This window comes from Brevundimonas sp. EYE_349, assembly GCF_023147505.1.
In the GTDB taxonomy this organism is placed as follows: Bacteria; Pseudomonadota; Alphaproteobacteria; order Caulobacterales; family Caulobacteraceae; genus Brevundimonas.
In genome coordinates, this window is the sequence record NZ_JAHXPB010000004.1 from 1 (window position 1) to 54,426 (window position 54,426).

General features: G+C 66.6%; 59 protein-coding genes (1 of these 59 only partly in view). 38 read left to right on the plus strand and 21 right to left on the minus strand.

Annotated elements, in window-relative coordinates:
* The first annotated feature begins 130 nt into the window (after window positions 1-130).
* From KZX42_RS08230 to lpxC, 3 genes are all read left to right on the plus strand, one after another.
* Complete coding sequence (locus KZX42_RS08230) at window positions 131-1,933, plus strand: TonB-dependent receptor (RefSeq protein WP_248118729.1); 1,803 nt, start codon at window positions 131-133, stop codon at window positions 1,931-1,933.
* A gap of 236 nt (window positions 1,934-2,169) precedes the next feature.
* Window positions 2,170-3,765 carry a cell division protein FtsZ gene (ftsZ, locus tag KZX42_RS08235; protein ID WP_248118730.1) on the plus strand — a complete coding sequence of 532 codons (1,596 nt, stop codon included), beginning with the start codon at window positions 2,170-2,172 and terminating at the stop codon, window positions 3,763-3,765.
* 211 nt (window positions 3,766-3,976) lie between these two features.
* Window positions 3,977-4,876, plus strand: a complete 900-nt coding sequence (lpxC, locus tag KZX42_RS08240; protein ID WP_248118731.1) for a UDP-3-O-acyl-N-acetylglucosamine deacetylase — start codon at window positions 3,977-3,979, stop codon at window positions 4,874-4,876.
* Here the strand turns inward: lpxC and pgeF are convergent.
* Genes pgeF through lgt form a run of 3 tightly spaced genes read right to left on the minus strand, consistent with a single transcriptional unit; the run spans window position 4,873 to window position 7,614 of the window.
* On the minus strand, window positions 4,873-5,643 hold the full coding sequence (pgeF, locus tag KZX42_RS08245) for a peptidoglycan editing factor PgeF (protein WP_248118732.1): 771 nt from the start codon (window positions 5,641-5,643) through the stop codon (window positions 4,873-4,875). The two genes, lpxC and pgeF, sit on opposite strands and share 4 nt — an antisense overlap.
* 13 nt (window positions 5,644-5,656) lie before the next feature.
* Window positions 5,657-6,742: an SAM-dependent methyltransferase gene (locus tag KZX42_RS08250; protein WP_248118733.1), complete on the minus strand. Its 1,086-nt coding sequence runs from the start codon at window positions 6,740-6,742 to the stop codon at window positions 5,657-5,659.
* Window positions 6,739-7,614, minus strand: coding sequence for a prolipoprotein diacylglyceryl transferase (gene lgt, locus KZX42_RS08255; RefSeq protein ID WP_248118734.1), 876 nt, complete (start codon window positions 7,612-7,614; stop codon window positions 6,739-6,741). Before lgt ends, KZX42_RS08250 begins: the two co-directional genes overlap by 4 nt.
* 172 nt (window positions 7,615-7,786) lie before the next feature.
* Here lgt and KZX42_RS08260 point away from each other — a divergent pair, with 172 nt between their 5' ends.
* From KZX42_RS08260 to KZX42_RS08270, 3 genes are all read left to right on the plus strand, one after another.
* Window positions 7,787-8,074, plus strand: a complete 288-nt coding sequence (locus KZX42_RS08260; RefSeq protein WP_248118735.1) for an accessory factor UbiK family protein — start codon at window positions 7,787-7,789, stop codon at window positions 8,072-8,074.
* 76 nt (window positions 8,075-8,150) lie between these two features.
* Complete coding sequence (locus KZX42_RS08265; protein ID WP_087119719.1) at window positions 8,151-8,654, plus strand: YbjN domain-containing protein; 504 nt, start codon at window positions 8,151-8,153, stop codon at window positions 8,652-8,654.
* Entirely contained in the window at window positions 8,654-9,451 is a 798-nt protein-coding gene (locus KZX42_RS08270) for a pyrroline-5-carboxylate reductase dimerization domain-containing protein (RefSeq protein ID WP_248118736.1), read from the plus strand. Before KZX42_RS08265 ends, KZX42_RS08270 begins: the two co-directional genes overlap by 1 nt.
* Before the next feature lie 9 nt (window positions 9,452-9,460).
* Here the strand turns inward: KZX42_RS08270 and KZX42_RS08275 are convergent, their stop codons facing one another.
* From KZX42_RS08275 to KZX42_RS08285, 3 genes are all read right to left on the minus strand, one after another.
* Window positions 9,461-9,943, minus strand: coding sequence for a hypothetical protein (locus KZX42_RS08275; protein ID WP_248118737.1), 483 nt, complete (start codon window positions 9,941-9,943; stop codon window positions 9,461-9,463).
* Window positions 9,944-10,028: 85 nt separating this feature from the next.
* The gene (locus tag KZX42_RS08280) at window positions 10,029-11,396 is read right to left on the minus strand and encodes an ATP-binding protein (RefSeq protein WP_248118738.1); all 1,368 of its coding nucleotides are present in this window, start codon (window positions 11,394-11,396) and stop codon (window positions 10,029-10,031) included.
* Between the two features lie 16 nt (window positions 11,397-11,412).
* Window positions 11,413-12,144 (minus strand): response regulator transcription factor, encoded by a 732-nt coding sequence (locus tag KZX42_RS08285; protein WP_248119132.1) that lies wholly within the window; start codon window positions 12,142-12,144, stop codon window positions 11,413-11,415.
* Between the two features lie 88 nt (window positions 12,145-12,232).
* Here KZX42_RS08285 and KZX42_RS08290 point away from each other — a divergent pair, with 88 nt between their 5' ends.
* The 4 genes from KZX42_RS08290 (at window position 12,233) to KZX42_RS08305 (ending at window position 15,826) form a co-directional block, all read left to right on the plus strand.
* Complete coding sequence (locus KZX42_RS08290) at window positions 12,233-13,111, plus strand: branched-chain amino acid aminotransferase (RefSeq protein WP_248118739.1); 879 nt, start codon at window positions 12,233-12,235, stop codon at window positions 13,109-13,111.
* Between the two features lie 134 nt (window positions 13,112-13,245).
* Window positions 13,246-14,520, plus strand: a complete 1,275-nt coding sequence (locus KZX42_RS08295; RefSeq protein ID WP_248118740.1) for a nucleoside transporter C-terminal domain-containing protein — start codon at window positions 13,246-13,248, stop codon at window positions 14,518-14,520.
* A 39-nt stretch (window positions 14,521-14,559) separates the two neighbouring features.
* Window positions 14,560-15,180 carry a glutathione S-transferase gene (locus KZX42_RS08300; protein WP_248118741.1) on the plus strand — a complete coding sequence of 207 codons (621 nt, stop codon included), beginning with the start codon at window positions 14,560-14,562 and terminating at the stop codon, window positions 15,178-15,180.
* Between the two features lie 7 nt (window positions 15,181-15,187).
* Window positions 15,188-15,826: a YoaK family protein gene (locus KZX42_RS08305; RefSeq protein WP_248118742.1), complete on the plus strand. Its 639-nt coding sequence runs from the start codon at window positions 15,188-15,190 to the stop codon at window positions 15,824-15,826.
* Here the strand turns inward: KZX42_RS08305 and KZX42_RS08310 are convergent.
* Window positions 15,810-16,244 (minus strand): PaaI family thioesterase, encoded by a 435-nt coding sequence (locus KZX42_RS08310; protein ID WP_087119729.1) that lies wholly within the window; start codon window positions 16,242-16,244, stop codon window positions 15,810-15,812. The genes KZX42_RS08305 and KZX42_RS08310 overlap by 17 nt on opposite strands.
* Before the next feature lie 47 nt (window positions 16,245-16,291).
* On the opposite strand from KZX42_RS08310, the gene KZX42_RS08315 reads away from it, so the two are divergent.
* From KZX42_RS08315 to KZX42_RS08385, 15 genes are all read left to right on the plus strand, one after another.
* Window positions 16,292-16,597 (plus strand): DUF3253 domain-containing protein, encoded by a 306-nt coding sequence (locus KZX42_RS08315; RefSeq protein WP_248118743.1) that lies wholly within the window; start codon window positions 16,292-16,294, stop codon window positions 16,595-16,597.
* A complete protein-coding gene (locus tag KZX42_RS08320) occupies window positions 16,587-17,213 on the plus strand; it encodes a uracil-DNA glycosylase family protein (RefSeq protein WP_248118744.1) in 627 nt (208 codons plus the stop codon). Before KZX42_RS08315 ends, KZX42_RS08320 begins: the two co-directional genes overlap by 11 nt.
* Window positions 17,210-18,268 carry an alpha/beta fold hydrolase gene (locus KZX42_RS08325; RefSeq protein ID WP_248118745.1) on the plus strand — a complete coding sequence of 353 codons (1,059 nt, stop codon included), beginning with the start codon at window positions 17,210-17,212 and terminating at the stop codon, window positions 18,266-18,268. Before KZX42_RS08320 ends, KZX42_RS08325 begins: the two co-directional genes overlap by 4 nt.
* Before the next feature lie 77 nt (window positions 18,269-18,345).
* Window positions 18,346-19,980, plus strand: coding sequence for a flagellar basal-body MS-ring/collar protein FliF (gene fliF / locus KZX42_RS08330; RefSeq protein WP_248119134.1), 1,635 nt, complete (start codon window positions 18,346-18,348; stop codon window positions 19,978-19,980).
* Window positions 19,980-21,014 (plus strand): flagellar motor switch protein FliG, encoded by a 1,035-nt coding sequence (gene fliG, locus KZX42_RS08335; protein WP_248118746.1) that lies wholly within the window; start codon window positions 19,980-19,982, stop codon window positions 21,012-21,014. Before fliF ends, fliG begins: the two co-directional genes overlap by 1 nt.
* Window position 21,015: 1 nt before the next feature.
* Entirely contained in the window at window positions 21,016-21,678 is a 663-nt protein-coding gene (locus tag KZX42_RS08340) for a flagellar assembly protein FlbE (protein WP_248118747.1), read from the plus strand.
* Complete coding sequence (fliN, locus tag KZX42_RS08345) at window positions 21,678-22,010, plus strand: flagellar motor switch protein FliN (protein WP_248118748.1); 333 nt, start codon at window positions 21,678-21,680, stop codon at window positions 22,008-22,010. The genes KZX42_RS08340 and fliN overlap by 1 nt, the downstream gene beginning before the upstream one ends.
* A gap of 40 nt (window positions 22,011-22,050) precedes the next feature.
* Entirely contained in the window at window positions 22,051-23,463 is a 1,413-nt protein-coding gene (locus tag KZX42_RS08350; protein ID WP_248118749.1) for a sigma-54 dependent transcriptional regulator, read from the plus strand.
* Window positions 23,464-23,466: 3 nt separating this feature from the next.
* Window positions 23,467-24,363, plus strand: a complete 897-nt coding sequence (bla, locus tag KZX42_RS08355; protein ID WP_248118750.1) for a class A beta-lactamase — start codon at window positions 23,467-23,469, stop codon at window positions 24,361-24,363.
* 10 nt (window positions 24,364-24,373) lie between these two features.
* Window positions 24,374-26,473, plus strand: coding sequence for a flagellar biosynthesis protein FlhA (flhA, locus tag KZX42_RS08360; protein WP_248119135.1), 2,100 nt, complete (start codon window positions 24,374-24,376; stop codon window positions 26,471-26,473).
* A 68-nt stretch (window positions 26,474-26,541) separates the two neighbouring features.
* Entirely contained in the window at window positions 26,542-28,068 is a 1,527-nt protein-coding gene (locus KZX42_RS08365; protein ID WP_248118751.1) for a CHASE3 domain-containing protein, read from the plus strand.
* A complete protein-coding gene (locus KZX42_RS08370) occupies window positions 28,065-28,490 on the plus strand; it encodes a response regulator (RefSeq protein WP_248118752.1) in 426 nt (141 codons plus the stop codon). The genes KZX42_RS08365 and KZX42_RS08370 overlap by 4 nt, the downstream gene beginning before the upstream one ends.
* A complete protein-coding gene (locus tag KZX42_RS08375; RefSeq protein WP_248118753.1) occupies window positions 28,487-29,527 on the plus strand; it encodes a histidine kinase dimerization/phosphoacceptor domain -containing protein in 1,041 nt (346 codons plus the stop codon). Before KZX42_RS08370 ends, KZX42_RS08375 begins: the two co-directional genes overlap by 4 nt.
* Before the next feature lie 14 nt (window positions 29,528-29,541).
* A complete protein-coding gene (locus tag KZX42_RS08380) occupies window positions 29,542-29,985 on the plus strand; it encodes an NUDIX domain-containing protein (RefSeq protein WP_248118754.1) in 444 nt (147 codons plus the stop codon).
* An 84-nt stretch (window positions 29,986-30,069) separates the two neighbouring features.
* Entirely contained in the window at window positions 30,070-30,249 is a 180-nt protein-coding gene (locus tag KZX42_RS08385; RefSeq protein ID WP_248118755.1) for a CsbD family protein, read from the plus strand.
* 68 nt (window positions 30,250-30,317) lie between these two features.
* Here the strand turns inward: KZX42_RS08385 and KZX42_RS08390 are convergent, their stop codons facing one another.
* From KZX42_RS08390 to KZX42_RS08410, 5 genes are all read right to left on the minus strand, one after another.
* The gene (locus KZX42_RS08390; RefSeq protein WP_248118756.1) at window positions 30,318-30,824 is read right to left on the minus strand and encodes a hypothetical protein; all 507 of its coding nucleotides are present in this window, start codon (window positions 30,822-30,824) and stop codon (window positions 30,318-30,320) included.
* A 49-nt stretch (window positions 30,825-30,873) separates the two neighbouring features.
* Entirely contained in the window at window positions 30,874-32,052 is a 1,179-nt protein-coding gene (locus KZX42_RS08395; RefSeq protein WP_248118757.1) for a VWA domain-containing protein, read from the minus strand.
* Window positions 32,052-32,732: a hypothetical protein gene (locus KZX42_RS08400; RefSeq protein WP_248118758.1), complete on the minus strand. Its 681-nt coding sequence runs from the start codon at window positions 32,730-32,732 to the stop codon at window positions 32,052-32,054. The genes KZX42_RS08395 and KZX42_RS08400 overlap by 1 nt, the downstream gene beginning before the upstream one ends.
* Window positions 32,733-32,795: 63 nt before the next feature.
* Window positions 32,796-33,323, minus strand: coding sequence for a GNAT family N-acetyltransferase (locus tag KZX42_RS08405; RefSeq protein ID WP_248118759.1), 528 nt, complete (start codon window positions 33,321-33,323; stop codon window positions 32,796-32,798).
* Between the two features lie 23 nt (window positions 33,324-33,346).
* Window positions 33,347-34,351 carry a zinc-binding alcohol dehydrogenase family protein gene (locus KZX42_RS08410; RefSeq protein WP_248118760.1) on the minus strand — a complete coding sequence of 335 codons (1,005 nt, stop codon included), beginning with the start codon at window positions 34,349-34,351 and terminating at the stop codon, window positions 33,347-33,349.
* Window positions 34,352-34,624: 273 nt separating this feature from the next.
* Between KZX42_RS08410 and KZX42_RS08415 the strand changes: the two genes are divergently transcribed.
* From KZX42_RS08415 to dxs, 5 genes are read left to right on the plus strand one after another with little or no spacing between them, the layout of a single operon-like run.
* Entirely contained in the window at window positions 34,625-35,284 is a 660-nt protein-coding gene (locus KZX42_RS08415) for a histidine phosphatase family protein (protein WP_248118761.1), read from the plus strand.
* Window positions 35,285-35,332: 48 nt separating this feature from the next.
* Window positions 35,333-35,584, plus strand: coding sequence for an exodeoxyribonuclease VII small subunit (locus KZX42_RS08420; protein ID WP_248118762.1), 252 nt, complete (start codon window positions 35,333-35,335; stop codon window positions 35,582-35,584).
* The gene (locus KZX42_RS08425) at window positions 35,581-35,931 is read left to right on the plus strand and encodes a tRNA-binding protein (protein WP_248118763.1); all 351 of its coding nucleotides are present in this window, start codon (window positions 35,581-35,583) and stop codon (window positions 35,929-35,931) included. The genes KZX42_RS08420 and KZX42_RS08425 overlap by 4 nt, the downstream gene beginning before the upstream one ends.
* Window positions 35,932-35,969: 38 nt before the next feature.
* On the plus strand, window positions 35,970-36,842 hold the full coding sequence (locus KZX42_RS08430; protein ID WP_248119136.1) for a polyprenyl synthetase family protein: 873 nt from the start codon (window positions 35,970-35,972) through the stop codon (window positions 36,840-36,842).
* Between the two features lie 57 nt (window positions 36,843-36,899).
* On the plus strand, window positions 36,900-38,810 hold the full coding sequence (gene dxs / locus KZX42_RS08435) for a 1-deoxy-D-xylulose-5-phosphate synthase (protein WP_248118764.1): 1,911 nt from the start codon (window positions 36,900-36,902) through the stop codon (window positions 38,808-38,810).
* Window positions 38,811-38,817: 7 nt separating this feature from the next.
* Here dxs and KZX42_RS08440 read toward each other — a convergent pair whose 3' ends face one another.
* Window positions 38,818-39,552 carry an NYN domain-containing protein gene (locus KZX42_RS08440; protein ID WP_248118765.1) on the minus strand — a complete coding sequence of 245 codons (735 nt, stop codon included), beginning with the start codon at window positions 39,550-39,552 and terminating at the stop codon, window positions 38,818-38,820.
* Window positions 39,553-39,570: 18 nt separating this feature from the next.
* Window positions 39,571-40,500, minus strand: coding sequence for a transcriptional regulator GcvA (gcvA, locus tag KZX42_RS08445; protein ID WP_248118766.1), 930 nt, complete (start codon window positions 40,498-40,500; stop codon window positions 39,571-39,573).
* A gap of 135 nt (window positions 40,501-40,635) precedes the next feature.
* On the opposite strand from gcvA, the gene cysG reads away from it, so the two are divergent.
* Genes cysG through KZX42_RS08470 form a run of 5 tightly spaced genes read left to right on the plus strand, consistent with a single transcriptional unit; the run spans window position 40,636 to window position 46,058 of the window.
* Window positions 40,636-42,018, plus strand: coding sequence for a siroheme synthase CysG (cysG, locus tag KZX42_RS08450; RefSeq protein ID WP_248118767.1), 1,383 nt, complete (start codon window positions 40,636-40,638; stop codon window positions 42,016-42,018).
* A complete protein-coding gene (locus tag KZX42_RS08455; protein WP_248118768.1) occupies window positions 42,015-42,290 on the plus strand; it encodes a DUF2849 domain-containing protein in 276 nt (91 codons plus the stop codon). The genes cysG and KZX42_RS08455 overlap by 4 nt, the downstream gene beginning before the upstream one ends.
* Window positions 42,290-43,960: a nitrite/sulfite reductase gene (locus KZX42_RS08460; RefSeq protein ID WP_248118769.1), complete on the plus strand. Its 1,671-nt coding sequence runs from the start codon at window positions 42,290-42,292 to the stop codon at window positions 43,958-43,960. Before KZX42_RS08455 ends, KZX42_RS08460 begins: the two co-directional genes overlap by 1 nt.
* Entirely contained in the window at window positions 43,944-45,023 is a 1,080-nt protein-coding gene (locus KZX42_RS08465; RefSeq protein WP_248118770.1) for a phosphoadenylyl-sulfate reductase, read from the plus strand. The genes KZX42_RS08460 and KZX42_RS08465 overlap by 17 nt, the downstream gene beginning before the upstream one ends.
* Before the next feature lie 36 nt (window positions 45,024-45,059).
* Window positions 45,060-46,058 carry a cysteine synthase A gene (locus KZX42_RS08470; protein ID WP_248118771.1) on the plus strand — a complete coding sequence of 333 codons (999 nt, stop codon included), beginning with the start codon at window positions 45,060-45,062 and terminating at the stop codon, window positions 46,056-46,058.
* 158 nt (window positions 46,059-46,216) lie between these two features.
* Here KZX42_RS08470 and KZX42_RS08475 read toward each other — a convergent pair whose 3' ends face one another.
* The 7 genes from KZX42_RS08475 to flgF all read right to left on the minus strand — a co-directional run bounded on the left by KZX42_RS08475 (window position 46,217) and on the right by flgF (window position 52,048).
* A complete protein-coding gene (locus KZX42_RS08475; RefSeq protein ID WP_248118772.1) occupies window positions 46,217-48,001 on the minus strand; it encodes a DUF885 family protein in 1,785 nt (594 codons plus the stop codon).
* A gap of 52 nt (window positions 48,002-48,053) precedes the next feature.
* A complete protein-coding gene (locus tag KZX42_RS08480) occupies window positions 48,054-48,563 on the minus strand; it encodes a hypothetical protein (RefSeq protein ID WP_248118773.1) in 510 nt (169 codons plus the stop codon).
* Window positions 48,564-48,575: 12 nt separating this feature from the next.
* Window positions 48,576-49,004, minus strand: a complete 429-nt coding sequence (locus KZX42_RS08485; protein ID WP_248118774.1) for a hypothetical protein — start codon at window positions 49,002-49,004, stop codon at window positions 48,576-48,578.
* A 156-nt stretch (window positions 49,005-49,160) separates the two neighbouring features.
* Window positions 49,161-49,880, minus strand: coding sequence for a flagellar basal body L-ring protein FlgH (flgH, locus tag KZX42_RS08490; RefSeq protein ID WP_248118775.1), 720 nt, complete (start codon window positions 49,878-49,880; stop codon window positions 49,161-49,163).
* Window positions 49,881-49,892: 12 nt separating this feature from the next.
* Entirely contained in the window at window positions 49,893-50,501 is a 609-nt protein-coding gene (locus tag KZX42_RS08495; RefSeq protein ID WP_248118776.1) for a flagella basal body P-ring formation protein FlgA, read from the minus strand.
* Window positions 50,502-50,504: 3 nt separating this feature from the next.
* Complete coding sequence (gene flgG, locus KZX42_RS08500) at window positions 50,505-51,293, minus strand: flagellar basal-body rod protein FlgG (protein ID WP_248118777.1); 789 nt, start codon at window positions 51,291-51,293, stop codon at window positions 50,505-50,507.
* Window positions 51,294-51,307: 14 nt separating this feature from the next.
* Window positions 51,308-52,048, minus strand: coding sequence for a flagellar basal-body rod protein FlgF (flgF, locus tag KZX42_RS08505; protein ID WP_248118778.1), 741 nt, complete (start codon window positions 52,046-52,048; stop codon window positions 51,308-51,310).
* A 179-nt stretch (window positions 52,049-52,227) separates the two neighbouring features.
* Here flgF and KZX42_RS08510 point away from each other — a divergent pair, with 179 nt between their 5' ends.
* The 3 genes in view from KZX42_RS08510 to KZX42_RS08520 are tightly spaced (at most 2 nt apart) and all read left to right on the plus strand, a layout consistent with a single transcriptional unit that may run on beyond the window.
* Entirely contained in the window at window positions 52,228-52,887 is a 660-nt protein-coding gene (locus tag KZX42_RS08510; protein ID WP_248118779.1) for a flagellar basal body-associated FliL family protein, read from the plus strand.
* A gap of 2 nt (window positions 52,888-52,889) precedes the next feature.
* A complete protein-coding gene (fliM, locus tag KZX42_RS08515; protein ID WP_248118780.1) occupies window positions 52,890-53,933 on the plus strand; it encodes a flagellar motor switch protein FliM in 1,044 nt (347 codons plus the stop codon).
* On the plus strand, window positions 53,933-54,426 hold the 5' portion of the coding sequence (locus KZX42_RS08520; protein ID WP_248118781.1) for a DUF6468 domain-containing protein. 103 nt of this gene lie beyond the right edge of the window; the window shows 494 of its 597 coding nt (coding positions 1-494); its start codon is at window positions 53,933-53,935; the stop codon falls past the right edge of the window. The genes fliM and KZX42_RS08520 overlap by 1 nt, the downstream gene beginning before the upstream one ends.

Here is a 54,426-nt window from a genome sequence, read left to right on the forward strand (position 1 = left end):
GACTGAGCAGGTCTTAGGTGGTTTTGCGCCAGTTTGAGGCGCTCTTAGCTGGTCTCGCTAAGTGGTCGATTTTCTCAACCCCAGCGCCTATCGTGTTCGGGTGAGCCACTGTTAAGTGGTCCCGATAGATGTGCAGCGCTTGGTGTTCGCTGCGGACTCCGTTATCGACACGCTCGGCCTCGTCAATGGCCGGGCCGGCGAGGTGGTCTGCCGAGTGAAGCTGCTGAATGCGCAGAACCCCGCGCTAACCAATGCGCAGACCGGCGCGGGCGGAATTCGCGATTATTCCAACCGGGCGGGACAAACGGCAGGCACCTATGGCGATGTCCGTGCACGCGCGGAAGGGCGCGCGGCCATCAATGAGTGCGTTCCGCTCAACATCTTCGGCAAGGGCAACCAAAGCGCTGAGGCTCTCAAGTACGTCGACGCGTCTGTGAACGTCCGCCAACGTAACGAACAGCAAGATGCCGTTGGCTCGCTCTCCGGGCAGTTCTGGGACTTCTGGGGCGCCGGCCCAATTGGCGTAGCCATCGGCGCTGAATGGCGTAAAGAATTCACGCAAGGCATCGGGCGCAGCGCTGACACCGGTGATCGCCAACTGTTCTTGAACACCGGCCCCGATTTTGCGCCGGCGTCTTATGAGAGCAAAGAGTTCTTCTCGGAAGTGTCGCTGCCGCTCTTCCGGGACAGCATGCTGGGGGAATACGCTGAGCTTAGCGGATCCTATCGCTATTCCGATTATAGCAATGTCGGAAATGTGGACGTCTATGGTGTGAACCTGGTCTATCGTCCCATTCGGGACATTTCGTTCAAGACCAGTTTCAATACGTCAGTTCGTGTCCCCAATCTTGGTGAACTTTATTCGCCCTATACTCAGACGTTCGCGAACAACTTCACTGATCCTTGCGCAACAACGTCGATCAACAGCGCATCAAACTCGGAATACCGCGCAAATCGCATCGCAAACTGCACGGCTTTGGCCGCGGCCAAAAACCTGACATATGACTTCGCGGGCGCAACCGAATCCCGCGATGACGATTACACGCCGCTCTACACCAGTGGCATTCCGGGTGTGAGCGGCGGCAACCCGTTCCTTCAGCCGGAAGAGTCAGAGTCTTTCACATTCTCGACAGTCTTCCAACCTCGCTTCGCGCCTCGGTTGAGCGTGGTGTTGGACTACTATGAAATCGAAATTTCGAATGTTATCGCATCTGTGACACCCCAAACTGCAGCGAATGTCTGCGTGAACGGGCCTTCGCTGAATGCTGCGGCCTGCTCGACGATCTTCCGTCAGAACACCCCGGTCGCCAATCCGGGCAACAACATTGATCGGTCGGAAGCGTTCAAGGTGGGATCGGGTGGTCAGTTTGGCGGCTTTATCCAGGGTGCCATCAACTATGCTAAGAGAACGGCCCGAGGGGTCGATTTCACGGCGAACTACGCAATCGACACCCGTGAAACGTTTAACTGGAACCTGGGCACCTTCACCAACTCGATCCAAGGGTCGTGGTTGATTGAACAGAAGCAGTTCAACAACATCGCCGACCCAGGTGATTTCACAGAGTATGCAAGCCTTCTGCAGACGGGGGGTTCGTTCCCTCGCGTGCGGTTTGCAAACACGCTCACTTGGATGCCGAACGATGCACTTGCGCTGACCTGGACCACAGACTTCCAAACCTCGCAGGACATCTACCAGTACCGCACTCAGGTATCGAATATCGATGACCGTCCCATCGAATATCTTCGTACAGGAAACTTCGTCCGTAACGACTTCGGCGTGCGCTACAATGTGAACGACACCGTCACAGTGCGGGCCAAGGTCACGAATATCTTTGCGGAAGAGCCGGCTCCGTGGTTGGGCAATACGCTATATTCTAACTTCGATCCCTACGGTCGTCGATTCAACGTGAGCCTGAACTACCGTCCCTGGTAAATCCGGCCTTCAACAATGCGGAAAGGGCGGTCCTTCGGGGCCGCCCTTTTCATTTGTCCAAGGAAAACTGCGGCCAAGCTTTTTGACGAGGGGTGGCGTCGGGGCCGACTCACATTATCGCCGTAACCTTCTCTTAACCTTCGTGGGCGCAATCCTTAACGCGCTCATAACCAAAGCGATTCGGCGGGGCGGTCGGTTGGTTGGAAGGGGCGGGTCAGCAGGTCGGAAACACGAAAATGTCGCTCTCATTGGTCAAGCCGCAACACACTGAACTGAAGCCCCGCATCGTCGTGTTCGGCGTCGGCGGGGCCGGCGGGAACGCCGTGAACAACATGATCGACGCCGGTCTTGAGGGCGTCGAGTTCGTCGTGGCCAACACCGACGCGCAACACCTCAGCTTCGCCAAGACGGACCGCCGCATTCAACTGGGCGAGACCATCACTCAAGGCCTGGGCGCCGGCGCCCACCCCGAAGTCGGCATGAACGCCGCCGAGGAATCCGCCGACGAAATCCATCAGCACCTGGAAGGTGCGCACATGGTCTTCATCACCTGCGGCATGGGCGGCGGCACCGGCACGGGCGCCGCACCTGTCATCGCCAAATGCGCGCGTGATCGCGGCATCCTGACCGTCGGCGTCGTGACCAAGCCCTTCACTTTCGAAGGCCGTCACCGGATGCGCTTGGCCGACGCGGGCGTCGCCGAGCTGCAACGCTATGTCGACACCCTGATCGTCATCCCGAACCAGAACCTGTTCCGGGTCGCCAACGAGCGCACCACCTTCGCCGACGCCTTCGGCATGGCCGACCAGGTGCTGCACTCTGGCGTGCGCTCGATCACCGACCTGATGATCCTGCCCGGTCTGATCAACCTGGACTTCGCCGACGTGCGCGCCGTCATGTCCGAGATGGGCAAGGCGATGATGGGCACCGGCGAGGCGACCGGCGACGACCGCGCCCTGCTGGCCGCCCAGAACGCCATCGCCAACCCTCTGCTGGACGAAACCAGCCTGAAGGGCGCCAAGGCCGTGCTGGTCAACATCACCGGCGGACTGGACATGACCCTGCTGGAGGTTGACGAGGCCGCCAACGCCATTTCGGCCGAGGTGGACGGCGACGCCAACATCATCTTCGGCGCGGCCTTCGATCCGGCGCTGGATGGCAAGATCCGCGTCTCCGTGGTCGCCACCGGCATGGACGAGGGGGAGGTGCGCCGCATCGAGCCTATCGCCCCGCAGACTCCCGCCTCCGCGCCCCTGGCCAGCCATGAAGCGCGTCGTTCGGCCGGCGGCCAGTACGGCGCCCAGATGTCGCGCGCGCCCGAGCCGACGCGCGAAAGCTATCGCGAGCCGGTTCGCGCCGAGGCGCCGCGCGCGCCCGAACCGCGCATCGAACCGGCGCCGGTCGTGCCGACCTTTCAGGCCCAACCCGCCCGGGAGCCGGAACCGCGCCCCGAGCCGGTGATCCGCGTCGCCGAGCCGCAGGCACGCACCCTGGACCCCATCGTTGATCCTTGGGTGGAGGAATACGAAACCCGCGCCCCAGCCGCGACCCGCGCGCCGCAAGGCGACCTGTACGGCGAGCGGGCCGCATCTTATCCGCAGCAGCAGCCGCAAGCCGACGACGGTTATGACGACCGCGACCATCGTCGCAGCGGCTGGAGCCTGTTCGGCCGCGGCAAGCGCACACAGCCTCAGACCGACATGGGCTATGCGCCCCAGCACAATCCTCAGACGCGCGGTTCGGCCCAGGCCGCGCATCAGCCGGAACCGGAGGCGGGACAGGCCGATGACGACCTGGAAATCCCATCCTTTCTCCGCCGGCTGGCGAACTAAGACCCCGCGATCCTGAACCCAGGGTCGGTCAGGGCGCCCCGAGGCCGCAAGCCTCGGGGCGTTCGACGTTTCAGGCCGAGCTGTCGGTGTTTCAGAGCGAAACAATCCGAAACCGGACTTTGGTTTTGTCGTTGCGGCGCGACCGCTAAACGGAAGGCGGGGCGTAGTCCGCACGACGTGCGGGACGCATTGAAAGAAGCGAGTTTTCGGTTTGTCGGTCAGGAACGACCATCACGAACGCACCATTGTCGCGCCGGCCATCATCGCCGGCGTGGGGGTGCATACCGGCCGCCGGGTTCGGCTGGCGGTTCGTCCGGCGCCTTCTGGCACGGGCATCATCTTCGTGCGCACCGACGTGACCGACCGCGACAACCGCATTCCGGTCTCGGGCGAGGCGGTGGTGGATGCGCGCCTGAACACAATGATCGCCAATGGCGAAGACGTGCGCCTGTCGACCATCGAGCATCTGATGGCGGCCTTCTCGGCCCTGGGCGTGTCCAACGCCGTGGTCGAGGTGGATGGGCCGGAGCTGCCTATCCTCGATGGGTCGGCGCTGGAGTTCGTCAAGCTGTTGGACAGGGCGGGCTTCCGTCCGCAACCGCAGCCGCAGCGCTATATCGAAATCCTGGAAACGGTCCATGTGGTCGAGGGCGACAAGCACGCCGCCCTGATGCCGTGCGACCGTTTCGAGATGCGGTTCGAGATCGATTTCCCGTCCAAGGTCATCGGCAATCAGGTCATCGACTTCGTCGTGGACGAGGCGACCTTCCGGCGCGAGATCATGGCCTGCCGCACCTTCGGTTTCGCCCACGAGGTCGAGGCGTTGCGCAAGGCCGGCCTGGCGCGTGGCGGTTCGCTGGAAAACGCTGTGGTCATCGACGGCGACGATATTCTGAACCCCGGCGGCCTGCGTATGGAGCGCGAGTTCGTGCGGCATAAGGCGCTGGACGCCATCGGCGACCTGTATGTGCTGGGCGCGCCGCTGCTGGGCCGTTACGAGGGCTACAAAGCCGGACACGCCCTGAACAACAAACTGGTGCGCGCGCTTCTGGCCGCGCCCCAGGCCTGGCGCGAAGTGACGCGCGTGCCGGAACTGGCGCAGGCCGGCTAGGCGCCGATCACCGAAACCAATCGGCCGAAATCCGGCTCGTTCTGCTGGAAGGCGCGGCGGTTGGAGAAGAACCGTTCGGCGTCCGCACAGGTGTCGTGGCCGGTCCAGACGGCCTGACCGACGCCGGCCTGCTGCAGTCGCCACAGGACGAAGCCGGGCAGGTCGAACTGGCGCTTGTCGTCGGCCTCGCCAGGCTGGAAGAAGCGGTCGCTGCCGGGATCGTGATGGACGAAACGGTCCTCGAAATCGACGCCGACCTCATAGCTGGTTTGGCCGATGCAGGGGCCGACCACAGCCAGGATGCGGCGGGGGTCGGCGCCTAGAGCTTGCATGGCCGAGACGGCGGAATGGACCACCCCGCCCAAGGCACCCTTCCAACCGGCGTGGACGGCGGCGACGACGCGGGTTTCGGGATCGGCCATCAGGATCGGGGCGCAGTCGGCGGTCAGGACGGAACAGAGCAGGCCAGGCTCGGCCGAAACGACAGCGTCGCCCTCGGGTCGATCACCGTTCCAGGGAGCTTCCGCCACGCGCGCGACGGCGGAATGGATCTGATAGCAGCCGTTCAGATGGCCGGACTCGGCGCCGAAATGGGCTGCGACGCGACGGCGGTTTTCCGCGACTGCGGCGGGATCGTCGTGCGAGCCGACGCCGGCGTTCAGCCCTTCGTAGATGCCGGTCGAGACGCCGCCCGCGCGGGTGAAGAAGCCGTGGGCGACGCCGGCGGCGGTCAGCAGCGGATGGGTGATGGGGGCCAGGTCGGTCATGTCCGCCCTTCTATCAGACGTCCCAGCCGGGCACGACCAGGGCGCGGGGCGCGAAGATGGCGGCGGCCTTGAACAGGACGCCCATCTGGTCGTCGGCGGTCAGACGATGAAGCTGGCGGTCGATCACCGACGCGGCGGCGGGACGGGAGGTCTTCAAGGCTTCTGCGCGGGCGTGAATCCCCAGGCGGCGCAGGAACTCGCCCTGAGGCAGGCAGCCGGTGACATCTGCCCCGGTGTGGACGGCGGCCTCCAGCACGGCGGGGAAGTCGGCCCATTGCGTCAGGTCCGCCGCGCCGGGATCGGCCAGGGGATCGACCTTCCGATGACGATAGAGGGCCTGGAGCGTATCGCCCGCCTCGGACCGGGCGCGGCCATAGTCGATCAGCAGGGCGGCGCCCGACGCGGCCTTCATCACCAGGCCCAGGTCGCGGCCGAAGATCGCCTGCTGGCCCGAAATCTCGATCACGCCGCCGGGCGGAACGTCGAAGGCCGGCTTTCTGAAACCACTGGTGATGGCGGTTAGGCCGAAGATCAGGTCGCCCCGGTCGTCCACGCCGATGCGACGCTCGGCCCAACCGTCGTCCGTGCACACGAACTGGCGCGCGGGCAGGCAGTCCAGCACCTCGTTGGCGATCAGGATGACGGGGGCGTCGGTGTCGATCCGCGTCAGATCCTTCACCCAGCGCGGCGACAGGTCGGCGCCGGCCAGGGCCCTGGCCTGCAGATCGCGCAAAGGAGCGCTGGGTTCGATCAGGATCAGGTCGCAGGCTTCCAGAAAGCCGGGGGCCAGACGGGCGGCTCGCAGCGCGTCGCTCATCAGCGTGCCGTCGCCGGGACCGACCTCCACCAGGCGGAACCGCTCGGGCGCACCCAGCCGGTTCCAGGTCTCGACCGCCCACAATCCGATCAGTTCGCCGAACATCTGGCTGACCAGCGGGGCGGTGATGAAGTCGCCGCCTTCGCCAAGGGCCGGGCGCGACGCATAGTAGCCCCCCTTGGGATCGTGCAGGCAGCGGGTGACGTAGTCGGCGACCGTCATCGGACCCGTCAGGGCGATCTCGCGCGCCAGGCGGGTCTTCAGGGTTTCGACCTGGCTCATGCCTCGGCGACGGCCGCAGGACGCTTCCAGGCGCGCCAGATCAGCCAGGCGCCGACCAGGATCATCGGGATCGACAGCATCATCCCCATGGTCAGGCCCAGCGGGAAGTTCGGCATGCCGAAGTCAGGCTCGCGCACATTCTCCAGCGCCGCACGGCAGACGCCGTAGCCGACCAGAAACAGGCCGGTGATGTAGCCGGGCTTCTTCAGCAGATCGAATTTCCAGATGCCGATGGACAGGACGGAGAACAGGACCACGCCCTCCAGCCCCGCCTCGTATAGCTGGCTGGGATGACGTGGCGCGGTTCCGGCGGGGCAGAAGCCGTACATCTGTTCGATGCGGGCGTTGCAGAAGCGGATGGCCCAAGGGACGGTCGTCTCGCGACCCCACAACTCGCCGTTTATGAAGTTGGCCAACCGCCCGAACATCAGGCCGATCGGCACGACGGGCGCGACCAGATCGCCCAGGCGCAGCATGTCGATCTTCTGGCTGCGGGCGTAAAGGACGATGGCCAGGCAGACGCCCAGGAAGCCGCCGTGGAAGCTCATGCCGCCGGTCCACAGCTGGAACAGCTCGAACCGTTCGCCCAGCGTCTGGCCGGTGAACAGCTGGCCGTACATGACTGGCTTGTAGAACAGGGCGTAGCCCAACCGTCCGCCCAGGATAATGCCCAGCACGATCCACAGCACCAGATCGTCCAACTGGTTGGAGGTGATCGGCGCCTTGCCCGGCGCCCACAGACGCGGCGTCTTGGCCAGGCGCGCCGCGTACCACCAGCCCAGCACGATGCCGGCGACATAGGCCAGGGCGTACCAGCGGATCGGCAGCGGCCCGAGGTGGATCAGAACCGGATCGAATTCGGGAAAGGGCAAGGGGCGTTCCTGTGAGGGGCGATCTGAAGGCGGTTTAGCAAGGGTCGCTGGCTGCGTCGCCTGTGAAGACGCATCACGACGCCTTGATGGCGGACCCGAAGCAGCAGAAAGAAAGGTTTCGTTCACCATAGTCGGTGAACCTTCGTTAACGACGTCGAGGTCGGAGGCCGCCATGCAGACCCGCAATCCCATCCTGGACGAGTTCGCCAAGCTGACGACCGGCGCCATGGGCCTGGCCCAGGCGGCGGGCGAAGAGGCCAGGACCGCCTGGCGGGCGCAGGCCGACCGGATCGCCGCCGAGATGGACCTGGTCCGCCGCGACGAGTTCGATGTGCTGAAGGACGAGATCGCCGCCCTGCGCGCCGAGATCGCGGAGCTGAAAGCCGCGAAGACGCCGGCCGCGAAGCCTGTGAAGGGAACGTCCACAGATGGAACTCAACCCGGGGACGCAGCCGGTTGAGCCGAATCTGCGAACAGGCTTACCGTTCTGTTAACGCCCGCGATTCTCGCGGACGCAGCTCGAATCGAGACTTTTGATGGATATCGCCCGGCCAGAGGAAATGGACGTGCCGTTCGACCCGCTTGAGGTCGTCGAGCATGTCCTGACGGCCGAGAACCTGCCGTTCGACCGCACCGACGACGGCGACCTGGCCTTCGCCCTGGCCGGCGACTGGAAGGACTATGAACTGTGGTTCGCCTGGCGGCCCGAGGGCGACTGCCTCCAGCTTTGCTGCGCCCTGGACCTGAAGGTGGCCAAGAGCCGCAAGACGGCGGCCTATGAACTGGTCGGTCTGATCAATCAGCGCACCTGGATGGGCCATTTCGAGGTCTGGGCCGAGGACGGCGAGATCGTCTTCCGACACTCTCTGGCCCTGCCGATGGGCGAACGCCCGACCCTGGCCCAGGCGGCGTCCATGATCGATGCGGCCATTGAGGCGTCGGACCGCTATTATCCCGCGTTCGACTTCATGGTGCGCGGGAACAAGAAACCGCAGGAGGCCATCGACGCCTGCCTGTTCGAGACCGTCGGCACCGCCTGATGACCGTTCCGGGACCTGTCGTTCTGGTCGGCTGCGGCCGGTTGGGATCGGCCATTTTGGAAGGCTGGCTGCTGACCGACACGGTCGCGGCTCAGGACCTGATCATTCTCAGCCCGTCGGAGAAGCCAGCCGCCGAGGCCGCGCGGGCCAATGGAGCGCGGGTCAATCCGCCGCTGGAGGCGCTGACGGAAGCCGCGGTGATCGTTGTGGCCGTCAAGCCGGCGATCTGGCGCGCGGTGATGGCCCCGTTGGCCCCCTTCCTGAGCGATGAGGCGGTGATCCTGTCGGTGATGGCGGGCGTCACGGCGCCTGGTTTGGCTGAAGGGATCGGCGGCCGGCCCATCGTGCGGGTCATGCCGACGACGGGCGTATCGCGCGGGCGCGGCGTGGCCTCTGTATGGTCTGCCGACCCGAAGGCGGAAACGCTCGGGCGCGATCTGTTCTCGGCGATGGCCGAGACGGTCGTCTTGGCCGACGAGGCCCTGATGGACGCGGCGACGGCGGTGGCTGGATCGGGCGCAGCCTATTTCTACGCCTTCACCGAGGCTCTTGCGAGGGCGGGAGAGGCGGCGGGGCTGGACGCGATGACCGCCGATGTCCTGGCGCGCGCCACCCTACGTTCGGCCGCAGATTCAATGGCCGACGACGCGCTGGACGCGCTGATCGGCCGTATCGCCTCGCCGGGCGGTTCGACCCGTGCGGGCCTGGACGCCCTGGATCGGGACGGTCGGCTGCAGACCATGCTGGACGACACGGTTGCGGCGGCGGTCCGCCGCAACCGCGAGATGGGCGGTTAGATCAGGGCTCTAGAAGCGGCCGCGCTCGATCTGGTCGCCGAACCGCTCGAAGGCGCGGTCGGCGTCGCGCCAGACGCTGTAGCCCCAGACATCGCGAAGATCGGGCGTGAAATAGGAATAGTCGACCGGCCGGGTCTGACCGTCCGCCAGGACGATCTCGCCCTTGATGGCGGCCCCGCCGATGGAGACGCTGCGGATGGGATCCAGGCCCGGGGTGCGGCGAACCTGTTCGATGGTCGGGCGGTTGGGCTTCAGATCCACCAGCACCAGATTGGCCGTCGCACCCGGATAGCGCTGGGCCAGGGCCTTGCCGACCTCGGATTGCAGACCGGCGATCTGCTGGCTGACGTCGCGGTCGCCCAGCTTTTCGACCTCGCGCCGAAGTTCGGGGCCGATCGTGACGTTGACGGTAGGGGCGGGGGCTTGCGCCTGGGCGATGGCGGCGGCGGCGAGGGTGGCCGCCAGCGGCGCGAAGAAGGCGAGTTTACGCATCACTATGATCTCCTGGCCCTGTCCCGCCTAAGATGATCCCGAACCGCTTGTTTCGCTAGGGGCGGCGCTCAGGAATCGGCGCGACCTATAGGTTTCCGACAATGGACACCGCGCCGGGGACCCGTACGGTCGCCTTCAAGCCGCCCAGGTCGCTGCGGTCCAGCGTGACGTCGCCGCCGTGGGCGCGCGCCACGTCGCGGGCGATGGCCAGGCCCAGGCCGACGCCCTTGCGGTTCTGATTGCGCGACTCGTCCAGTCGCGAGAAGGGGCGGAACGCCTCGTCGTACATGGCTTCGGGGATGCCGGGGCCGTCGTCCTCGACCACCACCTCCAGGCCGCCTGAAGCCAGGGGGCGCGCCGACAGCCGCACGTGTTCGCCATGCGAGGCGGCGTTGCCGGCCAGGTTGACCACCGCCCGCTTGAAGGCCAGGGGGCGCAGCGAGGCGGTCATGCCTTCCGGCACGGACACATCGACAACGGCCCCGGCGCGTCGCGCATCGTCGGCCGCCGCCTTCAGCAGGTCGGAGATGGAGACGGGTTTGGGCGGCTCGCCCGCCTCGCCGCGCGCGAAATCGAGGTATTCGTCGATCATATGCTCCATCTCGTCCAGGTCGCCGCGCATGGCGGCCTGACGCTTGAACGGCGGAGCCAGCGCCAGTTCGAGGCGCAGACGGGTCAAGGGCGTCCTCAGGTCGTGGCTGACTGAGGCGAGCAGAGCGGTGCGCTGGTCGATGTGGCGCTGGATGCGGTCGCGCATGGCCATGAAGGCGACGGCGGCGGCGCGGACCTCGCGCGCGCCGTGCGGCTTGAACCGCGGCACCGTCTCGCCGCGCCCGAAGGCCTCGGCCGCGTCGGCCAGCCGCTCGATGGCCCGAACCTGATTGCGGATGAACAGGATGGCCACGCCCATCAGCAAGACTGTCGCGATGGTCAGCCACAGCACGAAGATATGGGCCTGGGTCGCCACCGCCCGCTCGCGCGGGGCGATGATGCGCAGCACGCCCTGCGGCTCCTGCACCTGAATGTCGACATAGGCGGGATAGCGGGTGGTGTCGAACCAGTAGGGCCGGTCCAGCCGCGCATCCAGCGCCCGGTCCAGCACCCGGTCCACCACGCCGATGGCGCCGCGCCGCGTCTCGGTCGGCAAGGTGCGGCCTTCCTGCAGCACGATGGACAGGGACATGGAACGTTCGGCCCGGTCGGCCAGCTTGTCCAGATTGGCCTGGGTGGGGTCGTCCTCATAGCTTTGGACCGCCCAGGCGATGTCGCCGGCCAGCCCTTCGGACAGGCGCGCGGTCACGGTCTGCCAATGGGCGTCGAAGAAGACCCACGTCACCGCCATCTGCATGACCAGCACCGGCAGGACGATGATCAGCAGCGACCGACCCCAAAGCGAGGTCGGCAGGCGCCGCTTCAAAAATCGCGGCCACAGATAGGCAGGCAGAAGCCGCATGGCGTCGCGTCGCGCCTCAGTCGGGGGCCAGCATATAGCCGACGCCGCGCACGGTCTGCAGATAGCGTGGGTTCTTGGGGTCGACCTCCAGCTTGCGACGCAGGCGTGTCACCTGCACGTCCACCGCCCGGCCGGTGATGTCGGCGGTGTCGGGCGACAGGCTCATCCGCTCGACCGGGGCGTGGGCGTGAAGGGCCAGAGTTTTCAGCAGTTGCGCCTCGGCCTCGGTCAGGCGCTGGGGGGCGCCGTCGCGCGTCAGCTCCAGCCGCTCCATGTCGAAGACGGCGGCGCCCAGCTTGATCTCCTTGGGGCCGATGGGCTTGCCACCCGTGCGGCGCAGGATGGCGTCGATGCGGAGCACCAATTCGCGTGGCTCGAACGGCTTGGACATATAGTCGTCGGCGCCGCGCGACAGACCCTCGATGCGGTCTTCCGCGTCGCCCCTGGCGGTCAACAAAAGGACCGGCGTCTTGGACAGTTCGGCCTTGTTGCGGACCCAGGACGTCAGGTCCAGTCCGCTCTCGCCCGGCATCATGACATCCAGCACGACCAGGTCGAACTCGATCAACTCCATCATCCGCTTGGCGGCGGCGGCGTGGGCGGCGCCGGTGACGCGATAGCCCTCGCGCGCCAGGAATTCCTTCAGCAGTTCGCGGATGCGATCGTCGTCATCGACGATCAGCAGATGTCGGCCCACGCCGGGGCCGGCGATGGGGCCGGATCGGCCATGGGGGCGCGATTCCGTCATGCTCATGCGACGTTTCCCCCGCCCTGGGCGTTGACCTGAACGATTCGTGAGGCTCTAAGACCGTCAGTTTCGCGGGAGACGTATTTCAATGGCCTTCGTTCCTTTCGACGATCGTGACGGCTGGATCTGGGTGAATGGCGATTTCGTTCCCTGGAGGGAAGCGAAAACGCACGTTCTGACCCACGCTCTGCACTATGGCTCGTCGGTATTCGAGGGTGAGCGTATGTATGGCGGCGAAATCTTCAAGCTCACCCAGCATTCGGAGCGCCTGAAGCGGTCCGCCAACCTGCTCGATTTCGAGATACCCTACAGCGTCGCCGAAATCGACGCCCTGTGTAACGAAACCTGCGCCAAGAACGGTCTGACCGATTGCTATGTGCGTCCGGTGGCCTATCTGGGGCCGGAGCAGACCAGCGTCTCGGCCCTGAACAACAAGGTCCACCTAGCCATCGCCGTGTGGGATTGGCCCAGCTATTTCGACCCCGAGGTCAAGGCGCGCGGCCTGAAGCTGGAATGGTCCAAATGGCGCCGCCCCGATCCGGCGACGGCCCCGACGACGGCCAAGGCGGCGGGCCTGTACATGATCTGCACCATGTCCAAGAACGCCGCCGAGCGTCGTGGATTCGCCGACGCCCTGATGCTGGACTGGCGCGGCTATGTCGCCGAGGCGACCGGCGCCAACGTCTTCTTCGTCAAGGACGGCGTCATCCACACGCCCAAGGTTGATCATATCCTGGACGGCATCACCCGCCAGACCGTCATCGAGATCGCCCACGCCAAGGGCATCGAGGTGGCGGTGCGCGACATCCTGCCGGAAGAACTGTCCGAGTTTTCGGAATGCTTCCTGACCGGCACGGCCGTCGAGGTGACGCCGGTCGCCGAGGTGGGCGACTATCGCTTCACCCCCGGCGCCCTGTCGCTGGACCTGATGGATCACTACGGCAAGCTGGTGCGCGGCCAACTGTAAGTCGACGCGCGACGGCATGATGAGGGCGGTCCCTTAAGGGATCGCCCTTTTTCGTTTCGCTTGCCAGCCGCGTCACTTTGTCCTTGAAGCGAAGGAAGACCGGCCAGGCGCGCCGGGTACGGGGATCGTCTTTCATGTTCAGCCTTCTGAACCTCCAGAGCCTGCTGGGCCTGGTCGTCATTGTCGCGGTCTGCTGGGCGATCTCGGAAAACCGGCGCGCCTTTCCTTGGCGGCTGACGCTCGGGGCCATCGCGGTGCAGGCCGGGCTGGTGCTGGCGCTGTTCGCAATCCCAGGTTCGCAAGGGGTCCTGGCGGCGGTGACGGGGGCGGTGGACGGCCTGGCGGTCGCGACCACCGAAGGGACGAAGTTCGTGTTCGGCTATTTGGCCGGCGGGGACCAGCCCTATGCGGTGCAGAATCAGGGCGCCCTGTTCACCTTCGCCTTCCAGGTGCTGCCGCTGATCCTGGTGATCTCGGCCCTGTCGGCCCTGCTGTGGCACTGGAAGATTCTGAAGTGGATCACTCTGGGCTTCGGCTTCCTGTTTCAGAAGACGATGGGATTGGGCGGCGCCTCGGCCCTGGCCGTCGCGGCCAACATCTTCCTGGGCATGATCGAAAGCCCGATCGTCATCCGCGCCTATCTGGACAAGCTGACCCGGTCGGAAATCTTCCTGATGATGGTCGTGGGCCTGGCCACCGTCGCCGGTTCGACCATGGTGGCCTATGCGACCATCCTGTCGCCGGTTCTGCCCAATGCGGCGGGCCACGTTCTGGTCGCCTCCATCGTCTCGGCGCCGGCCGGGGTGCTGCTGGCGCGGATCATCATTCCCGAGAAGGAAGGCATGGGCGGCGCGGTCGCCGACTACGATTCCGCGTTGAAGTACGACAGCGCCATCGACGCCATCGTGAAGGGTACGTCGGACGGCCTGATGGTGGTGCTGAACATCTCGGCGGTGCTGATCGTGTTCGTGGCCCTGGTCGCCCTGGTCAACGTCATGCTGGGCGGCTTCGTGGTGTTCGATGCGCCGCTGACTGTCGAGCGGATGCTGGGCTGGATCTTCGCCCCCGTCGCCTGGCTGATCGGGGTGGAGTGGAAGGACGCCGACGTCGCCGGCTGGCTGTTGGGCGTCAAACTGACCCTGACGGAGTTTGTCGCCTTCATCGACCTGGGCAAGGTGCCGGCCGGCGAGATGACGGAGCGGACGCGGATGCTGATGACGTACGCTCTGTGCGGCTTCGCCAATATCGGCTCGGTCGGCATCACGGTGACGGGCCTGTCGGTTCTGATGCCCGAGCGACGCGAAGAGGTCCTGGGCATGATCTGGAAGGGGCTGTTCGCTGGCTTCCTGGCCACCCTGATGACCGCCGCAATCGTGGGCGCCTTGCCCGCCGCGGTGTTCGGAAGCTAGCCTCTCGGTCCCATCGTCTTCGACCGCGAGGGTCGCGCAATGAAACTGTACACCTCCAATCGCGCGCCCAACCCGCGCCGGGTCCGTTGGGTGATGGCCGAGAAGGGCGTCGCCGACGTCGAGATGGTCGAGATCGACATCATGGCGGGCGAGCACAAGAAGCCAGCCTTCCGCGACCGCGTCGGCGTGCCTCATCTGCCGGCGCTGGAGTTGGACGACGGGACGATCCTGTCGGAATCCATCGCCATCTGCCGCTATCTGGAGGCGCTGCACCCTGAGCCGAATCTGTTCGGGCGCGATCCGCTGGAACAGGCCGAGGTCGAGATGTGGACGCGGCGGTGCGAATTCTATCTGGCCACGCCGATCATGCTGAACGTGCGCCACACCCATCCGGCTCTGGCGGCCCTCGAGGCGACGCAGACCCCCCAGATCGCAGAATACAACCGCCTGTCCGCCGAGCGATTCATGAAGACGCTGGACGACCATCTGGCGACGCGCACCTTCCTGGCGCTGGACCGTTTCACCATCGCCGACATCGTGGGCGTGGTGGGTCTGGATTTCGCGCGACTGGTCAAATACAGCCCGCCGGCTGAGTTCGCGCATCTGGCGCGCTGGCTGGAGACCTGCCGGGCGCGCCCGGCGGCCAAGGCTGGCGTCTGAGCCGATCATGCGCGCCTTGGCCCCGTCGCATCAGGCGCTGGCCCTGTCGCTGGCGGTGCTGGCCGGATACGTCGACAGCCTGGGCTTTCTGCAGTTGGGTGGGGTGTTCGTCTCCTTCATGAGCGGCAACTCCACGCGCCTGGCGGCCAGCCTGGCTGAGGGGCGATGGGCGGCGGCGGGCGGTCTGGCCGGCATTCTGATCCTGTTCGTCATGGGGTCGTTCTGCGGCGCCCTGATCGCGCGGGGACAGGAGAAGCGATCGCGCAGCCGCGTTCTGGCGTTCGAGGGCGTGCTGCTGACGCTGGCGGCTCTGGCGGCTGGAATGGGGTACAAGCCTGTCGCCATTGGCCTGATGGTCATGGCGATGGCGGCCGAGAACTCGGTCTTCCTGCGAAACGGCGAGGCGGCCGTCAGCCTGACCTATATGACCGGAACCCTGGTCAAGCTGGGCCAGAGTCTGGCCGCCGCCATGACGGGCGGCGAGCGCTGGGCCTTCGCACCCTATCTGGGCCTGTGGGGCGGGCTGACGGGCGGGGCGGTCGTGGGCGCCCTGACGTTCGGGCGGTTGGGGCTGGCCGCGCTGTGGCCGGCGGCGGCCTTCGCCTTCGCCCTGGCCGTCGCGGCCCGGTTCAGCCGCGCGGCGTGAATTTTCGGATCACGCCCGAGAAAGTCATCAGCAGCCGCTCGCCCGTGTTGATCTGGCCCCGCACGAAGATCAGGCTCTTGCCCGCCTTGGTCACCTGGCCCGTCGCCTCGATCAGTTCGCCGACATAGCCGCCGTCAATGAAGGTCGAGTCCAGTTGCACCGTGACGCCGGAGGCGCCCTCCATCTCCTGATAGGCGATCTGGAACATGGCGATGTCGGCGAAGGTCATCAGGCAACCGCCGTGCATCCGCCCGCCCGCGTTCATGTGCTTCTGCTCGGCGCGGAAGGCGCAGCGCATGTGTCCGTCGGGGTCCGGCCGGCCATAGAAGGGGCCGACCACGGTGTCGAAGGTGTCGTGCAGATCATAGGTCTGCCACCCGGCGAACTCGCCCTCGGTGATTGTGATTTTCTTCGGCATGCAGACTCGGCCTTACTTCTGGGCGTGCGGTGCAGCATATAGGCGCAATGAGCGATCCGATCGAAACCGCAATCCTGAATAAAATCGCCTCCCTTGAGCCGGGCAAGAGCATCGAGCCCGCCGAAGTGGCCAAGACGCTACAGCCCGAACAGTGGCAGCGGATGCTGCCCAAGGTGCGGGCCGCCGCTCTTGGCCTGATGCGTCAGGGCAAGCTGACCATCACCAAGAAGGGCAAGGCCGTCGATCCCGACGATTTCAAGGGAGTCACGCGCCTGCGTCAGGCCACGCCAGAAGAGGCCGCCCTGGCGCTGAGCCGCCGTCCGCCCGTCGTCGATCAGGACGATGACGACTGATCTCGAAGAGATCCTTACCGACATTCGCGCCTGTCGCGCCTGCGCCGGCGTGCTGCCGCACACGCCGCGCCCGGTGGTGCGGGTGTTTCCCGAGACGCGGTTGCTGATCTGCGGCCAGGCGCCGGGACGGCGGGTGCATGAAAGCGGCCTGCCGTTCACCGATCCGTCCGGCGACCGGCTGCGCGACTGGATGGGCGTGGATTACGAGACCTTCTACGCCGACCGCCGGATCGGCGTGGCGGCGCAGGCCTTCTGCTATCCCGGAACGGCGCCGAAGGGCGGCGACTATCCCCCGCCGACGCGGTGCGCCGACCTGTGGCGGCCGCAACTGATTGACGCCTTGCCGCGCATGGAGCTGACCCTGCTGGTCGGGGGCTATGCGCAGGCCTGGGCGTTGGGCCAGCGGGCCGGGCGCAACATGACCGAGACGGTGCGCGCTTGGCGCGACTATGCGCCGGACCTTCTGGTCCTGCCGCATCCGTCGTGGCGTAATACGGCCTGGCTGAGGAAGAACCCGTGGTTCGAGGCCGAGGTCGTTCCCTATCTGCGGGAACGAGTGCGGGGAATTCTGGCTTTCGCTGGTCGCGTCGACAGCGCGCAACAGGGTGTTCGATGAAACAGGGCCTGAAACGAACGGCGGCGAAGGCGTGCACGCTGATCCCGCTGGCCGCCGTCCTGGCGCTGTCGGCCTGCGCCACGCCTCATATCCAGCCGCCCTTGACCCCGCCACCCGGGTTTGTCGGGCCGCATGTCGAGGACAAGGCCCTGGTCATGTCGGACGGCGCCAGCCTTCCGCTTCTGCAATGGGGGCCTAAGGATAGGAAGCCCTGGGCGGTGATCGTCGCCCTGCACGGCATGAACGATCATGGGGCCAGCTTCCGCCTGGCCGGGCCGTGGTGGGCCGAGCAGGGGATCGAGACCTGGGCCTTCGACCAGCGCGGCTTCGGCGGCGCGCCGGGACGCGGCGTCTGGGCCGGTCAGCAGCGCATGACCGATGACGTGCGCGAGGCGGTGGCCATGGCGCGCGCCCGCTATCCCAACGCCGTCATCGCCGTGGTGGGCGAGAGCATGGGCGGCTCGGTCGCGGCGGCCGCCTTCGCCTCCGACAATCCGCCGGATGCGGACCGGGTCGTGCTGCTGTCGCCCGGCGTCTGGGGCTGGTCGTCGCAGGGGCCGTTCAACAGCGCGGCGATCATCCTGGCGGCGCGGGCGCTGGGCGACGTGGCGCTGGAGCCGCCGTCCTTCATCACGCGCGGCATACACGCCTCGTCCAACACGCTGGAGCTGGTGCGAAACGGCCGCGATCCCCGCAGCATACTGGCGACGCGGTTCGACACCATCTACGGCCTGGTCGATCTGATGGAGACCTCGGCGCAGAACCTGGGCCGCATTCGCGGCGACGCCCTCCTGATGTACGGCGCCAACGACGAGGTGGTGAAACGCAACCAAATGCGCGCGGCCCTGCGGCGCGCCCAGTCGGAAGGCGGGACGTTGCAGACCGCCTGGTATCCCCACAGCTGGCATCTGCTGGATCGCGATCTGGATGCGGAGATCGTCTATCGGGACGTGGTCGCCTGGCTGCGCGATCCCAAGGGGCCGCTTCCGTCCGGCGCGCCTGCGGTTCTGCCCCAGTTGGAGGCGCAGTCCAGCCGGCCCGGCCGCCACTCTTAACGCGACGTTTACCATCCAGGCGGCATTTTCTGCCTAGCGGGGCGTAGGCATCTCCCGTGAGTTTGGGGCGGGATCGCGTGGGCGGCTTTACGGCGGCGTTGCAGAAGTTCGGGATCGGCCGTCTGGCGGCGGTCCTCGGCGTCGCCGCCGGCGTGACCGCCGTGCTGGTCGCCGTCATGCTGCGCATGGGCCAGGCGCCCGACGCTCTGCTCTATTCCAACCTGGATTTGCGCGAGGCCGGCGAAATCACGGCCGCCCTGGACCAGGCCAACATCAAATATTCGTCCAAGGGCGACGGCTCGACCATCATGGTCAACCGCGACGAGGTGGGCACGGCGCGGATGCTGGTCGCCGGCAAGGGATTGGTGACGTCGGGCTCGGTCGGTTACGAGCTGTTCGACAACCAGTCGGTCCTGGGCCAGACCGAGTTCCAGCAGCAGCTGAACGAACAGCGCGCCCTGCAGGGTGAACTGTCGCGCACCATCATGTCGATGCGCGGCATCACCGCCGCCCGCGTCCACATCACCCTGCCGCGCCGCGAAATGTTCACCTCCGCCGCCGGAGAGCCGACCGCCGCCGTTCTGGTGGGCGTGGGCGGGCGTGATCTGAGCGGCGATCAGGTGCGGGCGATCCGCAACCTGGTGGCCTCTTCGGTGCCGAACCTGAAGCCCGACCGCGTAACCGTCGCCGATCAGAACAACCGCACTCTGGCGGCGGGCGGCGAAGACGGCTTCACCTCCGCCTCGGCCGAAGAGGCTAAGGGCAATACGGAGGCCCAGCTTCAGTCCCGCATCAAGGACATCGTGGAAGGCGTCGTCGGCGTCGGCGCCGCCCGCGTCCAGGTGACAGCCGACATCGACCACAGCCGCTCGACCACCCAGGAGCAGAAATTCGATCCCGACGGTCAGGTGGTGCGTTCGACCACCACCAACGGCTCCCAGTCCAGCGACACGACGGGCCAGCCGGACGGCGGGGTGACGGCGACCAACAACATCCCTGGCGGCGCCGCGCCCGCCACGACCCCGGCCGGTTCGACCAACGCCCAGAACGCCGAGACTACAAACTACGAAATCTCCAACACCACCACGACCACGACCAAGGAGCCGGGCGAGGTCAGGAAGCTGGCTGTCGCCGTCGCCGTGGACGGCAAGTGGACGCCCGCCAAGGACGGCAAGGGCGAGGCGACCTACGCCCCGCGCTCGGCCGAGGAGATCAACCAGATCAAGTCCCTGGTCGCCGCCGCCGCCGGCATCGACGAAAGCCGGGGCGATAAGATCGAGGTGATCAACGTCCGCTTCAACCACGACACCGGCATCGCCGGCGGTCTGGAGGGCGCCTCCTCGATGTTCGACTTCTCCAAGGACGACATCATGCGGGGCGTCGAACTGCTGGTCCTGCTGATCACCGGCGTCCTGCTGATCTTCTTCGTCCTGCGGCCGCTGCTGAAGACGGCGGCGGGCGGAACGAACCTGCCGGCGGTGGCGTCCCCGGCTGGCGTGCCGGTGACGGCGGTGACGACGACGGTGATCGGCCCGGACGGTCAGCCGCAACTGGTCCAGCTGCCGTCGCCCAGCGAGATGGAGCAGAAGATCGACATCGCCCGCATCGAAGGCCAGGTGAAGGCCTCCTCGGTCAAGAAGGTCGCCGACTTCGTCCAGTCGCATCCTGACGACGCGGCCGGCATCCTGCGGTCCTGGGTGGCGGAAGGCTGATGGCGAAGCTGGTCAACAAGAAGGCCTCGATCGAAGACGCCAACAAGCTGTCGGGCCCCGAAAAGGCGGCTGTCATCCTGCTGGCCCTTGGCGAGGAGCACACCGCCCTTTGGGAGCGGCTGGACGACGACGAGGTCAAGGAAATCTCCCAGGCCATGGCGACCCTGGGCAATGTCACGGCCGAAGCGGTCGAGGCGCTGTTGATCGAGTTCGTGTCGGGTCTGTCCGGCTCCGGTTCTGTGATGGGCAGCTATGAGCAGACGCAGCGACTGCTCAGCGCCTTCCTGCCAAAGGAGCGCGTCGATGGGCTGATGGAGGAAATCCGGGGTCCGGCCGGTCGCACCATGTGGGACAAGCTGGGCAATGTGAACGAGGCGGTGCTCGCCAACTATCTGAAGAACGAATACCCGCAGACCGTGGCGGTGATTCTGTCAAAGGTTCGCACCGATCACGCCGCCCGCGTCCTGACCAGCCTGCCCGAGGACTTCGCCCTGGAATGCGTGCAGCGGATGCTGCGCATGGAGCCGGTGCAGCGGGAAATCCTGGACAAGATCGAGGCCACCCTGCGCACCGAGTTCATGTCCAACCTGGCGCGCACATCCAAGCGCGACAGCCATGAGATGATGGCCGACATCTTCAACAGCTTCGACCGTCAGACCGAGGCGCGCTTCATCGGCGCGCTCGAGGAACGAAACCGCGAATCCGCCGAACGCATCCGCGCCCTGATGTTCGTGTTCGAGGACCTGTCCAAGCTGGATCCCGGCGGGGTGCAGACCCTGTTGCGCAGTGTGGACAAGGATTCGCTGGGTCTAGCGCTGAAAGGGGCGTCCGAAGGGCTGCGCGAGATGTTCTTCTCCAACATGTCCGAGCGCGCCTCCAAGATCATGCGCGAGGATATGGAGTCCATGGGCCCCGTGCGTTTGAAGGACGTGGACACCGCACAGATGGCCATGGTCCAGGTCGCCAAGGACCTGGCCGCCAAGGGCGACATCATGCTGGCCGGTCAGGGCGCCGACGACGAGTTGATCTACTGACATGAACGCCTCCGCCCAAGATCGGCGCCCCTTCGTCTTCGACACCGAGTTCGACGCAGACGGCGCCGTCGTGCGCCCCAGCGCCTGGACGCCGACCAAGCGCGCCTATCTGCCCGCCGAGGTGGACGCCCTGGTGGCGCAGGCGCGGCTGGAGGCCCGCCAGCAGGCGTTGAACGAGATCGAGAACATCCGCGCCATGGCCCTGACCAACATCGCCCAGGCGGCCGCGTCGGCCGTGCCGACCCTGCGGGCTGCGGCCCAGGCGCATCGCGAACAGTCGGCCGACCTGGCCCTGGCCGCCGCCCGCGCCATCGCCGGCGCGGCGCTGGATCGCTTTCCCCAGGCGCCGTTGAAGGCCGCGCTGGAAATGCTGGCGCAGGAGATCGACGCCTCGCCCCGTCTGGTGGTCCGCGCCTCGGGGCTGGACGAGACGTCGCGTGGCCTGATCGAACAGGCCTGCGCCGACAGCGGCTTCACCGGGGCTGTCGCCTTCCGTGAAGAGCCGGGCTTGCACGCCGCCGCCTTCCAGCTGGAATGGGCGGACGGTCGCGCCGACCATGATCCGCAAATGTCCGCCCAGCGCGTCGCCGAGGCCCTGACCGCCGCTCTGGCGGCCGAGGCCGGACACGCCGAAACCCTTTCCGTCGACCGGAGTATGTTCTGATGGCGTCCGACGACCTGGCCCTTGAGGAATTCTCCGCCCTGTCCGATCTGCCGCCGGTGGAAGATGCGGGCGAAAAGACGGCCGCCGATCTGGCCACCGTCTTCGACGTGCCAGTCAACATCTCGGCGGTGCTGGGCAAGTCGCACATGTCGGTGGCCCAGTTGCTGAAGCTGAACAAGGGGTCGGTGCTGGAGCTGGACCGCAAGGTCGGCGAGGCCATCGACATCTTCGTCAACAATCGCCTGATCGCGCGCGGCGAGGTCGTCGTTGTCGATGACCGGCTGGGCGTGACCATGACGGAAATCATCAAGAGCGAGGACAGCGGCGCCTGATCGGCGACGCGCTCGAAACAGGAATTAGAGGAGAAGAACGATGCGTCTTCTGGTGGTAGGCAGACTGAGCGGCCAGCTGGCTTCGGCGGTCAAGATGGCCATGGCGCACGGCGCCAAGGTCAATCACGTCGAGCGCGCCGATCAGGCGACCGAACAGTTGCGGCGCGGGCAGGGCGCCGACCTGCTCATGGTCGATTATCAGCTCGACATCGCCGCCCTGATCGCCGCCAACGAAGCGGAGCGGATCACCATTCCGGTGGTGGCCTTTGGCGTCGACGCCGACGCGCGTGAGGCCGCCGCCGCCATCAAGGCCGGGGCCAAGGAGTTCATTCCGCTTCCGCCCGACGCCGAACTGATCGCCGCCGTCCTGTCGGCCGTCGCCGACGACGAAAAGCCGATGATCTCGGCCGATCCGTCGATGAAGGCGGTGCTTCAACTGGCCGATCAGGTCGCCCGCTCGGAAGCCTCCATCCTGATCACCGGCGAAAGCGGCGTCGGCAAGGAGGTGATGGCGCGGTATCTGCACGAGCATTCGCGCCGATCGGAACGCCCCTTCATCAGCGTCAACTGCGCCGCCATCCCCGACAATCTGCTGGAATCCGAACTGTTCGGCCATGAGAAGGGCGCCTTCACCGGCGCCGTCGCGCGCCGGATCGGCAAGTTCGAAGAGGCCGACGGCGGCACCCTGCTGCTGGACGAAATCTCGGAGATGGACGCCCGGCTGCAGGCCAAGCTGCTGCGCGCCATCCAGGAGCGGGTCATCGACCGTGTCGGCGGCTCCAAGCCCGTCTCCGTCAACATCCGCATCATCGCCACCTCGAACCGCGACCTGTCCAAGGCCGTGGCGGAGGGCGTGTTCCGCGAAGACCTGCTCTATCGGCTGAACGTGGTGAACCTGCGCCTGCCGTCCCTGCGCGAACGGCCCGGCGACATCGGCGTGCTGGCCGATCACTTCATCAAGAAATACGCCGCCGCCAACGGCGTTCCGGTGCGCCCCATGTCGGCCGCCGCGCGACAGGCCATCGTCGCCCATCGCTGGCCTGGCAACGTTCGCGAACTGGAAAACGCCATGCACCGGGCGGTGCTGCTGGCGGTCGGGCCCGAGATCGACGTTGACGCCATCCGCCTGCCGGACGGTCAGCCCTTGGGCGGCATGGGCGCCGCCATGACGGCGGGCCAGGCCTATGAGGCGCCGCTGGGCGGGGTGGCCGCCCGCGCGGCCCAGGCCGCCGACGCGGTGACCCGCAGCTTCGTCGGACAGACGGTGGCGGCGATGGAGAAGACCCTGATCCTGGACACCCTGACCCACTGTCTGGGCAACCGCACCCATGCGGCCAACATCCTGGGGATATCCATCCGCACCCTGCGCAACAAGCTGAACGAATACGCCGACGAGGGCGCGGCCATCCCGGCGCCTCAGAGCGGGATTTCCGCCTCGGGCTATGCGGCCTGACGGATGGGCCGGGGTTTCGATCGCAGGACGTTGATCGGCGGCGTGGGCGCGATGACGCTCGTCGGCTGCTATCCGAAGCGCGAGAAGCCTCAGGCCGAGGACGACCAGCCGGAGTTTCTGCTGGCCGATCTGGAAGCGCGCCACGGCGGTCGGCTGGGCGTCGCGGCGCTCGACGTGGGCAGCCAGCGCCGCGTGTCCTGGCGCGGGCAGGAGCGGTTCCCCTTCTGCTCGACCTTCAAGGCCTTTCTGGCTGTCGCTATTCTGGAACGGGTGCAGCGCGACGAGGAGCAGCTGGACCGCGCCGTGCCTATCGTTCGCACCGACATGATCCCCCATGCCCCCGTGACCGAAAAGGCCATCGGCCGCACCCTGACCATCCGCGAGCTGATTCAGGCCGCCGTGGAGGTCAGCGACAATCCGGCCGCCAATATCCTGATCCGTGAAATGGGTGGAATCGCAGTATGGCGTTCGTGGTGGCCCACGTTCGGCGACACCACAACCCTGATCTCGCGCCTGGAGCCGGACCTGAACACCGCCCTGCCTGACGACCCGCGCGACACCTGCCTGCCGGATCAGAGCATCGCCAATATTCGCGAGTTGGCCTTTGGCGACCGGCTGATCCCGACCCACGATCAGATGATCCAGGGCTGGATGACGGCCTCGCCGACCGGCCCGAACCGCATCAAGGCTGGCGCGCCGCAGGGCTGGACCGTCGCCCACAAGACCGGCACGGGCGCGAATGGAACCGCCAACGATATCGGTGTAGCCTTCCCCCTGTCTGGCGCGCCGGTGATCCTGGCCACCTATTTCACCGGGGCGACGCAGGCGAGCGACGATCAACGCGACGCCGTGATCGCCGAGGCGACCCGTCGCGCCTTCAAGGCGTTGGGCCGTGACTGATACGCCCGTGATGATGAAGGACGGGATGGCGCGCCCCACCGGGCGCGATGTCTTGGGCTGGGTCAACCGCGGCGAAGTGCTGATGGCGGTCGGCGTGATCGGCGTGATCATGCTGCTGATCCTGCCGGTCCCGAAGATGCTGCTGGACCTGCTGCTGGCGATCTCGCTGGTCTCGTCCGTGCTGATCCTGATGACGGCCGTGATGATGAAGCGGCCGCTGGACTTCGCCATCTTTCCGACGGTGCTGCTGGTTTCAACCCTGTTCCGTCTGGGGCTGAACCTGGCGTCCACACGTCTGATCCTGACCCACGGCCAGGAGGGGCATGACGCCGCCGGTCAGGTCATCAACGCCTTCGGGCAGCTGATGATGGGCGGCAACTTCATCATCGGGGTGATTATCTTCGCCATCATCCTGGTGGTGAACTTCGTGGTCATCACCAAGGGTTCGACGCGGATCGCGGAAGTGTCCGCCCGCTTCACCCTGGACTCCATGCCGGGCAAGCAGATGGCCATCGACGCCGATCTGTCTTCGGGCTTGATCACCGAGGACCAGGCCAAGATCCGCCGCAAGGAGCTGGAACAGGAATCCACCTTCTTCGGGGCCATGGACGGCGCCTCAAAGTTCGTGCGCGGCGATGCGGTCGCCGGTCTGATCATAACCTTCATCAATGTGATCGGCGGAATCCTGATCGGCACGCTGCAGCACAAGATGGCCCTGCCGGACGCGGCCAACACCTATGTCCAGCTGACCATCGGCGACGGCTTGGTGACGCAGGTGCCGGCCATCATCATCTCCATCGCCGCCGGTTTCCTGGTGTCCAAGGCGGGCGTGGAGGGCACGGCCGACAAGGCCCTGGTGACGCAACTGGCCACCAACCCGGTATCGCTGGGCGTAGTGTCTGGGGCGGCCGGCCTGATCGGCCTGATCCCCGGCATGCCGCTGATCCCCTTCGCCGCCCTGGCCATCGGTTCGGGCTTCATGGCCTGGAAGCTGGGTCGCAACCGGCTGAAGCCTCAGCCGACCGAGGCCGAACGCGCCGCCGCCGAGGCCGCCGCCAAGCCCAAGGAGGATGTCGAGGAGCCGATCGCCAACATCCTGACCATCGACGAGGTCAAGATCGAGCTGGGCTATTCGCTGCTCAGCCTGATCAACGATCTGGAAGGCCGCCGGCTGACCGATCAGATCCGGGCCCTGCGCCGGTCGCTGGCCCAGGAATACGGCTTCGTCATCCCGCAGGTCCGCATCCTGGACAATATGCGCCTGCCGACCCAGGGCTACGCCATCCGCATCAAGGAGATGGAGAGCGGGGCGGGCGAGGTTCGGCTGGGCCATCTGATGGCGATGGACCCGTCGGGGCGTCAGGTGGAGCTGCCGGGGGAACACATGCGCGAGCCCGCCTTCGGCCTGCCCGCCACCTGGATCGAGGAAGGGCTGCGTGAAGAGGCGACTTTCCGGGGCTATACGCTGGTCGATCCCTCGACCGTGCTGACCACCCACCTGACTGAAATTCTCAAGGAGAACATGGCGGATCTGCTGTCCTACGCCGAGGTGCAGAAGCTGCTGAAGGACCTGGGGGCCGAAGAGAAGAAGCTGGTCGAGGAACTGGTCCCCAGCGTCGTCACCGTGACCACGCTGCAGCGCGTGCTTCAGGCCCTGCTGCGCGAGAAGGTGTCGATCCGCGACCTGCCTGCAATTCTGGAAGGTCTGGCCGAGGCCGCGCCGCACAGCGCGTCCGTCACCACTCTGGTCGAACACGTCCGCGCGCGCCTGGGTCGCCAGCTGTGCTGGCAGAACAAGGACGGGGAGGGCGCGCTGCCCATCGTCACCCTGTCGCCGGAGTGGGAGGCCGCCTTCGCCGAAAGCCTGATCGGCAATGGCGAGGACAAGCAACTGGCCATGGCCCCGTCGCGCCTGCAGGACTTCATCCGCGCCGTGCGCGATACGTTCGAGCGCATCGCCATGACGGGCGAGAACCCGGTCCTGCTGACCGGCCCCATGACCCGCCCCTATGTCCGCTCCATCATCGAACGGTTCCGGGGCCAGACGGTGGTCATGAGCCAGAACGAAATCCACCCCAAGGCGCGGTTGCGTACACTGGGGCAGGTGTGATCCGACGTCTTCGGCGGCGCCTCCAGATTGGCGTTTGACGCGAGCGCCTGCGGGTCTAAAGCTGCGCTATGATCCCCACTTCGCGACGCAGCCTTTTACGATTCAGAGACTTCGCGCGCACGCCGTCTCTGGCCCGCTCGATCTCGGCGATGCTTGTCCTGGCGTTCGCCCTGCTGATCGTGGTCAATGTGACCACCTTCGTGATGATCCAGCGCACGGCGGCGGTGAACGACACGATTGAGCATGCCCAGCAGATGCGCCGGGCCTCGCGCACGACCCTGATTGCCATGCTGAACGCTGAAACGGCCCAGCGCGGCTTCCTGCTGACCGGGCGCAGCGACTTCCTGGAGCCCTATCGCAAGGCGCAGTCCGAGATCGCGCCCGCCGTCGCCTTTCTGGACGAGGGCGCCGCGCGAGACCCCACGCTGAAGGCGCCGATCGACCGCATTCATGGGCTGGCCGATCAGAAATGGGGCGAGATGGAGAAGACCCTGACGCTGGCGCAGCAGGGTCGCATCGGTCAGTCGATCCAGTCGGTCCGTTCCGGCGAAGGCAAACGCTATATGGACGAACTGCGGGCGGCGGTGGACGACTTCGACAACATCAAGTCCCGACGCATCGCCGACCGTACTCTCAAGTCAGAACGATACGGCACGCTGACCGTGGTGATGAACGCGATCACGGGGCTTCTGGTGGTGGTTCTGGCGCTTCTGTCGGCCTGGATGGTTCGCCGCTACGTCGGCGAGATTCAGACCGCCCGCGCCACCCTGGACGCCGCCAACGCCAGTCTGGAGGACAAGGTCAAGGAACGGACCGGCGACCTGATGCGCGCCAACGAGGAAATCCAACGGTTCGCCTATATCGTCAGCCACGATCTTCGCGCGCCCCTTGTGAATGTCATGGGTTACACTTCGGAGCTGGAGCAGGCCGGCAAGGTGGTCGACAAGGCCATCGCCGATGCCGAGAAGACCCGCGCGGTCGACGCCGACGTGGTCATGGCCGTGCGCGAAGACATGCCCGAGGCCATCGGCTTCATCCGCGCCTCAACCGAAAAGATGGACCGTCTGATCAACGCCATCCTGAAGCTGTCGCGCGAGGGCCGCCGCAATCTGCTGCCTGAGACATTGGACATGACGGCCATGGCCGAGAACATCGCCAAGAGCGTCCACCACCAGACCGAGGCTTCCGGCGCCCGCATCGAGGTCCAGCCCTTGCCAGAAATCGAGAGCGACCGGATTTCGATGGAGCAGATCGTGGGCAATCTGATCGACAATGCGGTCAAATATCTGGACCACGGTCGGCCGGGCGAGATTGTCGTCTCGGGAGAGGATACGCCCGGCGGCTGGGTCGTCTATCGCATCGCCGACAATGGTCGGGGCATCGCGCCGCGCGACCACGAGCGAATTTTCGAACTGTTCCGTCGCTCTGGCAAACAGGACCGCTCGGGCGAGGGCTTGGGCCTGGCCTTTGTCCGCAACAGCGTTCGCCGGCTGGGCGGGACCATCGACGTCGAATCCGAGCTGGGTAAAGGCTCGACTTTCCTGCTGAAATTCCCCAAACGACTGATTGTAGCCGAACCTGGAGTCGCGTTGTGACGCATCCCGTCAAAATCATCATGGTCGAAGACGACCACGGTCACGCCAAGCTGATCGAAAAGAACATCCGTCGCGCGAATATCAATAACGAAATCAAGCATTTCGATGAAGGTGGCGCGGCGCTGGAGTATCTGTTCAGCGACGAAATCCTGGAGAACGGGCCGCTTCTGATCCTGCTGGACCTTAACCTGCCGGATATGTCGGGAACCGACATCCTGGAAAAGGTGAAGGGCAATGAACGGTTGCGCCGCGCGCCTGTGGTGGTTTTGACCACCACCGACGACAAGGTCGAGATTCAGCGGTGCTACGACCTGGGCTGCAATGTCTACATCACCAAGCCCGTCGATTATGAATCCTTCGCCGGCGCGATCCGCCAACTGGGCCTGTTCCTGTCGGTGATCCAGGCCCCGGAGATCGAGTGATCGCGGCCGACCAGCCCATTCGTCTGCTCTACATCGACGACGACCGGGGCCTGTCCCGGTTGGTCGAGAAGGAGTTGGCGCGTCACGGCTACGCTGTGACCTGCGCGCCCGATGGCGACGCCGGGCTGGAGCTGTTGCAGCAGCACGACTACGATGTTTGCGCGCTGGACCACTATATGCCGTCACGGGACGGGCTGGACGTGTTGCCGGACATCCTGGCGCTGACTGCGCCGCCGCCGGTCGTCTATGTCACCGGCGCCCAGGATGGGCGGATCGCCGTGGCCGCCCTTCGCGCCGGCGCCGCTGACTATGTCATCAAGGACGTGTCGGAGGACTTCACCTCCCTGCTGCGTGTGGCGCTGGAAGACTCCCTTTTGCGGCGGCGCCTGCAACGCGAGAACGATCTGGCGCAGGAAGAAATCCGTCTGGCGCGCGATCGGGCGGAGGCGATGCTGCGCGAGGTGAACCACCGCGTCGGCAATTCGCTGCAACTGGTGTCCAGCTTCATGTCGCTGCAGATGCGCCATGTGTCGGACCAGGGCGCCAAGGACGCGCTGCGGGAATCCCAGGCTCGGATCGAGGCCGTGGCTCACGTTCACCGCCGCCTCTACACGTCCGGCGACATGAGCCAGGTGGCCATGCACGAGTATCTGGAAGGGCTGATGGACGAACTATCGAAGTCCATTGGGCCGGACGACGGCTCGCCGCACCTGAAGCTGGAGGCCGCGCCCCTGTCGGTCACGACCGACCAGGCCGTATCCATCGGCGTTATCGTGACCGAATTGGTGACCAATGCGGTCAAATACGCCTATGCGCCGGGGCAGGGTGGCGAAATCCGCATCCGTATGGATCGCGAAGGGGATAGCCGCGTCGTCCTGACCGTCGAAGACGATGGGCCGGGCATGGGCGACGGTGCGCCCAAGGGCACGGGTCTGGGGGCCAAGATCATCTCGGCCATGGCGTCGGGCCTGCGTTCGGCGGTCGAGTTCGACGGCGCCCACAAGGGCGTGCGCGCCAGGCTGGCCTTCGACCTTTAGGGGTTGGCGTTATCATGCTGCAGTTCGGCGTTCGAAAACCCGCAACCGACTATCGCCATCGCGCCGTCGCCTTCGGCGTGGTGGAACGCGATGGCCTGATCGCCTGCGTGCGCGTGGAGCGAGCGACCGGCCCCTACTTCGACCTGCCGGGCGGTGGGGTGGACGTGGAGGAAACCGAGGTCGAGGCCCTGCGGCGCGAGTTTGTCGAGGAGACGGGTCTGACGATCACGCCGTTGAACCGCATCGCCGAGGCCAGCCAGTATTTCATACGGTCTACCGACGAGCCGCTGAACAATGTCGGCGGCTTCTGGACGGCGCGCGTCGTGGCGGAAGATCCGACCGCCAAATGCGAGGAAGATCACACTCTGGTTTGGTTGGACCCCACCTTCGCCCTGTCTCGGCTGCGCCACGATTCACACGCCTGGGCGGTGGCGGTCTGGCTGCGGCGCGCAAGCTGAGCCTTACGGAACTAGGCCTTTAAGATTTCGTTTTTTGATCAACGCGTGACGCCATACCGGCCGCGCAGGATCAGGAGACAAAGCATGGCCGATCATGATCGTATCGAAGGCGCCGCCAAGAACCTGGGCGGCAAGGTTAAGGAAGCCGCCGGCAAGGTGACCGGCGACACCAAGCTGCAGGCCGAGGGCAAGGCCGATCAGGTCGAAGGCAAGGTCCAGAACGCCGTCGGCGGCGTCAAGGACAGCCTGCGCGACAAGGACTGACCCCTAAGTCTACTCTTCACTGAATGCGCGAAACGCCGTCCGCGAAAGCGGGCGGCGTTTTCTTTGGGTCAGTCGGGCTTGTCGCCCCAAAGCGTCAGCGACAGGCCCTTCTTGTCCGCACCGTCCACGGGCCGGCATTCCGAACTGAAGCCTCCCTGGCTCGGACGGGGGCGACAGTCCATTTCCCGAAGGCCGGACGGCGCATTGATCGTTCGCGACTGCGGACCGCACTGGACCGCATAGGCGGAGCCGCCGGCGGACGCCTGCATCATCTGACAGTCGCCGGCCATGCCGGTGGGCCGCAACGCCTCGGGCAGGTTCGGTCCCATGGCTACAGCCAACTGCGCGTGCACCTCGGCCTGGCAGGCCTGCATCGGCGTGTCGCCGCGGACCAGGGGGCTGCACCGCGCTCGCTCGAACCCGAAGGGATCGGCCAGGCCCCAGGCCGGCACGGAATGCGATGCGGCGGGCTCAGGCGGCGCCGGCGCGGTCGCAGGCGCGGCGGTGGGCGTTTCCCACACCACCGTCGGCGCGGTCTGTTGCAGAAGCAGTAAGGCGAAGGCGGCGGCGATCATTGGTCGAACCCCTCGTACGGCGCTGTGCCCGTCGCTCCGTGCGCCGGCCTTACCTTGTCAGGGCGCGCATCGCCTTGTCCAGCCCGTCCAGCGTAAGCGGATACATCCGCTGGTCCATCACCTCGCGCAGCAGCCCGACCGAGGCGGTATAGCCCCAATAACGTTCCTGCACCGGATTTAGCCAGACCGACCGCTCCCATTGACCGCGCGCCCGCTTCATCCAGACCGCGCCGGCCTCCTCGTTCCAGTGCTCGACCGAGCCGCCGGGCATGGTGATTTCATAGGGGCCCATCGTCGCATCCCCGACGAAGATCGCACGCCAGTCGCCAGGGTATTTGTTCAGCACGTCCCAGGTCGGGATCCGTTCGGTATGGCGGCGGCGGTTGTCCTTCCAGACCCCCTCGTAGAGGCAGTTGTGAAAGTAGAAGAACTCCAGGTTCTTGAACTCGGTCTTGGCCGCGGAGAACAACTCCTCGACCATCTTGATATGGCCGTCCATCGAGCCGCCGATGTCCAGGAACAGCAGCACCTTGATCGTGTTGCGCCGTTCGGGCCGCATCTGGATGTCCAGCCAACCCTGACGCGCCGTGCCGTCGATGGTGCCGTCGATGTCCAGTTCGTCCGCCGCGCCCTGGCGCGCGAAGCGGCGCAGACGGCGCAGGGCGACCTTGATGTTGCGGGTGCCCAGTTCGACCGTGTCGTCCAGGTTCTTGAACTCGCGCTTCTCCCAGACCTTGACCGCCCGGCCATGCTTGCCCGGCCCGCCGATCCGCACCCCTTCGGGATTATAGCCGCCGTGTCCGAAGGGGCTGGTACCGCCCGTTCCGATCCATTTTGAGCCGCCGGAATGGCGTTCCTTCTGCTCCTCCAGCCGCTGTTTCAGCGTCTCCATCAGCTTGTCGAAGCCGCCCAGGGCCTCGATCTGAGCCTTCTCCTCGTCGGTCAGGTATTTTTCGTTCAGCAGCCGCAGCCAGTCTTCGGGAATGTCGGTGGTCAGGTCCTCTCCCGCGCCGACCGTCTCGATGCCCTTGAACACCGTGCCGAACACCTGATCGAAACGGTCATAGTGTTTCTCGTCCTTGACCAGAACCGCGCGCGACAGGTGATAAAAGGCCTCGACCTCTCGCCCCGCCAGATCGCGATCCATGGCCTCCATAAGATTGAGCCATTCCTTCATCGACACCGGAACCTTGGCGTCGCGCAGGGCGGAGAAGAAGGGCAGAAGCATTAGTCGGCGCCGGGCGCGGCGACATTGACTTGGGGCGCGGCGGTCGATTGGGCGGCACGACGCGCGGCGAGTTCAGGTTCCAGGATCGTCGTAATCCAGAAGCTGTCGAAGACGCCGCTTCTGCCCGCCGTGCCTGGCGGAGAGGAAAAGCGGTACTTGACGGCCCATCCATCGATTACCCCGACCGTCGCCTGCTCGTAGCTGTCAGGTGTTTCGAAACCGATCGTCTTGTGTTCGGGGATTTCACGGCCTGGAAGCTCGAACATTGGGCGGCTGCGAGACAGGTCCGCCGGGCGAGCGCCGCGATAACGCGCTTGGATCGCGAGAGCGGCGGTGGCGGCTTCCTCCGCCGTCGTCCCTGTGCTGCGCGTCAAATATAGGGTGCGAATATCGCTTATGGTTTGGGTCGAACAGCCGACGTCGTCTCCGCGCTGTGCACTGGGATAGACATGAACGGCGTTCACTGTCTTGCCTGGATTGAGCACGCACCGATATCCACTGGCCTTGTGACGCAGAATGATCGCGCCGCCAGCCGTTGCGCTTTCGTTGTCGAACAGGTCGGAGGCGCCGGCGGCGGAAAGCAAACGGTCGCCTTCCGCGACGGCCGCTCGGGCGGCGCCTTCGTCCGAAGTGGGGGCGGCTTGCAAAGCAAGCATCAGCGAAAGGACAAGGGTGTGCATTCAGCGTGGCTTTGAATGGTGTGTCGGGCGACCACAGAACCATTTGCTGCGGTAGGCGTCTACCTATCCGCGTCGCAAGATGAACTCGCGGTCGCGCCAGGCGCCGACGGGATAGTCGTATTCGCCGACCTTTTCGAAGCCGTGGGCGGCGTAGAGGCGCCGGGCCCTATCATTGCCGCTCCAGACGCCGATCCACAGCGGGCCGGAGGTGTTGGCCTGCATCCAGTCCAGCGCCAGGGTCAGCAGGGCCGTGCCCAGGCCCAGGCCTTGCGCCGATTTGGCGACATAGAGGCGGCGAAGCTCCAGATCGCCGCTCTTAGCCTCGGCATGCGGCAGGCCGTTGGGACCGGCGTTGGCGAAGGCCAGCAGTTCGCCGGCCCGCTCGGCCACCCACCAGGCGCAGCCCGGCTCGGCCAGCTTCGTTAACGTCGGCTCCAGTCCGAAACTGGCGTCGAGAAAGGCGGTCAGATCCGTAGGCGGATAGGGGATGCCGAACCCGCTGACGAAGGTGTCCACGAAGGTCTGGCGGCCCAGGGCCCCCAGCGCGGCGGCGTCGTCAGGGCGGGCAGGGCGGATCACGGGCGCGGTCATGGTCCGCTCTTAGAGGGCAAGGGTCAGAGACCGTCCAGCGCGATCTTGCCGATGGTCGCGCCGCTCTCCAGCCGACGATGGCCGTCCAGAAGGGTTTCGACCGAGAGCGGTCCCAGGTTCTCGGTCAAGGTGGTGCGGACCGCGCCAGCGTCGACCAGGCGCGAAACCTCGGTCAGGATTTCGTGCTGCCGGATCATGTCCGGGGTCTGCTGGACCGGCCGGGTGAACATGAACTCCCAGACGAAGCCGGCGGCCTTGGGTTTCAGCAGTTCCACCGGCAAGCCCTTAAAGTCGTCGATGGCGCCGATCACCCCTTGCGCCGCAACCGCGCGGGCCAGGGCCTCGAAATGGGATTGGGTGTGGGTCAGGGCGGCGATGTAGCGGGGCGCGCGCTCGCCGGCGGCGGCCAAGGCCTCGTCGATCGCGCCGGAATGGTCGATGACGGCATGGGCGCCCAGGCCCAGGCACCATTGGCGGGTGTCGGGGCGCGAGGCGGTGGCCACGACGCGCAGCCGGGTCGTCGCCCGTGCGATCTGGATCAGGGCTGAACCCACGCCGCCCGCGCCGCCGACGATCAGCAGGGTCTCGTCCTCGTCGGCCCCGGCCTTCATCCGGTCGAACAGCAGCTCCCAGGCCGTGATGGCGGTCAGGGGCAGGGCGGCGGCTTCTGGGAACGTCAGGGATGTCGGCTTAGGTCCCACGATCCGCTCATCCACCGCTTGGCGTTCGGCGTTGGAGCCGGGACGGTCGATCTGGCCGGCGTAGAAGACCGCGTCTCCGACCTTGAACAGGCTGGCCTTTTCGCCGACGCCGATCACCACGCCTGCCGCGTCATAGCCCAGGATGCTGGTCTGGCCGCCCTCGGGCTGACGGCTGTTTCGGACCTTGGCGTCGACCGGGTTCAGGCTGACGGCCTTGACCTGAACCAGCAGGTCCCAGGGACGTAACGTCGGCTCGGGCGCGTCGAAAGCGATCAGGGCGGCGGGGTCGGTCGCGGGGCGGGGTCCGGTCGTGCCGATGGCCTTCATGATGGGCTCCTGAGGCTTGGTTCGTCGTCATCCAGATCGGTTTGCAAAACGCCCGGCGCAAGGCGCATCGGCGAAATCACCGCCCGCAAGACCGACCTGCCGATGTCGCCGTTCCGGAGGTCGCGCGACCCAGGTGTTCAGGCGAGGTTGTGTCGGCGCGCGAGGGGGGCTACGACCTTGAAGGATCAGGCCGTTCTGCGGTCGCACATGTCACGTGCTTGGGGAGGACTGAGGACGTTCAAAGCCTTGAAACCAAAGGCCCGTCCGCTCGTCATGTCTGTCCCCGCCTTGTCCCTCGATTCGACCGAACCGTCCGTGGTTCCACCCGCCTCGCCCTCCGTCGGCGGCCTGGTCGCGACCCGTCCCGGCGCAATCATCCTGACCCGTCATGGCGAGCCGGCCCTGTCGCGCAAATGCCTGATCACCGCGCGACAATACGGCGACTGGTGGGCGAAATATGAGATTGGCGGCCTCTTGGCCGGCCAGACGCCGCCCGCCGAGCTGGTCGCTGCGGCCCAGGGCGCGGGGGCCATCTACGCCTCCACCCGCCAGCGCGCCCAGGAGACCGCCGCCGCCGTCTCGGCAGGGCGTGAGGTGCTGTCGGACGTCATGTTCATCGAGGCGCCGCTGCCGCCGCCGCCGGTGCCGGAATGGATCAAGCTGTCGCCCAAATGGTGGGGCGTGGTGTCGCGGTTCTGGTGGCACGCTTTCGACCACCACGATGGCCAGGAGACCCGCGCCCAAGCCGAGGCCCGCGCCGACCAGGCGGCCCGGAAGCTGATCGCCCGCGCCGAAAGCGGCCAGGACGTGCTGGTTTTCGCCCACGGCTATTTCAACCACATGGTCGGCCGTGCGCTGAAGGGCGACGGCTGGAAACTGGTCCAGAACCAAGGCTTCAAATACTGGTCACAGCGTCGCTACGAGAAGCGATAGCCGCTTCTGCCGTTGAAGCGTGGGGCGACCCCCTCTAGGGTCCGCGCCATGACCGACGCCGCCCCCGCCATCCCCGCCGACCTCAGTTTCGAAGACGCCCTGCAGCGGCTGGAGACCATCGTGTCCCGCCTGGAATCCGGCCAGGCCCCGCTGGAGGAATCCATCGCACTGTATGAGGAGGGTGCGCGGCTGAAGGCGCACTGCGAGGCGCGGCTGAAGGCCGCCCAGCTTCGCGTCGAGAAGATCGTCGTCGGGCCGGACGGGCAGGCGCAGGGCGCCGAGCCCGTGTCTTTCGAATGAGCAGGGCCACCGAAACCATCGGTTTTGACGACTTTCAGAAAGTCGACATCCGCGTGGGCCGGATCGTGAAGGCCGACGCCTTCCCGGAGGCGCGCAAACCGGCTTTTAAACTGAAGATCGACTTCGGACCCGAGATCGGCGTCAAGACATCCTCGGCCCAGATCACGCACCACTACACCCTGGAACAGCTGGCAGGCCGGATGGTCGCAGCCGTCGTCAACTTTCCGTCGCGTCAGATCGGGCCTGTGAAGTCCGAAGTTCTGACCCTGGGTTTTCCCGATGCGCAGGGCGAGGTCGTGCTGGTGGGCGTGGATCGTGAACTTCCTTTAGGCGGACGTCTGTTTTGACCCATGTGATCGCTGCGAACTCGCCCGAGCAGGCCGTTATTGATCGTGTGGCCGAGGTCGCCGATCTGGTCACGGTCGCGCTGGACGAACTGCTGCCGCGCGCGGAAGGCCCGGAATCGCGCCTCACCGAGGCGATGCGCTACGCCGCCCTGGGGCCGGGCAAGCGGCTGCGTCCGTTCTTTGCGCTGGAGGCGGCGCGCCTGTTCGATATCGACGAACGGTCGGTGCTGCGGGCCGCCTGCGCCCTGGAATGCGTTCACGCCTACAGCCTGGTCCACGACGACTTGCCGTGCATGGACGACGACGACGTGCGGCGTGGCCGCCCGACCGTCCACCGCGCCTATGACGAGGCGACGGCGGTGCTGGCGGGAGATGCGTTGCAGACGGCGGCGTTCGACATCCTGCTGCATGAGGACACGCATGAGGATGCGGCCGTCCGATGCGAACTGGCGGCGCGGCTGTCTCTGGCCTCGGGTGCGCGCGGCATGGCGGGCGGTCAGATGATCGACCTGTTGGGCGTGCGCGACGACCTGGGCGGGGTGGCGCGGATGCAGCGGTTGAAGACCGGCGCCCTGTTCGCCTATGCGTTCGAGATTCCGCTGATCATCGCCGGCGCCACGGCCCAGCATCAGCACGCCCTGATCAGCTTCTCGCACGATGTAGGTCTGGCCTATCAGATCGTCGACGACCTGCTGGATGTCGAAGGATCGCCCGAGGAAATGGGCAAGGCGGCCGGCGGCAAGGACGCAGCCCTGGGTAAGACCAACTTCGTCACCCTGCTGGGTGTCGAGGCGGCGCGACAACGGGTCGCGCATCTGGCCGATCAGGCGCGCGCCCATCTGGAGCCGTTCGGCCACGAGGCCGAAATCCTCAAGGCCAGCGTGGACTTTGTGTTAAAGCGCCGGGCCTGATAGAAAAGCTGACCCGCGAACGCGGGTTACGACAAGAAGACCATCAAGGTTCCGCCCATGCCCGACACCCCCCTGCTCGACACCGTCAAGATTCCCGCCGATATGCGGGGCTTCGACATCGCCCAGCTGAAACAGCTGGCCGAGGAGGTTCGGGCCGAGACCATCGACGCGGTGTCCGTCACCGGCGGGCATCTGGGCGCGGGGCTGGGGGTGGTCGAACTGACCACGGCGCTTCACCATGTGTTCGAGACGCCCAAGGACATCCTGATCTGGGACGTCGGGCACCAATGCTATCCGCACAAGATCCTGACGGGGCGACGCGACCGCATCCGCACCCTGCGTCAGGGCGGCGGCCTGTCGGGCTTCACCAAACGCAGCGAGAGCGAATACGACCCGTTCGGCGCGGCCCACGCCTCGACCTCCATCAGCGCCGCTCTGGGCTTCGCCGCCGCGCGCGACCAGAAGGGCGAAAAGAACCGCGTCGTGGCCGTGATCGGCGACGGTTCCATGTCGGCCGGCATGGCCTATGAGGCGATGAACAACGCCGCCGAGGCGACCAATGGCCAGTTGATGGTCATTCTGAACGACAACGACATGTCGATCGCGCCCCCGGTCGGCGGAATGAGCGCCTATCTGGCCGGTCTGGTGTCGGGCGGCGCCTATCAGAACGTGCGACGGTTGGGCAAGTCGGTGGCTCAGCACCTGCCGCGCCCCTTCCGGAAGGCGGCCAAGAAGGCCGAGGAATATGCGCGCGGCATGGTGACCGGCGGCACCTTCTTCGAAGAGCTGGGCTTCTATTATGTCGGGCCGATCGACGGCCATGACATGGACAATCTGGTGCCTATCCTGAAGAAGGCGGCCGCCATCGAGGACCGGCCCGTTCTGGTCCATGTCGTGACGCAGAAGGGCAAGGGCTATGCGCCTGCCGAATCCAGCGCCGACAAGCTGCACGCCGTGGTCAAGTTCGACGTGGTGTCGGGCAAACAGGCCAAGGCCATCTCCAACGCCCCCAGCTACACCAAGGTGTTCGGGACCGAGCTGATCAAACACGCCAAGGTCGATCCGACCGTGGTGGCGATTACCGCCGCCATGCCGTCAGGCACCGGTCTGGACCTGTTCGGTCAGGCCTTCCCCGAGCGGACCTATGACGTGGGCATCGCCGAACAGCACGCCGTGACCTTTGCGGCGGGTCTGGCGGCGGACGGGATGAAGCCGGTCTGCGCCATCTATTCGACCTTCCTGCAGCGCGGTTACGACCAGGTGGTCCACGACGTGGCGATCCAGTCGCTGCCCGTGCGGTTCGCCATGGACCGGGCCGGTCTGGTGGGCGCGGACGGATCGACCCACGCCGGATCGTTCGACATCGGCTTCATGGGGGCGCTGCCCGGCATGGTGCTGATGGCGGCGGCGGACGAGGCCGAACTGGCGGCGATGATCTCGACGTCCCTGGCCATCGACGACCGCCCCAGCGCCTTCCGCTATCCGCGCGGCGACGGCGTGGGCGTGGAAATCCCGGAACTGGCCGCTCCGCTGGAGATCGGCAAGGGCCGGATCGTGCGCGAGGGGACCTCGGTCGCCATCCTGTCGCTGGGCACCCGTCTGCAGGAATCGCTGAAGGCGGCGGACCTGCTGGCGGCCAGGGGCGTGTCGGCGACCGTCGCCGACGCCCGCTTCGCCAAGCCGCTGGACGCCGACCTGATCCTGCGTTTGGCGCGCGAGCACGAATGCCTGATCACGGTGGAGGAGGGCGCCATGGGCGGCTTCGGCGCCTTCGTGTTGCAACTGCTGGCCGAGAAGGGCGCTCTGGATCGCGGCTTGAAGGTTCGCACCCTCAACCTGCCGGATATCTTCCAGGATCAGGATGCGCCGGCCGTCATGTACGCCAAGGCGGGGCTGAACGCAGAACATATCGCGGCGGCGTCCTTGACAGCCCTGGGTATCGAAACGCCACGCGCCGCCAGGGCCTGAGGCGGTCTTAGGCGCGGTCGCGAATCCGCATTCCGCCCGGCCCCTTGCTCTCGACCTCGAACCGGCCCGTGGCGCGGATCAGGTCGGACAGTTTGGCGTAGCCATAGGTGCGCTGATCGAAGTCGGGGTAGGCGTTGCGCAGCCGATTGCCGATAGCCCCGGCCAGAACCCAGCCGTCGCCGTCCTCGTCCAGGTCGGCGATGACCGAGGCGATCAGGCGTGTCGCCTCGCTGGGCTTGCGCTTGGCCGGCGCCGGTTCGGCGGCGGCCTTTTTGCTGGCGTCCTCGTTCGGCTCGGCCTGGGTGGTCAGGTTCTCGGTGTAGATGAAGCGCGTGCAGGCCTGGCGGAAACTTTCCGGCGTCTTCTGTTCGCCAAACCCATAGACGTCCACGCCTTCCTCTCGGATGCGCGCCGCCAGACGGGTGAAGTCGGAATCCGACGACACCAGGCAGAAGCCGTCGAACCGCCCCGAGTGCAACAGGTCCATGGCGTCGATCACCAGGGCGATGTCGCCGGAGTTCTTGCCCTTGGTGTTGGCGAAGTTCTGCTGCGGCTGGATGGCCCAGCGCGCCAGCACCTTGGTCCAGCCGGCGATCTGCGGACTGGAAAAATCGCCATACACGCGACGCGCCGAGGCTTCGCCCAGGGTGGCGATCTCGGTGAACAGCGCCTCGGCGATGCGGGACGAGGCGTTTTCCGCGTCGATCAGCACGGCGAGGCGCGCGGGCTTTCCATTGGCCATGACGGCCTCCTTGGCGGGTTAGAGTTGGCCCATCGTATTGTCGTGGTCCACGGCCTGCTTCTTCAGCCAGCCGACGAAGGTGGTGGTGCTGGGCGAGGGCGGGCGGTCGCGGGGTTGAACGACATAATAGGCGAAACCCACGGCTTCCGAGCCATCGGGGAAGGGGGCGATCAGACGACCGGACGCCAGGTCCGCCTGGGCCAGGGTGCGTTTCGCCAGGGCCACGCCGCGACCGGCGATGGCCGCCTCGATCAACAGGCCCGACTGGTTGAAGCGCGAGCCCCGGCGCGGATCGGGATGGCGCACGCCGCGCGCCTTCAGCCACATGGCCCAGTCCGGGCGGCTGGGGTCGCCGTCGTTGGACATGTCGTGCAGCAAGGTGTGGCGGATCAGGTCGGCGGGCCTCCGAATCGGGTGTTCGCCGTCCATGAGCGACGGAGCGCAGACGGGCAGGACCGTCTCGGTCATCAGCCGATCGACGGTCAGGCCGGGATAGTCGCCGGGACCATAGCGGACGGCCAGGTCGATCTTGCCCTCCGATAGATCCGCCGTCTCCATGTCGGCGGAAATCCACAGTTCAATCTCGGGATGGGCGGTGTGGAAGGCGTCCATGCGCGGCATCAGCCATTTGGAGGCGAAGCCCGGCGCCACGCTGATCGACACCTGCTTCCTGCGCGGCGGCTCGCGCAGCAGGGCCGAGGCGTCCATCAGCCGTTCGAAACCTTCGCGCAGCAGCGGCACGGAGGATCGGCCGAGATCGGTCAACTGAAGCCCGCGCGCCTCGCGCACGAACAGGGGGCCGCCCACGATGTCCTCCAACAGCCGGATCTGCTGACTGACGGCGCCCGGCGTCACCGACAGTTCGTCGGCGGCGCGCGAGAAGTTCAGGTGACGCGCGGCGGCCTCGAAGGCGCGCAGGGCGTTGAGCGGGAGCAGGGAACGGGCCATCGCCGTTAGAAATCCTATCAGCGAGACAAAGGCAATCTGGTTTGCGGGCGTCGGCGATGACGTCGAAGGTTCCAATCCAGAGTTTGCGCCTGAAACCGGCGCTTTTCCTTATCGATCGCTCCGGAAAGCCAGACGATGCGTGTCTTTCTCGCCTCCATTCCGCTGGAGGCCGCCAAAATCGTGATCATCGGCGGCGGGGAGCCGGCGTTGGCCAAGCTGCGGCTGTTCCTCAACGGCCCGGCCGAGGTCCGGTGGTTCGCGCCCGATGGCGCGCCCGAGGCCATCGAGACGCCGCAGGGGGCGCCGACGCCGGTCCTTCGCACGCCGGAAGTCGAGGATTTGGCGGACGCGCGGCTGGTGTTCATCGCCCTGAGTGATCTGGATAAGGTCCGGCGGCTGGCGGACCTGGCGCGGACTGCGGGGGCGCAGGTCAATGTGGTGGACCAGCCTGCTCTAAGCGATTTCCAGACCCCGGCCCTGATCGACCGGGACGAGGTGGTGGTCGGCGTGGCGACGGGCGGTTCGGCGCCGATCCTGGCCCGGGATATCCGCACGGCCATCGAGAATGTGCTGCCTGCGGGTCTGGCCAATGTGGCGCGGATGGCGCGCGAGCTGCGCGACACGGTCAAGGCCAGCGTGCCGGATTTCATGGCGCGGCGGCGGTTTTGGGAGAAGGCGTTCCGGGGACCGGCGGCCGATCTGGCGGCGGCCGGACGAACGGCAGAGGCGCGGCGTGAGATGCTGCGCCTGCTGAACGTGGCGGCGCCGGAACAGGGCGTGGTCCATATCGTCGGCGCGGGACCGGGCGACCCGGAGCTTCTGACGCTGAAGGCGCTGCGGGTGCTGCAGGACGCCGACGTCATCATCCACGACCGGCTGGTGCCGGAGGCGGTGCTGGATCGGGCGCGGCGCGACGCCAAACGTCTGTATGTCGGCAAGGCGCGCGGCGACCATTCCGTGCCGCAGGACCAGATCGAGGCCCTGATGATCGCCGAGGCTCGCGCCGGTCATCGGGTCGTGCGGCTGAAGGGCGGCGATCCCTTCGTCTTCGGACGCGGCGGCGAGGAGCTTGAGGCTATGCGGTCGGCGGGCGTGGCGGTCTTTGTCGTGCCCGGCGTGACGGCGGCCCTGGCCTGCGCGGCGTCTGCGGGCATTCCCCTGACCCACCGCGATCACGCCCAGGCGGTGACCTTCGTGACGGCGCAGGGCAAGGTCGGCGGCGTGGACGCCGACTGGTCGCGCCTGGCCGCGCCGAACCACACCTTGGCCATCTATATGGGAACGGACCGCGCCGAGGAGACGGCGTCCAAGCTGATGGCGGCAGGGCGTGCGGGCTCAACGCCTGTGGCCGTGGTCGAGAACGGCAGCCGCCCGGATGAGAGGGTTCTGATGGGGCGGCTGGATGGGCTGGGCGCGCTGGTTCGGGGCGCTGATCTGACGGGACCGGCCTTGGTGTTCGTCGGTGAGACGGCGGCCTTTTCGGCGGCGCAGGCGGATATTTCGGAGGCGGCGGCATGAAGGTCGTGACCGCGAACCGCCTGTCGGACGGCCGCGTCATCTATGCGGGTGTGGACAATCAGCCTGTCGGTCATATCGATCAGGCGTCGGTGCTGGATGATGCTGCGGCGGAGATCGTGCTGGCCGAGGTGGCCGGGCGGCCCGATGTCTTTGTGAATCCCTATCTGTTCGAGGTCAGCGACCGCACGCCCTCGGGCCGCGACCGGTTGAAGGAGCGCATCCGCTCTGCCGGACCGACCGTGGGGCACAGCGTCGTGGGAGGCGTGGGCTGATGTATCGCTATGACGAGTTCGACCACGCCCTGGTGCGCGAACGGGTCGAGGAGTTTTCCGATCAGGTGGCGCGCCGCGCGTCCGGCGCCCTGACCGAGGACGAGTTCAAGCCGCTGCGGCTGATGAACGGCGTCTATCTGCAATTGCACGCCTATATGCTGCGGGTCGCCATTCCCTATGGAACGTTCAGCAGTCGCCAGATGCGGCGGCTGGCCCACATCGCCCGCACCTATGACAAGGGCTATGGCCATTTCACCACGCGGTGCAACATCCAGTACAACTGGCCGGCCCTGACAGACCTGCCGGCGATCCTGAGCGATCTGGCCGAGGTCGAGATGCACGCCATCCAGACCAGCGGCAACTGTATCCGCAACACCACGACCGACGTGTTCGCCGGCGTCGCCGACGACGAGATCGAAGACCCGCGTCCCTGGTGCGAGATCATCCGCCAGTGGTCGACCATCCATCCGGAGTTTTCCTTCCTGCCGCGCAAGTTCAAGATCGCGGTGATCGGCGCCGAGAAGGATCGGGCGGCGATCCGCACCCACGATGTCGGCCTGCAGATCGTGAAGGGCGAGGACGGCGGCACGGCCTTCCGCGTCTTCGTGGGCGGCGGGCAGGGGCGCCTGCCCCATATCGCGCAGGAGATCGCGGCGGCGGTGCCGGCGGCGCACCTGCTGGCCTATCTGACCGCCATCCTGCGGGCATGGAACCTGCTGGGGCGACGCGACAATATCCACAAGGCGCGGATCAAGATCCTGGTCGCCTCCTTGGGGATCGACGTCTTCCGCGAGGAGGTGGACAGACACTACGCCACCCTGCGCCACGAAGACCTGCGCGTGCCCGAAGACGAGGTCGCGCGCATCCAGGCCTATTTCGCCGCGCCGCCCTTCGCCGATCTGCCCAAGGTCAGCGCCCCGTACGACCGCGCCCTGCTGGCCGATCCCGACTTCGCCCGATTCGCCCGCAACAATGTGCGCCGTCATCGCCAGTCGGGCTACGCCTCGGTGGTGGTGTCGCTGAAGCCGGTCGGCGGGGTGCCTGGCGACATCACGGCGGACCAGATGGACGCCGTGGCGGATCTGGCCGAGCGCTATTCGTTCGACGAGCTGCGCGCCGCCTATGAGCAGAACCTGGTCCTGCCGCATGTGAAGCTGGACGACGTGCCTACCGTGTGGCGGGCCCTGCATGAGGCGGGTTTGGCGACGGCCAACGCGGACCTGGCGACCGACGTCATCGCCTGCCCCGGACTGGACTATTGCAGCCTGGCCAACGCCCGATCGATTCCGGTCGCCCAGGCCCTGTCGAAACGGTTGGCGGACCTGGACTATCAGGAAGCGCTGGGGCCGGTGCGCATCAATATGAGCGGCTGCATCAACGCCTGCGGTCATCACCACGTCGGCCACATCGGCGTGCTGGGCGTCGATCGCAAGGGCGAGGAATACTACCAGATCACCGTCGGCGGCTCGCCCGACGAACAGGCGGCGCTGGGCGATATCGTAGGCAAGAGCTTGCCGTTCGAAGAAGTGGCGCCCGCCATTCAGCGGACGCTGGACCGCTATCTGCAAATCCGCGCGGACGGCGAGCGGTTCATCGACACGGTGCGCCGCGTCGGTCCCGACCCCTTCCGCGACGCCATCTATGAGACGCTCGATGCTGCAAACGCTTGAAGGGATTCAGAACGGGTTGCGGCTGTCGGTCACGACGCCGCTTGAAGAGGTCGAGGCGGCGGTTGTGACCGAGGATGTGCTGGTGTTGGAGTTCGACGCCTTTCGCGACGGGCGCGGCTTCTCGCTGGCGGCGGTGCTGCGCGAGCGGGGATACGCCGGGCGGTTGATCGCTGCGGGCAAGGTGCTGCCCGATCAGGCGCGCCACCTGCGGCGCTCTGGCTTCGATGCGGTGGAGCTGGCGCTGGGCGCCGATGCAGCGGCCTGGGCGCGGATGGATCAGGCGTTCAGCGGCGCCTATCAGCCCGCCGTCGATCCTGCGCCGACCATCTGGCGGCGACGCCGCGCGGCGTCGAACGACCGTGACCTGGAGGCGCTGGCTGATCGGCTGAACCGCGAGACCGAGGGCAAGTCGGCGCCTCAAATCGTCAAGGCGGCGCTGGATCCTGCGCTCGGACTGCGCGTGGGAACAATCTCGTCCTTTGGGGCGGAATCGGCGGCCCTGCTGCACATCGTCGCCGATGAACGGCCCGAGACGCCAGTTGTGTTTCTCGAGACGGGGCAGCATTTCCTGCAAACCCTGTCCTACCGCACCCAACTGACCAAGGCGCTGGGCCTCACCGACGTGCGGCTGGTCACGCCCGATGCGAACGAGAAGGCGACGCTGGATGCGCGCGACGACCTGTGGCGCACCGACGCCGACGCCTGCTGCGACCTGAGAAAGGTGCGGCCGCTGGCGCGGGCCACGGCGGGGTTCAACGCGATCATCACCGGCCGCAAACGTTATCAGGCCGTGACGCGGGCGCGGCTGAAGCCGTTCGAGGTGCTGGATGGCGTGCTGCGCATCAACCCGCTGGCGAACTGGGACGCCGACGATGTCGAGGCGTGGCTGGCCGATAACGACCTTCCGCGCCATCCGCTGGTCGAGCAGGGATATGCCTCGATCGGGTGCTGGCCGTGCACGCGGGCGGTCCAGACCGGCGAGGACGCGCGCGCCGGGCGTTGGTCGGGTATGGACAAGGTCGAGTGCGGCATCCACCTAGGCAAACGTCAGGCCGCCGCCTGATCCGACCTTTTCTCGACCTCGCCTGAAAGCTTCAACGTGTCCGTCACGCCTACCGTCATCGACCTGATCGGCCATACGCCGCTGGTGCGCCTGAACCGCCTGTCCGACCAGACGGGGTGCGAAATTCTGGGCAAGGCCGAGTTCTTGAACCCGGGCGGCTCGATCAAGGACCGCGCCGCCCTGTCCATCGTTCAGACCGCGCGGGCGTCGGGTGCGCTGAAACCTGGTGGAACCATTGTCGAGGGCACGGCCGGCAACACCGGCATCGGCCTGGCCATGGTCGGGGCGGCCTTGGGCCACCCGGTGGTGATCGTCATTCCCCGCACCCAGTCGGAAGAGAAGAAGTCCGCCATCCGTTCGCTGGGCGCGCGCCTGGTCGAGGTGGACGCCGCGCCCTTTTCCAGCCCCAACCATTTCGTCCACTATTCCGGTCGTCTGGCGAGCGAACTGAACGACAGCGAGGAAGCCGGGGCCGTCTGGGCCAATCAGTTCGACAACACGGCCAATCGCGACGCCCACTATCAGACGACGGGACCGGAAATCTGGGACCAGACGGAGGGGCGCGTGGACGCCTTTGTTTCAGCGGTGGGGTCTGGCGGCACGATCGCGGGCGTTTCGGCCTATCTGCGCGAGAAGAAGCCCGATGTGACCATCGCCCTGGCCGATCCGGCGGGCGCGGCCATGTTCAACTGGTTCAACAAGGGCGAGATGACCGGCGAGGGATCGTCGATCACCGAAGGCATCGGCGTCGCTCGGATCACCGGCAATCTGGCAGGGTTCCGACCCGATCACGCCTATCGGATCGAGGACGCCGAGTTCCTGCCGATCCTGTTTGATCTGGTGAAGCACGAGGGCCTGTCGCTAGGCGGGTCGGCGGGCGTGAATATCGCCGGGGCCGTGCGTCTGGCGCGCGAGATCGGGCCGGGCAAGACCATCGTCACCTGCCTGTGCGATCCCGGCTCGCGCTATGCGTCCAAACTGTTCAATCCCGCCTTCCTGCGGTCCAAGGGATTGCCGGAGCCGGATTGGGCGTGAATGCCTCGTCTCCTCCCCATCAAATGGGGAGGGTGACCGCGAAGCGGTGCAGGGGCTCTTGAACTCTCATAGGCGCTTGTGATGCGGCCAAGAGCCCAACCGTCTCTTCGCTACGCTACGAGCCACCTCCCCGCAAAGCGGGGAGGAGACAGGTTCCGCTACTTCGTCTTCTGCTCCGCGATCCACGTATCCATGCGCTGGTCCAGCAGCGCCAGCGGCAGGGGGCCTTCGACCAGCAGGGCGTCGTGGAAGGAGCGGATACTGAACTTCGGCCCCAGTTCGCGTTCGGCGCGTTCGCGGATCTCGCGCAGGCGTATCTCGCCGATCTTGTAGGCCGTGGCCTGACCCGGCCAGCCGATGTAGCGTTGCAATTCGGTCTCGATATTGTGTGGGGCCAAGGCCGAGTTGTCGCGGAAACAGGCGCGGGCCTGTTCCTCGTTCCAGCCCAGCCAGTGCAGGCCGGTGTCGGCGACCAGACGGCAGGCGCGCCACATCTCGTAGGACAGGCGGCCGAAGCGCTCATAGGGGGTGCGGTAAAAGCCCATCTCCTCGCCCAGATATTCGGAATAAAGGCCCCAGCCCTCGGTGAAGGCGGTGACATTGGCCTGACGCCGGAAATAGGGCTGGCCGCCGCCTTCCTGCTGCAGCGCGATCTGCAGATGGTGGCCCGGAACGGCTTCGTGCAGCGTCAGGGCGGGCAGTTCGTACAGCGGGCGCTGGTCCAGCTTGGACGTATTGACGATGTAGTGGCCGGGAATGCCGTTCTGCATCGAGCCGGAGTTATAGCGGCCGGTGGTGTAGTTTTCCTCGATCTGGGCCGGGACCGGCTGCACGTCATAGGGCAGGCGAGGCAGGGTGGCGAACAGGGCCGGGAGGCCGCCGTCAGCCCGCTTCGCCATTTCCGACGCTTTCTCAAGCAACTGTTCGCGGCTGGTCGCATAGAACTGCGGATCGGTACGCAGGAAGTTGAGGAAGCCGGCGAAGTCGCCGGTCCAGCCGGCCGCTCTCATCTCGACCTCCATGCGGGCGCGGATGCGGGCCACCTCGTCCAGACCGATCTGGTGGATCTGTTCCGGCGTCAGGTCGGTGGTGGTATGGCCGCGCACCAGATAGGCGTAGAGCGCCTTGCCGCCAGGGCGATTGCCGATGCCGGGTTCGACCGGCGCCTTGGGTAGATAGTCGGTCTCAAGGAAGGTCAACCAGGCTTGGCGCGCCGGGGCGATGACGGCGGCCACGGCGGCGGCTCCCTCGGTTCTCAGCCGGTCCTTTTCGGCCTGAGGCACGGTCGCGGGCAGGGTGGCGAAGGGTTTCAGCAGCGGTTCGTCGTTCGGCGCGATGGCCACGTCGTTGCGGGCCAGGGCGACGGCGCTTTGCGTCACCGAACGGGCCTGGACCATGCCGGTGTCCAGGCCGCGCCGCGCATTGTCGGTGGTCTGGGCGTAGATGTCGCCGAAGCCGCGTATGCGCTGGATATAGCGCTCGGCCTCCGCGACCGAGTTCAGCCGCGTGCCGCCGCCGACGTAAAGCGCCCACGTCCCCGGCCCGCCCTCGCTGTCGAAGGCCAGCCGGCTGGGGTCGTAATCCAGCCCTTCGATGCTGCGTTTCAGGCTGTAGAGCAGGAAGGCGTGATTGATCGCGCCCGCGTGGGAAAGACTTGCCGGGTCGATGGCGTCCAGTCGGCGCACGAACCCTTCCAAGGGCGCGCGCTGGGCCAGTTCGAAGGCGCGGCTCAGGTCCGGGACGCGGCCCATGGCCTCCACATCGCCTTCGCCGCTGGCCGAGAAGGGATCGACCGTTTTCAGATAGGTTTCATAATCTGCGATCAGGGCGTCCAGCGCCCCGTCCGCAGGGGCGGAGACGGCGGTCGGCGGCGTCTGAGCCATGACCAGGGTCGGCGACCCCGCCGCGATCAGGGCCGCCAAGGCCAACTGTGACATCTTCATTCTTGCGCCCCTCCAGTGCAGGGCGCAGTGCAAGCCGAGCCGCGTCGCGGCGTCAACCGCAGACGGCGAAGAACTGCTCGATCCCGGCCTTGGCCGGCGGATGGGCGACATACAGTTCACGCGCGTCGTCCGACCAGGCGGCGATCCAGCCCAGGCGACGGAACCGCAGGAACACCGGGTCCTTGGTCCTGGCGCGGGCGGTCAACAGTTCGCCTTCGTGGACCACGGCCGGCTCCGACGTGGCGGCATAGCGTTCGGTGTCGCCGCCGGATTCCAGATGGATCTCGCGCGCGGGCTTCTCGCTGGCCGCCGTGATCTCCAGCGCGCCCGAGCCGGCCTGGCAGAGAAGATGCAGCTTCACCTCGTCGCTATTGGCCACGCCATAGGCCAGGCTGACTTCCCGGCCGTCGCGGTTCATGAACCAGTCCAGACCCGCCGTGGCGATGGGCTCGCCCTGGGCGGCGGCCATGGCCGCCGAAGGGTCGGGGGCGGGGGTGTGGGTGGCGCAGGCGGCCAGGGCCGAAACGGCCATCAGGGAGGGGATCAGGCGGGACACACGCATGGGCGACCTCTCTTATCCGGCGCAGCGGTCGGCGAAGCGGCGCAGCTTGGCCAGATGGGGACGTTCGACGGTCAGGGTTCGGACGTCAGAACCTACGGAGATGGTCATCCGGCCGTCGGCGACGAAAGCGGTGAAGGCGGGATGTTCGACGGGAATGCCCGTCTCCAGCTTGCCGCCGCGCCCGACCTTCGCCTCGCTGGCGGCGGTGTTTCCGCCGGCCGTGATGCGGGCGAAACCCGCCGTCGCCGGTTCGCCATAGATCGAGATCGAGACCGCGCCCGACCCGGCCTGGCATTGGAACGTCGAGCGCAGTTCGGCCGTGTCGGGAATGTCGTTGGCCAGCACCAGCGGGCCTTCGCCTTCATATAGGCTCCACGTCCAGCCGCTCGCAGGCGCGGCCTGCAGCGCCAAGGCCATCAGGGCCGAAGCGATAAGGGTCATGCGTCAGCCCCCGCCGACGACGCGCACCGTCGCGTCGCGCGCAATGTCGCCATGACGGCGTGAAACCGCAAGAGATCAGACAGCCGCAATCCTCCCGACAGGCGCTCAGTCGAAAAGAACGCGGTTATCCTCAGACGGTTCAACCGGCCGGTAAGGTCAGAACGGGCTGAACCGCTCGACAAGAGCCTGGCCCACCGGCGGGGCCTGGATGCGGCTGACGTCGCCCCGGCCGCCATAGGAGATGCGGGCTTCGGCGATCTGGGTGTGATTGATGGCGTTGGCGGACGAAATGTCCTCGGGCCGCACGATGCCGGCGACGGTCAGTTCGCGGACCTCGCGGTTGGTACGCACTTCCTGCCGACCCTGTATGACCAGATTGCCGTTGGCCAGAACGTCGGTGACGACGGCGGCGATGGTCAGCGACACCTTCTCGGCGCGGTTGACGGTGCCGGTTCCGGTGGACTTGGACGCCCCGTCCATGCCGACCATGTTCGACGGATCGAATCCGCCGGGGAAGGCCCGGCCCAGGCTGCTTTCCAGGCCGAACAGGTGCGAGACGCCGCCGGAGATGTTGTTCGAACGCGAACGCTGGGTCGAGTTCTGGGTCTGGGCGCGGTCGTCAATGTCGATCTTGACCGTCAGGATGTCGCCGACGTGGCGGGCGCGCTGGTCGCCGAAGAAGGTGCGGGCGCCGGCGCGCCACAGGCTGTTGGAGCTGGCGGCGGTGTCGGGCGCCGGAAGATAGGTCTGCTGCACCGGCACCAGGGCGGCGGGATAGCCGATAGGCGCCAGTTCGGGGCCACGCACCGTCTCGGCGACGGTGGAGCAGGCGGCCAGGGGGGCGACGGCGGCGAGGGTCAGAAGAATCTTACGCATGACGAGGTTTCCCTAGCGGGCGGCGAATTGTTGAGGGGCGGCGCGTGCGGCGTCGGCGGCCGGGCCGGCGACGGCCTGGCCGGGACCGGAGGCCACGGCGTCGATGACGCGATTGGAGGTGGTGTTCATGATGGCGACGGGCTCGCCCAGGCCAGCGCTGCGCATGGCCTTGCCCATCACGGCCAGGTTCACGCCGCCGACCTGATAGGTGACGCGCACCATGTCGTTGCGGGCGATGATCTGCTGGGCGGCGGCGGGCCGATAGGCGGCGCGGGCGACGGGCTGGGCGGCGGCAGGGACCGAGGCGGCGTCCGCCACGCCCTGGACCGGCGCCTCGGCGCGGCGCACGGCGACGCGGCGCAGGCCGTCGGGATTGGCCCAATCCAGGCCGGCCTGACGGGCCTGGGCCTGAAGCAGGCCAGCCTCCAGCACGACCGAGGGGCCGACGCGCTGAGCCACCACAACGTCGGCGGCGGACCCGGCGCCCTCGAACAGGTCGCCCAGGGTGACGCGGCCGTCGTCGTCGACCGGATTGGCGCGCAGCACGACCGGGCCGGCCAAGGCCGCGCCGGCGAAGGCGCTGGCGGCGGCTGCGAGGATCAGGGTGCGGGTCAGGCGCATGGCTCAGCTCTTCACTTGCGAGGCGACCGACAGCATCTGGTCGGCGGTGCTGATGACCTTGGAGTTCATCTCATAGGCGCGCTGGGCCACGATCAGGGCGCTGATCTCCGAAACCGCATCCACGTTCGACGCCTCGGTGTAGTTCTGCAGCACCTGGCCGAAGCCTGCGTCGCCCGGCGTGCCGACGATGGCGGGGCCCGAGGCGGCGGTTTCCAGCAGCAGGTTGTCGCCGATGGCCTCCAGGCCCGCTTCGTTGAAGAAGTTGGCCAGTTCGATCTGGCCCACCGTGGTCGGAGCGGGCTGGCCGGCCTGCGTCACCTGGACCAGGCCGGTCTTGGAGATGGTCAGCTTTGTGGTGTCCTGCGGGATGGTGACGGCCGGCTCCAGCAGATAGCCGTCGTCGGTGACCATCTGACCTTCCGGGTTGACCTGCAGGTTGCCGGCGCGGGTGTAGGCCTTCTCGCCCGAAGGAAGGCTGATCTGGAAATAGCCCTTGCCGTCGATGGCCATGTCGTAGGGGTTGCCGGTGGCCTGGGGCGTGCCCTGTTCGGTGACGCGATAGACCGCGCCAGCCTTGACGCCAGCGCCGATCTGGATGCCGGTCGGAACCACGGTGCCTGCGCTGGAGGACTGGGCCCCCATACGTTCGACGTTCTGATAGAGCAGGTCCTGGAACTCGGCGCGCTGCTTCTTGAAGCCCACCGTGTTCATGTTGGCGATGTTGTTGGAGATGACCTCGACGTTCAGCTGCTGAGCAGCCATGCCCGAGGCGGCGGTGCGAAGTGCGCGCATCTTTGGGGCTCCCTTTACGCGGCCTTGCCGAGACGCTCGACGGCGCGACGGCTGAGGTCGTTGGTGTTGTCGATCATGCGCGACACGCTTTCGTAGGCGCGGCTGATCTCGACCAGATTGGTGATCTCGACCAGCGGATTGACGTTGGAGGATTCCAGCGACCCCTGATGGATCTGGGCGTCCGTCGCCTCGATCGGCTGGGTGTTGGAGCGGTTGCGATAAAGGCTGTCGCCGCCCTTTTCGAGCACGCCAAGGGTCTCGAACCGAACGACCGACAGGCGGCCGGTGACCTGGCCCTGCTGGGTGATGGTCCCGTCCTCGCCGACGCTGGGGGCGCCCAGATTGGGGTCCAGCACGATCTCGGCGCCGCCGCCCAGAACCGCCTGGCCCTGTTTGGTGGTCAGCTTGCCTTCGGGGTCCAGGGTGAAGGCCCCGTCGCGGGTGTAGGCCTGGCCGTTCGCCCCGTCGCGCACGGTGAAGAAGGCGCCTTCGCCCGAGATGGCGAAGTCCAGGCCGCGGCCCGTCTGCTGCATCGCTCCCTGGCCGAAGTCGCGGCCCACGCCGTTGTCCAGCACGAAGCTGGCCGAGGGCTTGATCGAGTCGTTGCGGGCGCGCTTGCCCACTTCGGCGCTGACCATCAACTGCTCGACCTTAAAGCCGGTGGTGTTGGCGTTGGCGACGTTGTTGGCCACGATGTCCAGTTCGCGACGCAGCGTCATCTGCCGTGACAGTCCGATATAGGCGGCGTTTTCCACGAGAGGCTTGCTCCTTCGCTGTCCGCCTCGCAACAGCCGTGCCAACAGGGTTAATCCAGGCGGAATGCGGGTTTCAGCGTTGTCGCCTCACGGACGACCCGGCAAATCCTGCCCATCGTAAACGTCGCGTTAACCAAAACTGGCCCATCTGACGGTGAGAGGGTCTCCGGGGCGCGCGCATGTTCAAGTTCGGCAAGAAGAAGGGTGATCCGGCCGCGGACGCCAATCTGCCTGCCGTGAAGGAGGGCGAGGCCGCCGTCGAAGGCGAGGACGCCGCCGCGCCCAAGAAGAAAAAACTGCCGCTGCTGTTCATCATCGCGCCTGTCGCGCTGCTGGTGCTGGGCGGAGGCGGGGCGGCGGCCTTCTTCATGCTGAAGCCCAAGCCCGCCGAGGCGCATGGCGCGGCGGCCGAGGCCGAACACGGCGCCGAGAAAGCCGACAAGAAGGAAGACAAGAAGGGCGGCGGCCACGGGGGCGGCGGCAAGGAAGGCGAGGCCGATCCGTCGCTGGGCGTCATCTCGGACGGGCCTGACGGCGTGACCTTCTACACCCTGCCGGACATGGTCATGAACATTCAGTCGGCCGACGGCCGGCCCACCTTCCTGAAGCTGAAACTGACGCTGGAGATGCAGGACGCCGGGGTGGCGAGCCACCTTCAGGAAGAGATGCCGCGCCTGCAGGACATGTTCACCGGCTTCGTGCGCGAACTGCGGCCCGAGGATCTGAGCGGGTCGGCCGGCACCTATCAGCTGCGGGCCGAAATCCTGCGTCGCGTCAATCTGATCGCCGCGCCCGGCAAGGTGGACGCCGTGCTGATCGAAGAAATGCTGGTGCAATAGGCATGAGCGACGCGGCGCAACTGGACCCGTTCGGCGGCCTGGGCGATCCCGGCGACGCCCTGTCCGAACGGGTGCTGAACCAGGACGAGATCGACAGTCTGCTGGGCTTCGACCTAGGCGACGACGACGGCGCCGAGCGCTCCGGCATCCGCGCCATCATCAACTCGGCGCTGGTGTCCTACGAACGCCTGCCGATGCTGGAGATCGTGTTCGACCGCCTGGTGCGGTTGATGACGACGTCCCTGCGCAACTTCACCTCCGACAACGTCGAGGTGTCGCTGGACAACATTTCCTCGATCCGGTTCGGCGACTATCTGAACTCCATCCCCCTGCCGGCGATCCTGGCGGTGTTCCGCGCCGAGGAGCTGGACAACTACGGCCTGCTGACGGTCGATTCCAACCTGATCTATTCGATCGTGGACGTGTTGCTGGGCGGGCGCCGGGGCACCGCCGCCCTGCGCATCGAGGGCCGCCCCTACACCACCATCGAGCGCGTCCTGGTGCAGCGGATGGTGGAGGTGGTGCTGAACGACGCCCGCCAGGCGTTCGAGCCGCTGACACCCGTCCACTTCAACCTGGACCGGCTGGAGACCAACCCCCGCTTCGCCGCCATCGCCCGGCCGGCGAACGCCGCCATCCTGATCAAGCTGCGGATCGACATGGAGGATCGCGGCGGCCGGATCGAACTGCTGCTGCCCTATGCGACGCTGGAACCGATCCGCAAGATGCTGCTGCAGCAGTTCATGGGCGAGAAGTTTGGCCGCGACAACATCTGGGAAGGCCACCTGGCCACCGAGATGTGGACCACCGAGACCGAGGTTCGCGCCGTGCTGGACGAGCAGCAGATGTCGCTGTCCAGCGTGCTGAACCTGAAGGTCGGCGACACGCTGATGCTGAACGCCACGCCGGATTCGGAAGTGTCCATCCGCGCCGGCTCCATCCCCCTGACCACAGGCCGCATGGGCCGCAAGGGTCAGCATATCGCCGTGCGCGTGGAAGGGCCGGTCAACCCCGAGACCGCCGCCCGCTTAGGAGGAGGTCTCTGATGGTCGGAATGATCATGGACGCTGTGCTGATGCTGCTGCTGGTCGCGGCGGTCGGTTACGGCGTCAAGCTGGAGCGCAAGCTGTCGGCCCTGCGCGCCGGTCAGCTGGCCTTCGCCCAGGCCGTCACGGATTTGAACGCCGCCGCCGGCCGGGCCGAGAACGCCCTGGCGACCCTGCGCGCCTCGGGCCAGGAGACCGATCTGCTGCACGACCGCATCATCAAGGCGCGAGAGGTCAAGGCGCAGTTGGAGACCCTGATCGCCCGCGCCCCCGCGTCCGCCGTCGCGCCCGTCCGCGTCGCCGACGAAGATCTGTCGCTGCGGGTCGAGCCGACGCGCCGCGCGCCGGTCCCTGCGCCTGTCGCGCCGTCCACAGAGGACGAGGCGCGCGCCGAGCGGATGGCGGCCCTGGCCGAGCGCATCCAGGGCATGACCGGCTCGGCGACCAGCCGCCGCGCCGCCGCCGCGCCGACCGGACGCGACAATGTCGCCGC

Coding starts and splice junctions, on each gene's coding strand:
- KZX42_RS08290 (WP_248118739.1), top strand. CDS start 12,233: ATGGCCTTCGTTCCTTTCGACGATCGTGACGGCTGGATCTGGGTGAAT.
- KZX42_RS08510 (WP_248118779.1), top strand. CDS start 52,228: ATGTTCAAGTTCGGCAAGAAGAAGGGTGATCCGGCCGCGGACGCCAAT.
- KZX42_RS08315 (WP_248118743.1), top strand. CDS start 16,292: ATGAGCGATCCGATCGAAACCGCAATCCTGAATAAAATCGCCTCCCTT.
- KZX42_RS08405 (WP_248118759.1), bottom strand. CDS start 33,323: ATGACCGCGCCCGTGATCCGCCCTGCCCGCCCTGACGACGCCGCCGCG.
- flgG (WP_248118777.1), bottom strand. CDS start 51,293: ATGCGCGCACTTCGCACCGCCGCCTCGGGCATGGCTGCTCAGCAGCTG.
- KZX42_RS08295 (WP_248118740.1), top strand. CDS start 13,246: ATGTTCAGCCTTCTGAACCTCCAGAGCCTGCTGGGCCTGGTCGTCATT.
- KZX42_RS08420 (WP_248118762.1), top strand. CDS start 35,333: ATGACCGACGCCGCCCCCGCCATCCCCGCCGACCTCAGTTTCGAAGAC.
- KZX42_RS08485 (WP_248118774.1), bottom strand. CDS start 49,004: ATGACCCTTATCGCTTCGGCCCTGATGGCCTTGGCGCTGCAGGCCGCG.
- KZX42_RS08325 (WP_248118745.1), top strand. CDS start 17,210: ATGAAACAGGGCCTGAAACGAACGGCGGCGAAGGCGTGCACGCTGATC.
- KZX42_RS08265 (WP_087119719.1), top strand. CDS start 8,151: ATGGATATCGCCCGGCCAGAGGAAATGGACGTGCCGTTCGACCCGCTT.
- KZX42_RS08300 (WP_248118741.1), top strand. CDS start 14,560: ATGAAACTGTACACCTCCAATCGCGCGCCCAACCCGCGCCGGGTCCGT.
- KZX42_RS08340 (WP_248118747.1), top strand. CDS start 21,016: ATGAACGCCTCCGCCCAAGATCGGCGCCCCTTCGTCTTCGACACCGAG.
- KZX42_RS08480 (WP_248118773.1), bottom strand. CDS start 48,563: ATGCGTGTGTCCCGCCTGATCCCCTCCCTGATGGCCGTTTCGGCCCTG.
- KZX42_RS08495 (WP_248118776.1), bottom strand. CDS start 50,501: ATGCGCCTGACCCGCACCCTGATCCTCGCAGCCGCCGCCAGCGCCTTC.
- KZX42_RS08275 (WP_248118737.1), bottom strand. CDS start 9,943: ATGCGTAAACTCGCCTTCTTCGCGCCGCTGGCGGCCACCCTCGCCGCC.
- dxs (WP_248118764.1), top strand. CDS start 36,900: ATGCCCGACACCCCCCTGCTCGACACCGTCAAGATTCCCGCCGATATG.
- KZX42_RS08285 (WP_248119132.1), bottom strand. CDS start 12,144: ATGACGGAATCGCGCCCCCATGGCCGATCCGGCCCCATCGCCGGCCCC.
- fliM (WP_248118780.1), top strand. CDS start 52,890: ATGAGCGACGCGGCGCAACTGGACCCGTTCGGCGGCCTGGGCGATCCC.
- KZX42_RS08260 (WP_248118735.1), top strand. CDS start 7,787: ATGCAGACCCGCAATCCCATCCTGGACGAGTTCGCCAAGCTGACGACC.
- KZX42_RS08440 (WP_248118765.1), bottom strand. CDS start 39,552: ATGGCCAATGGAAAGCCCGCGCGCCTCGCCGTGCTGATCGACGCGGAA.
- KZX42_RS08455 (WP_248118768.1), top strand. CDS start 42,015: ATGAAGGTCGTGACCGCGAACCGCCTGTCGGACGGCCGCGTCATCTAT.
- flgH (WP_248118775.1), bottom strand. CDS start 49,880: ATGCGTAAGATTCTTCTGACCCTCGCCGCCGTCGCCCCCCTGGCCGCC.
- fliG (WP_248118746.1), top strand. CDS start 19,980: ATGGCGAAGCTGGTCAACAAGAAGGCCTCGATCGAAGACGCCAACAAG.
- ftsZ (WP_248118730.1), top strand. CDS start 2,170: ATGTCGCTCTCATTGGTCAAGCCGCAACACACTGAACTGAAGCCCCGC.
- cysG (WP_248118767.1), top strand. CDS start 40,636: ATGCGTGTCTTTCTCGCCTCCATTCCGCTGGAGGCCGCCAAAATCGTG.
- KZX42_RS08380 (WP_248118754.1), top strand. CDS start 29,542: ATGCTGCAGTTCGGCGTTCGAAAACCCGCAACCGACTATCGCCATCGC.
- KZX42_RS08460 (WP_248118769.1), top strand. CDS start 42,290: ATGTATCGCTATGACGAGTTCGACCACGCCCTGGTGCGCGAACGGGTC.
- KZX42_RS08465 (WP_248118770.1), top strand. CDS start 43,944: ATGCTGCAAACGCTTGAAGGGATTCAGAACGGGTTGCGGCTGTCGGTC.
- bla (WP_248118750.1), top strand. CDS start 23,467: ATGGGCCGGGGTTTCGATCGCAGGACGTTGATCGGCGGCGTGGGCGCG.
- KZX42_RS08475 (WP_248118772.1), bottom strand. CDS start 48,001: ATGAAGATGTCACAGTTGGCCTTGGCGGCCCTGATCGCGGCGGGGTCG.
- KZX42_RS08250 (WP_248118733.1), bottom strand. CDS start 6,742: ATGAGCCAGGTCGAAACCCTGAAGACCCGCCTGGCGCGCGAGATCGCC.
- KZX42_RS08385 (WP_248118755.1), top strand. CDS start 30,070: ATGGCCGATCATGATCGTATCGAAGGCGCCGCCAAGAACCTGGGCGGC.
- KZX42_RS08410 (WP_248118760.1), bottom strand. CDS start 34,351: ATGAAGGCCATCGGCACGACCGGACCCCGCCCCGCGACCGACCCCGCC.
- KZX42_RS08320 (WP_248118744.1), top strand. CDS start 16,587: ATGACGACTGATCTCGAAGAGATCCTTACCGACATTCGCGCCTGTCGC.
- KZX42_RS08395 (WP_248118757.1), bottom strand. CDS start 32,052: ATGCTTCTGCCCTTCTTCTCCGCCCTGCGCGACGCCAAGGTTCCGGTG.
- KZX42_RS08270 (WP_248118736.1), top strand. CDS start 8,654: ATGACCGTTCCGGGACCTGTCGTTCTGGTCGGCTGCGGCCGGTTGGGA.
- KZX42_RS08305 (WP_248118742.1), top strand. CDS start 15,188: ATGCGCGCCTTGGCCCCGTCGCATCAGGCGCTGGCCCTGTCGCTGGCG.
- fliN (WP_248118748.1), top strand. CDS start 21,678: ATGGCGTCCGACGACCTGGCCCTTGAGGAATTCTCCGCCCTGTCCGAT.
- KZX42_RS08425 (WP_248118763.1), top strand. CDS start 35,581: ATGAGCAGGGCCACCGAAACCATCGGTTTTGACGACTTTCAGAAAGTC.
- KZX42_RS08350 (WP_248118749.1), top strand. CDS start 22,051: ATGCGTCTTCTGGTGGTAGGCAGACTGAGCGGCCAGCTGGCTTCGGCG.
- pgeF (WP_248118732.1), bottom strand. CDS start 5,643: ATGACCGACCTGGCCCCCATCACCCATCCGCTGCTGACCGCCGCCGGC.
- KZX42_RS08415 (WP_248118761.1), top strand. CDS start 34,625: ATGTCTGTCCCCGCCTTGTCCCTCGATTCGACCGAACCGTCCGTGGTT.
- KZX42_RS08280 (WP_248118738.1), bottom strand. CDS start 11,396: ATGCGGCTTCTGCCTGCCTATCTGTGGCCGCGATTTTTGAAGCGGCGC.
- KZX42_RS08310 (WP_087119729.1), bottom strand. CDS start 16,244: ATGCCGAAGAAAATCACAATCACCGAGGGCGAGTTCGCCGGGTGGCAG.
- KZX42_RS08400 (WP_248118758.1), bottom strand. CDS start 32,732: ATGCACACCCTTGTCCTTTCGCTGATGCTTGCTTTGCAAGCCGCCCCC.
- gcvA (WP_248118766.1), bottom strand. CDS start 40,500: ATGGCCCGTTCCCTGCTCCCGCTCAACGCCCTGCGCGCCTTCGAGGCC.
- flhA (WP_248119135.1), top strand. CDS start 24,374: ATGATGAAGGACGGGATGGCGCGCCCCACCGGGCGCGATGTCTTGGGC.
- KZX42_RS08365 (WP_248118751.1), top strand. CDS start 26,542: ATGATCCCCACTTCGCGACGCAGCCTTTTACGATTCAGAGACTTCGCG.
- KZX42_RS08390 (WP_248118756.1), bottom strand. CDS start 30,824: ATGATCGCCGCCGCCTTCGCCTTACTGCTTCTGCAACAGACCGCGCCG.